This window comes from Caulobacter sp. P4_E5 (assembly GCF_056401555.1).
Window position 1 is genome coordinate 1 of sequence record NZ_JBFUJD010000018.1, and the last position, 54,527, is coordinate 54,527.

General features: G+C 68.2%; 55 protein-coding genes and 2 pseudogenes (1 of these 57 running past the window's edge). 26 read left to right on the forward strand and 31 right to left on the reverse strand.

The genetic code is table 11. The features are described 5' to 3' along the window. The first annotated feature begins 119 nt into the window (after positions 1-119). Together AC1DSO_RS08050 and AC1DSO_RS08055 are read left to right on the forward strand one after the other, a co-directional pair. Positions 120-701 (forward strand): DUF1579 domain-containing protein, encoded by a 582-nt coding sequence (locus AC1DSO_RS08050; protein WP_477068344.1) that lies wholly within the window; start codon positions 120-122, stop codon positions 699-701. Next, a complete protein-coding gene (locus tag AC1DSO_RS08055) occupies positions 698-1,207 on the forward strand; it encodes an N-acetyltransferase family protein (RefSeq protein WP_477068345.1) in 510 nt (169 codons plus the stop codon). The genes AC1DSO_RS08050 and AC1DSO_RS08055 overlap by 4 nt, the downstream gene beginning before the upstream one ends. Here the strand turns inward: AC1DSO_RS08055 and AC1DSO_RS08060 are convergent. The 10 genes from AC1DSO_RS08060 to AC1DSO_RS08105 form a co-directional block, all read right to left on the reverse strand. Continuing rightward, complete coding sequence (locus AC1DSO_RS08060) at positions 1,139-1,981, reverse strand: TolB family protein (RefSeq protein ID WP_477068346.1); 843 nt, start codon at positions 1,979-1,981, stop codon at positions 1,139-1,141. The genes AC1DSO_RS08055 and AC1DSO_RS08060 overlap by 69 nt on opposite strands. 129 nt (positions 1,982-2,110) lie before the next feature. After that, positions 2,111-3,502: a S41 family peptidase gene (locus AC1DSO_RS08065; RefSeq protein WP_477068347.1), complete on the reverse strand. Its 1,392-nt coding sequence runs from the start codon at positions 3,500-3,502 to the stop codon at positions 2,111-2,113. 191 nt (positions 3,503-3,693) lie between these two features. Then, positions 3,694-4,770 carry a murein hydrolase activator EnvC family protein gene (locus tag AC1DSO_RS08070; RefSeq protein ID WP_477068348.1) on the reverse strand — a complete coding sequence of 359 codons (1,077 nt, stop codon included), beginning with the start codon at positions 4,768-4,770 and terminating at the stop codon, positions 3,694-3,696. Between the two features lie 103 nt (positions 4,771-4,873). Then, positions 4,874-5,338 carry a 23S rRNA (pseudouridine(1915)-N(3))-methyltransferase RlmH gene (rlmH, locus tag AC1DSO_RS08075; RefSeq protein ID WP_477068349.1) on the reverse strand — a complete coding sequence of 155 codons (465 nt, stop codon included), beginning with the start codon at positions 5,336-5,338 and terminating at the stop codon, positions 4,874-4,876. 111 nt (positions 5,339-5,449) lie between these two features. Then, positions 5,450-5,881 carry a ribosome silencing factor gene (gene rsfS / locus AC1DSO_RS08080; protein WP_162247260.1) on the reverse strand — a complete coding sequence of 144 codons (432 nt, stop codon included), beginning with the start codon at positions 5,879-5,881 and terminating at the stop codon, positions 5,450-5,452. A gap of 144 nt (positions 5,882-6,025) precedes the next feature. Continuing rightward, positions 6,026-6,676 (reverse strand): nicotinate-nucleotide adenylyltransferase, encoded by a 651-nt coding sequence (locus AC1DSO_RS08085; RefSeq protein ID WP_477068350.1) that lies wholly within the window; start codon positions 6,674-6,676, stop codon positions 6,026-6,028. Then, a complete protein-coding gene (locus AC1DSO_RS08090) occupies positions 6,642-7,916 on the reverse strand; it encodes a glutamate-5-semialdehyde dehydrogenase (protein WP_477068351.1) in 1,275 nt (424 codons plus the stop codon). Before AC1DSO_RS08090 ends, AC1DSO_RS08085 begins: the two co-directional genes overlap by 35 nt. Before the next feature lie 1,604 nt (positions 7,917-9,520). Further along, complete coding sequence (locus AC1DSO_RS08095) at positions 9,521-10,360, reverse strand: aldo/keto reductase (protein ID WP_477068352.1); 840 nt, start codon at positions 10,358-10,360, stop codon at positions 9,521-9,523. Positions 10,361-10,380: 20 nt separating this feature from the next. Further along, the gene (locus tag AC1DSO_RS08100; protein ID WP_477068353.1) at positions 10,381-11,037 is read right to left on the reverse strand and encodes a Pr6Pr family membrane protein; all 657 of its coding nucleotides are present in this window, start codon (positions 11,035-11,037) and stop codon (positions 10,381-10,383) included. Then, positions 11,034-11,390: an MmcQ/YjbR family DNA-binding protein gene (locus AC1DSO_RS08105; protein WP_477068354.1), complete on the reverse strand. Its 357-nt coding sequence runs from the start codon at positions 11,388-11,390 to the stop codon at positions 11,034-11,036. Before AC1DSO_RS08105 ends, AC1DSO_RS08100 begins: the two co-directional genes overlap by 4 nt. Before the next feature lie 48 nt (positions 11,391-11,438). On the opposite strand from AC1DSO_RS08105, the gene AC1DSO_RS08110 reads away from it, so the two are divergent. Further along, positions 11,439-12,299 (forward strand): NAD-dependent epimerase/dehydratase family protein, encoded by an 861-nt coding sequence (locus AC1DSO_RS08110; RefSeq protein ID WP_477068402.1) that lies wholly within the window; start codon positions 11,439-11,441, stop codon positions 12,297-12,299. Between the two features lie 167 nt (positions 12,300-12,466). On the opposite strand, the gene AC1DSO_RS08115 is transcribed toward AC1DSO_RS08110, so the two are convergent. From AC1DSO_RS08115 to AC1DSO_RS08140, 6 genes are all read right to left on the reverse strand, one after another. Then, positions 12,467-13,006 (reverse strand): YkgJ family cysteine cluster protein, encoded by a 540-nt coding sequence (locus AC1DSO_RS08115; RefSeq protein WP_477068355.1) that lies wholly within the window; start codon positions 13,004-13,006, stop codon positions 12,467-12,469. Next, on the reverse strand, positions 13,006-13,440 hold the full coding sequence (locus AC1DSO_RS08120) for a YkgJ family cysteine cluster protein (RefSeq protein ID WP_477068356.1): 435 nt from the start codon (positions 13,438-13,440) through the stop codon (positions 13,006-13,008). Before AC1DSO_RS08120 ends, AC1DSO_RS08115 begins: the two co-directional genes overlap by 1 nt. Positions 13,441-13,675: 235 nt before the next feature. Beyond that, complete coding sequence (locus AC1DSO_RS08125) at positions 13,676-14,029, reverse strand: VOC family protein (RefSeq protein WP_056055047.1); 354 nt, start codon at positions 14,027-14,029, stop codon at positions 13,676-13,678. Between the two features lie 44 nt (positions 14,030-14,073). Then, positions 14,074-14,733, reverse strand: a complete 660-nt coding sequence (locus AC1DSO_RS08130) for a class I SAM-dependent methyltransferase (RefSeq protein WP_477068357.1) — start codon at positions 14,731-14,733, stop codon at positions 14,074-14,076. A gap of 40 nt (positions 14,734-14,773) precedes the next feature. Further along, complete coding sequence (locus AC1DSO_RS08135; RefSeq protein WP_477068358.1) at positions 14,774-15,268, reverse strand: hypothetical protein; 495 nt, start codon at positions 15,266-15,268, stop codon at positions 14,774-14,776. Continuing rightward, positions 15,265-16,224, reverse strand: coding sequence for a fatty acid desaturase family protein (locus tag AC1DSO_RS08140; RefSeq protein ID WP_477068359.1), 960 nt, complete (start codon positions 16,222-16,224; stop codon positions 15,265-15,267). Before AC1DSO_RS08140 ends, AC1DSO_RS08135 begins: the two co-directional genes overlap by 4 nt. A 69-nt stretch (positions 16,225-16,293) precedes the next feature. Here AC1DSO_RS08140 and AC1DSO_RS08145 point away from each other — a divergent pair, with 69 nt between their 5' ends. Then, a complete protein-coding gene (locus AC1DSO_RS08145) occupies positions 16,294-16,644 on the forward strand; it encodes a lysozyme inhibitor LprI family protein (RefSeq protein ID WP_477068360.1) in 351 nt (116 codons plus the stop codon). Between the two features lie 122 nt (positions 16,645-16,766). Here the strand turns inward: AC1DSO_RS08145 and ubiA are convergent, their stop codons facing one another. Further along, positions 16,767-17,702 carry a 4-hydroxybenzoate octaprenyltransferase gene (gene ubiA / locus AC1DSO_RS08150; protein WP_477068361.1) on the reverse strand — a complete coding sequence of 312 codons (936 nt, stop codon included), beginning with the start codon at positions 17,700-17,702 and terminating at the stop codon, positions 16,767-16,769. A gap of 162 nt (positions 17,703-17,864) precedes the next feature. Here ubiA and AC1DSO_RS08155 point away from each other — a divergent pair, with 162 nt between their 5' ends. The 3 genes from AC1DSO_RS08155 to AC1DSO_RS08165 all read left to right on the forward strand — a co-directional run bounded on the left by AC1DSO_RS08155 (position 17,865) and on the right by AC1DSO_RS08165 (position 20,359). Then, on the forward strand, positions 17,865-18,110 hold the full coding sequence (locus AC1DSO_RS08155) for a hypothetical protein (protein WP_477068362.1): 246 nt from the start codon (positions 17,865-17,867) through the stop codon (positions 18,108-18,110). 39 nt (positions 18,111-18,149) lie between these two features. Further along, the gene (locus AC1DSO_RS08160; protein WP_477068363.1) at positions 18,150-18,443 is read left to right on the forward strand and encodes a DUF454 family protein; all 294 of its coding nucleotides are present in this window, start codon (positions 18,150-18,152) and stop codon (positions 18,441-18,443) included. A gap of 122 nt (positions 18,444-18,565) precedes the next feature. Beyond that, positions 18,566-20,359: an ABC transporter ATP-binding protein gene (locus AC1DSO_RS08165; protein ID WP_477068364.1), complete on the forward strand. Its 1,794-nt coding sequence runs from the start codon at positions 18,566-18,568 to the stop codon at positions 20,357-20,359. Here AC1DSO_RS08165 and AC1DSO_RS08170 read toward each other — a convergent pair. After that, the gene (locus tag AC1DSO_RS08170) at positions 20,340-22,127 is read right to left on the reverse strand and encodes a DUF4153 domain-containing protein (RefSeq protein ID WP_477068365.1); all 1,788 of its coding nucleotides are present in this window, start codon (positions 22,125-22,127) and stop codon (positions 20,340-20,342) included. The genes AC1DSO_RS08165 and AC1DSO_RS08170 overlap by 20 nt on opposite strands. 255 nt (positions 22,128-22,382) lie before the next feature. Then, positions 22,383-23,144 (reverse strand): polyphosphate kinase 2, encoded by a 762-nt coding sequence (gene ppk2, locus AC1DSO_RS08175; protein ID WP_477068366.1) that lies wholly within the window; start codon positions 23,142-23,144, stop codon positions 22,383-22,385. A 46-nt stretch (positions 23,145-23,190) separates the two neighbouring features. On the opposite strand from ppk2, the gene AC1DSO_RS08180 reads away from it, so the two are divergent. Beyond that, positions 23,191-23,907, forward strand: coding sequence for a 16S rRNA (uracil(1498)-N(3))-methyltransferase (locus AC1DSO_RS08180; protein WP_477068367.1), 717 nt, complete (start codon positions 23,191-23,193; stop codon positions 23,905-23,907). A gap of 134 nt (positions 23,908-24,041) precedes the next feature. Further along, on the forward strand, positions 24,042-25,403 hold the full coding sequence (locus AC1DSO_RS08185; RefSeq protein WP_477068368.1) for a glutamate--cysteine ligase: 1,362 nt from the start codon (positions 24,042-24,044) through the stop codon (positions 25,401-25,403). Positions 25,404-25,419: 16 nt separating this feature from the next. On the opposite strand, the gene AC1DSO_RS08190 is transcribed toward AC1DSO_RS08185, so the two are convergent. Both AC1DSO_RS08190 and AC1DSO_RS08195 read right to left on the reverse strand, forming a co-directional pair. Further along, positions 25,420-25,572: a hypothetical protein gene (locus AC1DSO_RS08190; protein WP_477068369.1), complete on the reverse strand. Its 153-nt coding sequence runs from the start codon at positions 25,570-25,572 to the stop codon at positions 25,420-25,422. A gap of 84 nt (positions 25,573-25,656) precedes the next feature. Next, positions 25,657-26,184 (reverse strand): DUF427 domain-containing protein, encoded by a 528-nt coding sequence (locus AC1DSO_RS08195; protein ID WP_477068370.1) that lies wholly within the window; start codon positions 26,182-26,184, stop codon positions 25,657-25,659. Positions 26,185-26,397: 213 nt separating this feature from the next. Between AC1DSO_RS08195 and AC1DSO_RS08200 the strand changes: the two genes are divergently transcribed. Continuing rightward, positions 26,398-28,302, forward strand: a complete 1,905-nt coding sequence (locus AC1DSO_RS08200) for a peptide MFS transporter (protein ID WP_477068371.1) — start codon at positions 26,398-26,400, stop codon at positions 28,300-28,302. Between the two features lie 238 nt (positions 28,303-28,540). Here the strand turns inward: AC1DSO_RS08200 and AC1DSO_RS08205 are convergent, their stop codons facing one another. Continuing rightward, positions 28,541-30,607 carry a TonB-dependent receptor plug domain-containing protein gene (locus tag AC1DSO_RS08205; protein WP_477068372.1) on the reverse strand — a complete coding sequence of 689 codons (2,067 nt, stop codon included), beginning with the start codon at positions 30,605-30,607 and terminating at the stop codon, positions 28,541-28,543. A gap of 198 nt (positions 30,608-30,805) precedes the next feature. Between AC1DSO_RS08205 and AC1DSO_RS08210 the strand changes: the two genes are divergently transcribed. Beyond that, complete coding sequence (locus tag AC1DSO_RS08210) at positions 30,806-31,303, forward strand: GNAT family N-acetyltransferase (RefSeq protein WP_477068373.1); 498 nt, start codon at positions 30,806-30,808, stop codon at positions 31,301-31,303. 157 nt (positions 31,304-31,460) lie between these two features. On the opposite strand, the gene tldD is transcribed toward AC1DSO_RS08210, so the two are convergent. From tldD to AC1DSO_RS08230, 4 genes are all read right to left on the reverse strand, one after another. Continuing rightward, positions 31,461-32,906, reverse strand: a complete 1,446-nt coding sequence (tldD, locus tag AC1DSO_RS08215) for a metalloprotease TldD (protein ID WP_477068374.1) — start codon at positions 32,904-32,906, stop codon at positions 31,461-31,463. A gap of 227 nt (positions 32,907-33,133) precedes the next feature. Continuing rightward, positions 33,134-33,952, reverse strand: a complete 819-nt coding sequence (locus tag AC1DSO_RS08220; protein WP_477068375.1) for a GIN domain-containing protein — start codon at positions 33,950-33,952, stop codon at positions 33,134-33,136. A 22-nt stretch (positions 33,953-33,974) separates the two neighbouring features. After that, positions 33,975-34,538, reverse strand: coding sequence for a DUF1700 domain-containing protein (locus tag AC1DSO_RS08225; RefSeq protein WP_056055001.1), 564 nt, complete (start codon positions 34,536-34,538; stop codon positions 33,975-33,977). Beyond that, a complete protein-coding gene (locus AC1DSO_RS08230; RefSeq protein WP_047411906.1) occupies positions 34,535-34,861 on the reverse strand; it encodes a PadR family transcriptional regulator in 327 nt (108 codons plus the stop codon). The genes AC1DSO_RS08225 and AC1DSO_RS08230 overlap by 4 nt, the downstream gene beginning before the upstream one ends. A 372-nt stretch (positions 34,862-35,233) precedes the next feature. Between AC1DSO_RS08230 and coxB the strand changes: the two genes are divergently transcribed. From coxB to AC1DSO_RS08290, 12 genes are all read left to right on the forward strand, one after another. Beyond that, a complete protein-coding gene (coxB, locus tag AC1DSO_RS08235) occupies positions 35,234-36,172 on the forward strand; it encodes a cytochrome c oxidase subunit II (protein ID WP_477068376.1) in 939 nt (312 codons plus the stop codon). A 26-nt stretch (positions 36,173-36,198) separates the two neighbouring features. Beyond that, positions 36,199-37,863, forward strand: coding sequence for a cytochrome c oxidase subunit I (ctaD, locus tag AC1DSO_RS08240; protein ID WP_477068377.1), 1,665 nt, complete (start codon positions 36,199-36,201; stop codon positions 37,861-37,863). Between the two features lie 100 nt (positions 37,864-37,963). Continuing rightward, positions 37,964-38,971: a heme o synthase gene (cyoE, locus tag AC1DSO_RS08245; RefSeq protein WP_477068378.1), complete on the forward strand. Its 1,008-nt coding sequence runs from the start codon at positions 37,964-37,966 to the stop codon at positions 38,969-38,971. Further along, on the forward strand, positions 38,968-39,129 hold the full coding sequence (locus AC1DSO_RS08250; RefSeq protein WP_477068379.1) for a hypothetical protein: 162 nt from the start codon (positions 38,968-38,970) through the stop codon (positions 39,127-39,129). Before cyoE ends, AC1DSO_RS08250 begins: the two co-directional genes overlap by 4 nt. Next, positions 39,107-39,763, forward strand: a complete 657-nt coding sequence (locus tag AC1DSO_RS08255) for a cytochrome c oxidase assembly protein (protein WP_477068380.1) — start codon at positions 39,107-39,109, stop codon at positions 39,761-39,763. Before AC1DSO_RS08250 ends, AC1DSO_RS08255 begins: the two co-directional genes overlap by 23 nt. A 70-nt stretch (positions 39,764-39,833) precedes the next feature. Beyond that, complete coding sequence (locus AC1DSO_RS08260; RefSeq protein WP_477068381.1) at positions 39,834-40,706, forward strand: cytochrome c oxidase subunit 3; 873 nt, start codon at positions 39,834-39,836, stop codon at positions 40,704-40,706. 72 nt (positions 40,707-40,778) lie between these two features. Next, positions 40,779-41,156 (forward strand): DUF983 domain-containing protein, encoded by a 378-nt coding sequence (locus tag AC1DSO_RS08265; protein ID WP_477068382.1) that lies wholly within the window; start codon positions 40,779-40,781, stop codon positions 41,154-41,156. Continuing rightward, positions 41,149-41,835 carry an SURF1 family protein gene (locus AC1DSO_RS08270; RefSeq protein WP_477068383.1) on the forward strand — a complete coding sequence of 229 codons (687 nt, stop codon included), beginning with the start codon at positions 41,149-41,151 and terminating at the stop codon, positions 41,833-41,835. Before AC1DSO_RS08265 ends, AC1DSO_RS08270 begins: the two co-directional genes overlap by 8 nt. Then, entirely contained in the window at positions 41,835-43,232 is a 1,398-nt protein-coding gene (gene thrC, locus AC1DSO_RS08275) for a threonine synthase (RefSeq protein ID WP_477068384.1), read from the forward strand. The genes AC1DSO_RS08270 and thrC overlap by 1 nt, the downstream gene beginning before the upstream one ends. Positions 43,233-43,278: 46 nt before the next feature. Then, complete coding sequence (locus AC1DSO_RS08280) at positions 43,279-44,544, forward strand: M16 family metallopeptidase (protein WP_477068385.1); 1,266 nt, start codon at positions 43,279-43,281, stop codon at positions 44,542-44,544. A gap of 114 nt (positions 44,545-44,658) precedes the next feature. Further along, on the forward strand, positions 44,659-45,237 hold the full coding sequence (locus AC1DSO_RS08285; RefSeq protein ID WP_477068386.1) for a GNAT family N-acetyltransferase: 579 nt from the start codon (positions 44,659-44,661) through the stop codon (positions 45,235-45,237). 34 nt (positions 45,238-45,271) lie between these two features. After that, the gene (locus AC1DSO_RS08290) at positions 45,272-46,939 is read left to right on the forward strand and encodes a putative bifunctional diguanylate cyclase/phosphodiesterase (protein ID WP_477068387.1); all 1,668 of its coding nucleotides are present in this window, start codon (positions 45,272-45,274) and stop codon (positions 46,937-46,939) included. Positions 46,940-46,972: 33 nt separating this feature from the next. On the opposite strand, the gene AC1DSO_RS08295 is transcribed toward AC1DSO_RS08290, so the two are convergent. Both AC1DSO_RS08295 and AC1DSO_RS08300 read right to left on the reverse strand, forming a co-directional pair. Continuing rightward, the gene (locus AC1DSO_RS08295; protein ID WP_477068388.1) at positions 46,973-48,307 is read right to left on the reverse strand and encodes a dihydroorotase; all 1,335 of its coding nucleotides are present in this window, start codon (positions 48,305-48,307) and stop codon (positions 46,973-46,975) included. A gap of 621 nt (positions 48,308-48,928) precedes the next feature. Beyond that, positions 48,929-50,041 (reverse strand): annotated as a pseudogene (locus AC1DSO_RS08300) (glycosyltransferase family 9 protein); the annotation flags it as partial. Positions 50,042-50,150: 109 nt separating this feature from the next. Here AC1DSO_RS08300 and ygfZ point away from each other — a divergent pair. Both ygfZ and AC1DSO_RS08310 read left to right on the forward strand, forming a co-directional pair. Then, positions 50,151-50,963 carry a CAF17-like 4Fe-4S cluster assembly/insertion protein YgfZ gene (ygfZ, locus tag AC1DSO_RS08305; RefSeq protein WP_477068389.1) on the forward strand — a complete coding sequence of 271 codons (813 nt, stop codon included), beginning with the start codon at positions 50,151-50,153 and terminating at the stop codon, positions 50,961-50,963. A gap of 89 nt (positions 50,964-51,052) precedes the next feature. After that, on the forward strand, positions 51,053-51,934 hold the full coding sequence (locus tag AC1DSO_RS08310) for an alpha/beta fold hydrolase (protein ID WP_477068390.1): 882 nt from the start codon (positions 51,053-51,055) through the stop codon (positions 51,932-51,934). A 216-nt stretch (positions 51,935-52,150) separates the two neighbouring features. Here the strand turns inward: AC1DSO_RS08310 and AC1DSO_RS08315 are convergent, their stop codons facing one another. Continuing rightward, a complete protein-coding gene (locus AC1DSO_RS08315; RefSeq protein WP_477068391.1) occupies positions 52,151-52,576 on the reverse strand; it encodes a hypothetical protein in 426 nt (141 codons plus the stop codon). 127 nt (positions 52,577-52,703) lie between these two features. Between AC1DSO_RS08315 and AC1DSO_RS08320 the strand changes: the two genes are divergently transcribed. Then, positions 52,704-53,297 carry a DNA-3-methyladenine glycosylase I gene (locus tag AC1DSO_RS08320; RefSeq protein WP_477068392.1) on the forward strand — a complete coding sequence of 198 codons (594 nt, stop codon included), beginning with the start codon at positions 52,704-52,706 and terminating at the stop codon, positions 53,295-53,297. A 61-nt stretch (positions 53,298-53,358) separates the two neighbouring features. Here the strand turns inward: AC1DSO_RS08320 and AC1DSO_RS08325 are convergent. Continuing rightward, a pseudogene (locus AC1DSO_RS08325) lies at positions 53,359-53,476 on the reverse strand (hypothetical protein); the annotation flags it as partial. Between the two features lie 26 nt (positions 53,477-53,502). Next, positions 53,503-54,527: the 3' portion of a protein-L-isoaspartate(D-aspartate) O-methyltransferase gene (locus AC1DSO_RS08330; protein ID WP_477068393.1), read on the reverse strand. Its footprint extends 979 nt past the window's final position; 1,025 of the gene's 2,004 nt are visible here — the last part of the coding sequence; its start codon lies beyond the right edge, outside the window; its stop codon occupies positions 53,503-53,505.

The following is a 54,527-nucleotide window of genomic DNA, read 5'->3' on the forward strand; positions in this document are numbered from 1 at the left end:
CGGTTCACCTGGTCGGGCATCACCGCGACCACGGCCCATTGGGAGCAGGCCTTCTCGCCCGACGGCGGCAAGACCTGGGAGGTCAATTGGTACACCGACTTCCAGAAGGTCGATTGAGCATGACCCTGGATGTTTGTCGGCGGGACCTGCTGGGCCTCGCCTTGGCCCCGTCGGCTCTGATGGGCGCTCGCGAGGCTTTCGCCGCCCAGGCGCCGGTCACTGGCGCGCGCGGTTCGATCCACGACTTCGACTTCTTCCTCGGGTCATGGACCGTCCGTCACCGCCGGCTGCGCAAGCGATTGGCCGGGAACACCGACTGGGAGGAATTCGACGGCACGACCCGGTGCCAGGGCTTGCTGGGCGGCGTCGTGAACCTCAACGAAAGCCTGGCCCGCCGCGAGATCGGCCCGACCGCCGGCTTGGGCTTGCGCGCCTATGACGCCAAGACCGACACCTGGGCCGACTGGTATCTGAGCGCCGCCAATCCGCACGCGATCGACAAGCCCGGCATCGGCCGGTTCGCGGACGGCGTGGGGACCTTCCTGTCCGACGACGCCTTCGAGGGACGGCCGATCAAGGTGCGCGGCCAGTTCCGCGCGCTGTCGCCGACAGAGGCCCAGTGGGACCAGGCCTTCTCGCCGGACGGCGGGGCGACCTGGGAGACCAACTGGATCATGCGCTACAGCAAGGTGACCGGATGATCGTGTATCGCGCCCTGCCGGCCGACCTCGACCGGGTGGCCCCGCTGTTCGACCGCTATCGCCAGTTCTATGGCAAGCCGTCCGACCCCGAACGCGCCCGCCGATTCCTGGCCGAGCGCTTCCGGAACGGAGAGTCGGTGCTGTTCCTGGCGGTCGAAGGCGAGACGGCGATCGGCTTCGTGCAGCTCTATCCCGGCTTCTCGTCGATCGGGACCTCGCGGACCTTCGTCCTCAACGACCTCTATGTGGAAGCCGACCACCGGCGGACCGGCGCGGGCCGGGCCTTGGTCGAGGCGGCAACCGCCTACGCCCGCAGAGTCGGCGCGGCCGGGCTGTCGCTGGTCACCGGGGTCGACAATGTGACGGCCCAGGCGCTGTACGAAGGGCTTGGTTGGACCCGTGAGACGGCCTTCGTCGAGTACGGCCTGTCCCTCGCCTCAGCGGGCGGGAACGGCGACCTCGAAGATGTCCATCCGGCCGGGGCCCAGGGTCGGGCAATAGGCTGAATAGAAGAACACTTCGGGCCGGCGCGGATCGATCGCCGGCCCGTTGTTGATCTTGGCCGAGCAGTTGACCGGCGCGGCCAGGGCCTGTCGGCCCGTGAACGCCCCGTCCGCGCCACGCTTGGCGACGTGCAGCAGCAGGCCGGTCTCGGCCTTCAGGTCGCCCGAGGCGAAGACCAGGCTTTTGCCGTCCGCCAGCACGACGGCGTCGAAGTCGTCCTGGGGGCCGTTGACGCCCGGACCCAGGTCGCGGACCGGCGCGTCCCCGGCCAGCTCACCCTCGAACAGGTCCTGGCCGCCGGCCCCGCCGTGACCGTTCGAGGAGAAGATCAGCTTGCCGTCGTTGGTGGGGCTGGGCGCCCATTCGTCGCCGGCGGTGTTGAAGCGTGGACCCAGGTTGCGCGGTGTCCCGAAGGCCAGGGTCTTGGGATCGCGATCGACGGCCCACAGGTCGTCGCCGCCCAGGCCGCCGGGGCGGTTGGAGAAGAAATAGACGGTGCGGCCGTCCGGCGAAAAGGCTGGATCGAACTCGTTGGCGGGTGTGTCGAACGCCACCGGCGCGGGCTTGGACCAGGGCTCGCTCCCATGGGCGCCCTCGCGGCAGGTTTGCAGGATCTTCCAATCGTCCTTTGTGGTGATCGACCCCCACAGGATGCAGCGACCGTCGGGGCTGAAGGCGGGACGGACCTCGGTGGCGGGGGTGTCGACCATCCCGGGCAGAAAGGGTTTGGGAGCGGTCGCGGCCAGGGCGAGGGCGGCGAGAATGGACAGCGACATGCGACCTCCCGGAACGATGTTCGGGGACCATAGCGAGGCGACCGCTGCCCGCCAGGAGAGAATTGCGGCCATGAAAAACGCCGCCCCGGTTTCCCGGAGCGGCGCTGATTTTCAGTCGGGCGAGACGCCCTACTTGTTTTCCGTCACCGGCGTCTTGCTGGCCGCCGCGGCCGCCTTGGCGGTGACCTCGGCGATCTTCGCGGCCGGCTTGGGCATCTTCGGCGTGGCGGCGACCGAACCGGCGTTCAGCACGGCGATGGCGCGCTGCAGCTGGAAGTCGCCCTTCTTGTCGTCGAAGGCGGTCGGCGGAGCCTCGGCCGGGGTGTGGACGCCCTGGCGGGTCTTGCCCTCGTCGGCGTTCAGAGCGTTCTTGAAGCTGGCCTCGCTGAACCAGACGCGGTTGGCGATGTCCTGAGCCTGGTCGCGGGTCTGGGCGACCTCGAGGTCCGGGGCGATGCCGGTCTTCTGGATCGAGCGGCCCGATGGCGTGAAGTACTTCGCCGTCGTCAGCTTCAGGGCGCCGTCAGCCCCGCCGCGCAGCGGGATCACGGTCTGGACCGACCCCTTGCCGAAGCTGGTCAGACCGACCAGTTCGGCGCGGTGACGGTCCTGCAGGGCGCCGGCGACGATTTCCGCCGCCGAGGCCGAACCCTGATTGATCAGGACGACCACCTTCATGCCGTTCAGCAGGTCGCCGGGGCGGGCGTTGTAGCGCTGGATGTTGCGCGGGTCGCGGCCGCGCTGGCTGACCACCTCGCCGCCGTCCAGGAACACGTCGGCCACGCCGACCGCCTGGTCCAGCAGGCCGCCGGGATTGTTGCGCAGGTCGAGGATCAGGCCCTTCATCCGCGGGTTCTTGGTCTTCAGCTCGTTGATCGAGGAGACCAGGGCGTCGGTGGCCTTTTCGTTGAAGCCGGGCAGGCGGACATAGCCGAAGTCGCCTTCCATGCGGGCGATGGCGGCCTTGGGCTTGATCACCTCGCGGACCAGCTTGACGTCGAACGGATCGGTCTTGTCGCGGGCGATGGTCAGGGTGACCGCCTCGCCGGCCGCGCCGCGCATCTGCTTGACGGCTTCGGTGACGGTCAGGCCCAGGACGCTCTGGCCGTTGACGGCGGTGATGTAGTCGCCCGCCTGGATGCCGGCGCGCGAGGCCGGGGTGCCGTCCATCGGCGAGATCACCTTGACCACGCCGTCTTCGCTGGTGACCTCGATGCCGAGGCCGCCATATTCACCGCGGGTGGTGTCCTGCATGTCCTCGTAGCTGTCGGGCGACAGGTAGCCCGAGTGCGGGTCGAGACTGGTCAGCATGCCGTCCAGCGCCGCCTCGATCAGCTTCTTGTCGTCGACCTCGGTGACGTACTGGTCCTCGACCGTGCCCAGCACGTCGCCGAACAGCTCCAGCATCTTGTAGGTCTTGGTCTTGGGGGCGTTGTTCGCCTGGGCGATGGGACTGACATAGGCCATGGCCCCCGCGCCGAGGACAAAGGCCGAAACTCCGATGAGCAGATACTTGCGCATTAAGGCCCAGAAGGCTCCCTGGCGACGCGTGGCGCCGCATTCCGTGTTTAGCCCCGACCAACCCTAGAGCGCGTTAGACGCGCTCCAACTTTGAATCTGGAGCCTGTTGGTTCAGATGGAAACATCGGAACCCGACAGGCTCTAGCAGCGGCCGTTGGTATAATTACGGCCACCATTACCGAAAAAGTCGTCTACCGCGACTCCTGTTTGAGCCAGCGTTCCGGGTCCGCCGGCGCGCCATTCTCACGGACCTCGAGATAGAGTTCCGGATCAGAAGATACATGATCCGGCATCTTCCCGATGGGGGCGCCGGCCGCGACAGATTGTCCGGGTGCGGCCGTGATCTGATCCAGGCCGGCCAAGACCACGTGATAGGCGCCCTGTGAGCGCAAGATGAGCACCGCGCCCCAGCCGTTCAGGGCGCCGGCGTATTCGACGATCCCCGCCGTGGGAGCGTTGATCGTCAGGCCCTTGCTGGTGCGCAGGGTCAGGCCGGGCGACCGGCCGCCGGCCGGCATCTCCTGGCCGAAGCGGCGGACGATGGCCCCGACCGCCGGCGCGCGCAGAGCGAGCGGGCCGGTCGGCTCGACCCGGCCATCCCCGTGCGTGTTCAGGCCGTCGGTCAAGGCGCCCAGGGTGCGCAGCTCGTTGTCCTGGGCCAGGGCCTCGTGGGCGTAGGCGCGCTCCAGCTGGGTCTTCTCGATGATCAGCCGCTCGATCTCGCCCTTGCGGTCGGCCACCACGCTCTCGGCGGTGAACAGCTCGGCCGAGGCGGCGGCGGCCTCGCGGCGAAGGGTCCCGACGGCGGTGGCCCGGCGGGCGTAGGCGTCGGCGCGGTGCTGCAGCTCCGGCGTCATGGCGCGGATCAGGATCGCCGCCCGCACCGCGTCGCGAGCGTTGGCGGGCGAGACCAGCAGGGCCGGCGGCGGATCGCGGCGGAACAGCTGCAGGGCCGACAGCAGCAGCGACAGCCGTTGCCGGTTGCGGCCCAGCTCGGCCAGGATCGAGCGCTCGCGGGCGTTCAGGGCCTCCAGCCGGGCGCGCTTGGCGCCGACGTCCGTCCCGGCGGCGAGGCGGGCGTGGTCCAGGCGGTCCAGTTCGGCGCGCAGGTCCTGGATCTCGCGGCGGGTGTCGGCGGCCGTCTGACGGTCCTTGGCGCGCTGGGCCTCTATCGCCCGGTCGGCGCGCTGCCAGCCGACCACGGCCGTGGGAACGGCGAGGGCGGCCACGACGAGGCCGATGACCAGATGCGGGGGGCGGCGAAGCATCCCGGCCTTAGTGCCCCAGAGCCTGTTCGGATGAACAGGCTCTATTTTAAAAAGTTGAGCATGATGGCCGCCGAAAACCGGCATCCACTTTCGGCCATCATGCTCAATCGCGGTGGTAGGGCGAGCCCGAGAGGATGGTGGCGGCGCGATAGATTTGTTCGGCCAGCATCGCCCGGGCCAGGGCGTGCGGCCAGGTCTGGGGCCCGAAGGCCATGGTCTCGTGGGCAGTGGACAGGATCGAGGGATCCAGGCCGTCGGCCCCGCCGATCAGGAAGACGACCCGGCGCGTCCCGTCGTCGCGCAGCTTGGCGAGATGGTCGGCGAAGACGCGGCTCTTGTGGACCTTGCCGTGCTCGTCACAGGCGATGACGTGGGCGCCTTCCAGGTGCGGACGCAGCACCTCGGCCTCGGCGGCCTTGCCGGGCTTGCGGGCTTCGACTTCGAGGATCTCGACCGGCCCGAGCGCGAGGGCGCGGCCCGACGCCGTGGCGCGGGAGGCGTAGTCGAGCGCCAGCTGCGCCTCGACCATGCGGCCCAGCTTCCCGACGGTGAGGATGGTGATCTTCATGGGCAAGCGTGGCAGCCGAAAGTGTGAGCGGTTTCGGCGCCCGCCACGCGCCAAGTCTCAAGAGCGCTCAAGGCCGCCGACCTTTTCAGGACGGCGGCCGAGCACAAGAGATCAGTTCGCCGCGGTGCGGTGCGGGGCGTCGACCGCCCAGATCTTCTCGATGTTGTAGAAGCTGCGCACCTCGGGGCGGAACAGGTGGATGACGACGTCGCCGGCGTCGATCAGCACCCAGTCGCAGTGCGGCAGGCCTTCGACCCGCGCCTTGCCGTAGCCGTTTTCCTTCAGCGCCCGCAGCAGGTGATCGGCCAAAGCGCCGACGTGACGGTGCGAACGGCCGGACGCCACGATCAGGCTGTCGGCGACCGAGCTCTTGTCCGTCAGGTCGATGTGGACGATGTCCTGCGCCTTGTCGTCGTCCAGGCGGGTCAGGATAAGGCGCTCCAGCGCCTTGATGTCGAGGGCCGGACTCAGGCCCGGCGTTTCAATCGAGGACTCGGCGCCGGCCGGTCCCTCGTGCGCACTGTGCGCGATGTCGCTACGCAGCGTCATGCTCCTTATGGGGTCGCTGTGGATAACCTCCATAGCACGGAATTGCGGGAAAGGTGAGGGGGCGCGCCAGAAAGGGTGCGGCCGCGTCGATTCGACCAACGGCTTGAGGCGTTCGGGCAACGCTGAAAAGCTTGGCTTTTAGCCTTTTTGCCTCGACCGCATGGCGGTAGAGGACGCGAAATTCAGCGGTCCGGTCAGATAGACCCAGGCCGGCGCGGTGGCGTCCGGCAGCTTGGCGGCGGCGCTGGCGGGCCAGCGGGCGAAGGCGAAACGGCGGGCGGCGGGCGAGGTGCGGGCCTTCAGCGCCGCCCAGGGCCGCGAAATCACCGCCACCGGGACCTCGCGCATGATCTGGGTCCAGCCGCGCCAGCGGTGGAAGGTCGCCAGGCTGTCGGCGCCCATCACCCAGACGAACTTCACGCCCGGAAAGCGCGCCCGCAGCACCCGCAGGGTGTCGATGGTGTATTGCGAGCCCAGCCGGGTCTCGGCGTCGGAGACGATCATGCCCGAGCCGCGCGCCCAGCGGCGGGCCTCGGCCAGGCGCTCGGCCAGCGGGCGGGTCTCGTGAGCGGATTTCAGCGGGTTCTGCGGCGACACCAGCCAGATGACGCGGTCCAGCTCCAGCCGGCGCATGGCGGTCTCGGCCACGTGGGCGTGGCCCTCGTGCGCCGGGTTGAAGCTGCCGCCGAACAGGCCGACGCGCATCCCGGGCTCCAGGTGGAACCCGAGGCGCTGGGCGTTGGGCCGACCGGCCTCAGGGACGAGTCTGGCCGGTCCCGCGAACCACATATTTGAACGTCGTCAGTTGCTCGGCCCCGACCGGGCCGCGGGCATGTAGCTTGTCTGTGGCGATGCCGATCTCGGCCCCGAAGCCGAACTCGCCGCCGTCGGCGAACTGGGTCGAGGCGTTGACCAGGACGATGGCGCTGTCGACCTCGCTCACGAAGGCGTCGGCGGCGGCCGCGTCCTCGGTGATGATCGCGTCGGTATGGCCCGAGCCGTAGGCGGCGATGTGCGCCGCCGCGCCGGCCACGCCGTCGACCACGGCCACGGCCAGGATCGGGGCCAGATATTCGGTGGTCCAGTCCTGCGCCGTCGCCTTCTTCATGGTCGGCTCGATGGCCCGAGCGGCGGCGTCGCCGCGCAGCTCACAGCCGGCCTTGATCAGGGCGTCGGCGATCGGCGGAAGCAGGCGCTCGGCGGCGGCCTTGTCGACCAGCAGGGTCTCGGCCGCGCCGCAGACCGACACCCGGCGCAGCTTGGCGTTGACGACGATCTCGACGGCCTTCTTGGGATCGGCGGCCGCGTGGACGAACACGTGGTTCAGGCCCTCGAGATGGCCCAGCACCGGGGCGCGGGCCTCGGCCTGGACGCGGGCGACCAGGCTCTTGCCGCCGCGCGGGATGATCAGGTCGATGGCCTTGTCGAGACCCGAAAGGATCGCGCCGACGGCCGCCCGGTCAGACGTCTTCACCGCCTGGACGGCGGCGGCGGGCAGACCGGCGGCCTTTAGGCCACGTTCGATGGCCGCGTGGATGGCGAGGTTGGAGTGGATGCACTCCGAGCCGCCGCGCAGGATCACCGCATTGCCCGAGCGCACGCACAGCGCCGCCGCGTCGGCGGTCACGTTCGGGCGGCTCTCATAGATCATGGCGATCACGCCGATCGGGGTGCGGACGCGGCTGATGTCCAGGCCGTTGGGCCGGGTCCAGCGCGCGGTGGCGACGCCGATCGGGTCGGGAATGGCGGCCACGGCCTCGACCCCGGCGGCGACGCCCTCCAGGCGCGCCTCGTCCAGCAGCAGGCGCTCCTGCATCGGCGCGGTCAGGCCGTTAGCGCCGGCGCGGGCCAGGTCCTTGGCGTTGGCGGCCAGGATCTTGGCGGCGTCCTCGCGGATCGCGGCGGCCATGGCCCGGATGGCGGCGGTGCGCTGCTCTGGCGTGGCCAGGCGCAGAGCGCGCGCGCCCTCGCGGGCCGTCCGGCCCATCCCCGCCATCGTCGCCTGCAAGCTGGCGCCCGCGTCGTCCATTGTTCCTGTCCCTGGTAAGTTATGCTCAGGTTGAGGCTTACCTAGGCGCTTTCAGGGCCGGATGAAACGGCTTTCGTCTGAAAGCGGAGCGAGTTTGCCTGGGGGAGGTCACACGCGGCCATGGGGCCTTGGCTTCACGCGGAGGCCCGCTGAAGGTGTGGTGGGGAGGCGACGGAGCGGCCGGGCGAACCCGGAGACCGTGATGGTTTGTATGTTTCGGCTCGCTTGTCCGCTCCGCCAGGCTGTTCTCTGCCGTGAGGACGGCGGGCGTGAGCGTTGTCTGCTCGGGCCTCCGTTACCCCCGGACGGGCGTGGACCAACTGGATCGGCTACTCCGTCTCCAGCYCGRCGATCCACGATAGGCGGYTTGTACGATCACCGCCCTGTCGCTCCRCTGTCGGCTTGRTCCCGGACGATCCCGYCACYCGCACGCGCTCCTAAAGAGTAAGCCGTGCGACCTGMCGAGGTCGCCGGGAACCGCCAGCGGCCCCGCTCAACCTATCCCCATCGCCGCTTCGGGCCGGATCCAAGCGCCCTCCCCTTGCGACGGGGACAGCTATGATTGTGCGGGGGTTCTGGACGCGGATCATTCAGAGGCGCGTAAAAGTGAGAAGGCGTTGATTTCGTGAGACTCTGTTTCGCGAACGCCGAGCATACAKCCCGCTCAATCCCCGTACTCCCTTACAAAAACCCTCGTCATCCCGGGCGGCGTAGCCGACCCGGGACCCAGGGGCCAAGCGCAGTGCGGCTGCCCCTGGGTCCCGGCGCTCCGCTGCGCTGCGGCCGGGATGACGAGCTGTTTTTGATCTTCTTCTCCCCCGGAGAAGGAGCCCTCCTTACATCTCACGGCGAGAGGATCGCAGGGCTGATCAGGTCACTCAAGGACGACGCTCCGCGTCGCCGCGCGCGGCCGCCGGAGGCGGTGTCGGCGGACTGACCTGATCAGCCCTGCACGCTGCAGCCTCCAAGAGATTTAAGGATCGCACCCGACCGGGGAGGTCGGCTTGCGACCCGTTGCGGACTTGTTTCCCTCTCCCCTTGCGGGAGAGGGTGGCCGCCGCAGGCGGTCGGGTGAGGGGTCGAAGACCGGATCCGCCGCGACAGCGGATAGGCTGGGCGCCACGCCGAGAGGATTATCGACCCCTCATCCGTCAGCTTCGCTGACACCTTCTCCCGCAAGGGGAGAAGGAAACGGATGTCCGCTCGCCACCCTCAGCGGGCTTTCCGAACAAGCCGCTCCGCCGTTGTCGCGGCCTCCTTCGCACACTGCGGGAGTTCAGGTTCGCCCCGGGTGCATGTCGCCGAGTAAATTTCTTTGCCCTCACGGCTGAACAGCACTGTCGTCAGCCATTTGCCGCCCGGAGCAGGTCTGATCTGGGCGATAGTCGCCTTCAAGGGCCGTCCAGTTAGACTCCGCGTCGCGGTGCGAAACTCGTCCGCAAACCGCTGAGTCAAACCGTCATCGCCAGCCGTCCAGACTTCGACGACTGAGGTAGCAATGCTCGCTGCGGCGAGAAGCTCCAAGATCATCGTCGGAGGTTAGCCTGGGCGTGTCTGCTGTCCACCCTTTGCAGGCTTTGGCGTCTACCCGCCCCGCCCTGCTCCTACGCCACATCCCAGGCATAAGCCTTGTCCAGCCAATCGCCCAACCGCCCGTCCGGCCGCGCCAGGCCGTGGATGCGGGTCATCTCCTCGTCGGTCAGGCTGAAGTCGAGGATGTCGAAATTCTCCACGATCCGCGCCGGGTTGCTGGTGCGCGGGATGGCGATGACGCCTTGCTGGATCAGCCAGCGCAGGGTGACCTGGCCCGGAGTCTTGCCGTGGGCGCGGCCGATCTCGATCAGCACCGGGTCCTGGGCGACCTTGCCCTGGGCCAGGGGCGACCAGGCGGTGATCGAGGTTCCCAGGGCGTGGGCCTTGGCGATCAGGGTCTTCAGCGCCAGGTAGGGGTGGTACTCGACCTGGTCGGTGGCGATCGGGGCGTCCGACAGCTGGGCGGCTTCCTCCAGCAGGGCCGAGGGGAAGTTCGACAGGCCGATGGCGCGGGTCAGGCCGCGTGAACGGACCTCGTTCAGGGCCTTCAGGGTCTCGGCCAGCGGCACGTCCGGCTTGGGCCAGTGCAGCAGCAGCAGGTCGACATGGTCGACGCCCAGCTTTTCCAGGCTCTTCTCGGCCGAGCGTTGCAGGTCACCGTCGGCGAAGTGGTCGATCCAGACCTTGGTGGTCAGGAAGATCTCGTCGCGCTTGATCCCGCTGGTCTTGATCGCCGCCCCGACGTCGCGCTCGTTGCGATAGATCTGGGCGGTGTCGATATGGCGATAGCCGACCTCCAGGGCCTTCTCGACCAAGGGGATGGCGGTCCCGTTGTCCAGCTGCCAGGTGCCAAAGCCCAGGGCGGGCATCAGGACGTCGCCCGAGCGGACGGCGGGAACGAGGTTGGACATGGATATCTCCGAAGTCAGTGTCAGGCCGATATAGGCTCTGGTCTGGCCAGCGCCACCTTGGCCCGAACGCGCGAGAGGGCCACGAAGACCAAGGCCACGGCCGCGAAGGCCAGACTCATCTCGACCATGGTCAGCACCACGGCCGGATAGCCGCGCTTGGTCACGTTCATGAACGGGTACGGATAGAAGCCCGACAGCGCGCCGTGGACCAGGGTCCAGGCGCCGAACAGGGCCGGGAAGGCCATGGCCTTGGCCGCCGCGATCCACCGCGCCTCGCCTTGGCCGCCGCGCAGGGCGACGTCGGCCAGGAAGGCGATGGGCGTGACCGTGTGCAGGATCGCGTTGGACACCAACCGCAGGCCCTCCAGTTTCCACAGGCCGGCCAGCAGCAGGTGATAGACCACGGCGGTGATGGTTAGATAGGTGGCGATGGCGGCGCGCGGGCCGCTCTGCTCGGCCCAGGCGGCGAAGCGACTGGACGGCGCGACCAGCGGCGCGATGAGCGCGGCGGCGGCCAGCATGTTCGACAGCACGGTGAAATAGCTGAAGAACTCGACGGACTTCACGGCGGCCGAAATCAGCGTCTCGTCATAGACCATCAGGCCGTACTGCAGCACGGGGCCGAGGCAGGCGATGGCGGCGATCAGGAGGCGCCAGATCCGTAGCGAGCCGTTCATGCGACCTCCGTCGGGTGAGCTTCGTCCCACGCCTTCAGCAGCTTCTTGGGCGCGGTGGCCCGCCACTGGCGGATGATCAACCGCTCGACCGTGCCGGCATGGGCGCGGGGCAGGCGGACCAGGACGTAGGGATAGTTCTTGAAATGGTCAGTGAAATGGAAGGTCTCCGGCTCGGCCTCGACCAGCATCTCGCGCTCGTCGAACGGCACGCCGGGGCAGACCAGGCTCTCGCCGTCCTCGAACAGGCGGGTCAGGAACTTGCCGTGCGCCTTCAGGCAGGGGCGGCCATAGGCGGTCCCGTCCTCGACGCCGGGCAGGCGAAAGGCGAAGGCGCGGACGTCTTCGTAGGTCATGGCTGGTAGGTCATGGGAACCTCATCCGAGCGGGACTATATGGGCAGGATGGACTCCGACAACACCCTGAAGACGCCTGTCCTGGTGCTGGGCGCCACCAGCCTGATCGGCCGCCACCTGCTGGAGCGGCTGAAGGGCGAGGACCTCGACCCGTTCGCCATCAGCCGTCGCCCGCCGGCGGGCGAGGCCTGCTGGCTGGACGGCGACCTGAAGGACCCGCACCTGGCCGACCACCTGCCGGCGGTGGCCACGGTGTTCTCGCTGTCGCCGATCTGGCTGCTGCCCGCCGCCCTGCCGGCCCTGAAGGCCCGGGGGATGACCCGGCTGATCGCCTTTTCCTCGACCAGCCGCTTCACCAAAGCCGACTCCCCCGACGCCGGCGAGCGATCGGTGGCGCTGGAGCTGGCAGGGGCGGAAAAGGCGGTCGAGGCCTGGTGCGCCGAGCACGGCGTCGCCTGGACCCTCCTGCGGCCGACCCTGATCTATGACGAGGGCCACGACGGCAATGTCAGCCGCATCGCCCGCCTGGTGCAGCGCTTCCACCTCATGCCGCTGTCGGGAAGCGGCGAGGGCCTGCGCCAGCCGGTGCACGCCGCCGACCTCGCCGCCGGAGCCTTGGCCGCGGCCCACGCGCCGGCCACGAAGAACCGCGCCTACGACCTGGTCGGCGGCGAGACGGTGACCTATCGCGCGATGGTCGACCGGATCTTCGAGGGCCTGGGCAAGCGACCGCGCAGCCTACCGATGCCGACCTGGCTGTTTGCTTTGATCATGCGCCTGGCCAAGCCGTTTTATCCCGGCGCGACCACGGCCATGGGGATGCGGATGGGCCAGGACCTGACGTTTGATTCAGCGGAGGCGGTCAGGGATTTCGGGTGGGCGCCGCGGGGATTTCGGCCGAAATTTTGATCCCCCTCTCCCCTTGCGGGAGAGGGTGGCCCGCGAAGCGGGTCGGGTGAGGGGTTGATGGACGGAGACGCTGCTGGGGCGGTGACGCCGGGCGCCAAGCCGACGGGCCTATCGACCCCTCATCCGTCGCCTGCGGCGACACCTTCTCCCGCAAGGGGAGAAGGGAGCTACCCCACATCCGCCAGCACCATGGCGAACGGCGTCAACGCCCCGTCGCGCTCGACATAGCCGCTGACCAGCTTGCGGTCGGGCGCGAGGACGCCGAGGTCGATCTCCTCGCTGGGGAACACCACGATGCGGCGGTCGCCGATGCAGACGACCAGCTCGTAGCCGTCGAACGACCGGCGCGACATCGCCTTGATGTACGAATAATACGGCTCGCGCCGCCAAGCGGCCGGCTTGCCGGGATCGACGACCACGCTCAGCCGCTTGCCGTCGCGGTCCGAGTACATCACGAAGCCGGCCTTGTCGGGCCGCCAGTCGTCGCCGAGCTTTTCCGAGGTCAGCCACAGGCAGTGGAAGCCTCGGCAGGCGGCGGGACGGTGTTCGTAGTTGCCGCAGCCGCCGCCTTTTCGGAAGTGCGAGCACCAGACGCCGTCGGCCTTGTCCAGGGCCTCGATCGCCAGCACCTTGCAGCACAGGCCGCAGGAGCCGCAGGCCTTGCCGGGGGCTGGGGCGGGCGGAAGTTCGAGCGTGGCTTGGCTCATCAGGCGGCGCCCCGCACCAGGCCAAGATCGATGTCGCGATCGGCGCGGATCTCGAAGGCGCGCTGGCCGACCAGCACGTTCAGGGTCAGGCCGTCGGCGGCGCCGCGGGCGGCCCAGGCGCGCAGGGTGGCGTGATAGGGCGCCTTGCGCCAGGCCTCGGGGCTGGCCGGATCGACCTCGACCACCATGCGACGGCCCTGGTCCTCGCGATGCAGGACAAACCGCGCGCGGTCGGGCCGCCAATCCTCGCCCAGGCCTTCGCTCTTGAGCCAGTAGCAGGCGAAGTCGGCGCAGGCCCGGGGGCGCTCGGCATAGATGGCGCAGCCCGCGCCTTTACGGAAATGACCGCACCAGGCGTGCGGCGGCTTGGCCAGCGCCTCCACGCCCATCAGCTTGCAGCACATGCCGCAGTCGCCGCAGCTCTTCTCGCCCATGTCCCGCCCCGTCGGGTTCGATCGTCAGGAGGCGGACATTAGCGAGGGTATGTGACGGTTTGACGGGGGGCGCTCTCCCGTTGGGGGAGAGGGTAGCCGCCGAAGGCGGTCGGGTGAGGGGTCGAAGGACGAGGCCGCCGCGACGGTGGTTGATGCCGGAACGCCAAGCTGACAGGTCTATCAACCCCTCATCCGGCCCTTCGGGCCACCTTCTCCCGCAAGGGGAGAAGGAAAGTTACTCCACCCCCGTGGCGCTCCAAACGCCCAGCTCGTTGCCCGACGGATCGGTGAAGTGGAACCGACGGCCGCCCGGGAAGCTGAAGATCGGGGCGGTGATCACCCCGCCGGCCTTCGTCACCTTGTCCAGCATGGCTTCCAGGTCGTGGGCGTAGAGGATGACCAGCGGCCGGTCGGTGGCGCCCTCCTGCGGCTTGGTGAAGCCGCCGTCGGCGCCCTGGCCCTCGAAGGCGGCATAGTCGGGACCGTAGTCGACGAAGCTCCAGCCGAAGGCGGCCGAATAGAAGCTCTTGGTGGCCGGCAGGTCGCCGCCGGGCCATTCGATATAGTCGATCTTGCCGTCTTCACGCATGACGCTCTCCGATACGGATGTTCTCGATGTGTTCTAATTCGGCGCTAGGGCAGAGTCCAGACGCAGGTGCGCTTGACGGCGAAATCCTCCAGCTCGCGGGTGGTCGGCACCTGGTACTCGGCCAGCTTATCGAGGCCGTCCTTGGGGAAGTAGGTGCGGCCGGGATCGCCGATCAGCACGCGGGCGCCCGCCGCCCGGCCTTGGCCCAGCCAGGCCATCACCGCCTCGGCCATGGGTTTCTCGTAGCAGATGTCGCCGGCCAGCAGGACGTCGATCATTGGGGGCGGAGCATCGAGCAAGTTGACCTCGGTGAAGCCGACCACGACGCCGTTGGCCTCGGCGTTCAGGCCGACCGCGGCCTCGCAGAAGACGTCGATGTCGGCGGCCAGCACGCTCGCCGCGCCGGCCTTCATCGCGGCGATGGCGACCAGGCCCGAGCCGGTGGCGAAGTCGATCACTCGTTTGCCGGCGACGATCTGCGGATGGTCGAGGATGTAGCGGGCCAGGGCCTGGCCGCCCGCCCACGCGAAGGCCCAGAACGGCGGCGGCAAGCCGATCTCCTGCAGCGCCTCCTCGGTCAGCGTCCAGATCGGGGTGATCTCGTCGGCCAGGTGCAGCGACAGCTCCGGCGTGTGCGGCGGTGGTTGCAGGCGGGTGTTGTCGCGGATGAAGGCCCGGCGGCCTTCGAGGGTCTGGACGATCATGCGGGCGCTTAGAGCACGCAGATGAGTCTAGGGGCGAGCACTATTGCCTATGTTGTTTTTTGCCATCGGAAACTCGCAAATCGGAGCGAGCATAATCTCTAACTTCGCGGCTCGCCTGCTGCACAACGCCGTATCCCGCGTCTAGATGCTCGAACCAGCTTTCTTGACGCTCGTAAAATTTCTTATTCATAGCATCGATAATTTCATTCAACTTAGAGCTTAATAGCCATGTTTCCGCAGCCAGTCGACGTCTCATGACGCGCTCTGCTTCGTTGCTTGCTGCAGACAATTGTTTTGACCGTTCGTCGGAGAGTTCTTTCCCTCTAGACTCGGCTTCCATATTTTGGCTGTACCATTCAAGCATATCGTGAAGTGCTTCAAGGATGGCCGTATAGGCTGCCGCTTTGCGCTCCCATATCCGTTCTTTGTAGAAGCGGTTGAGCGTAAAACGGGCCGCTAAAATTGCCGCCAGCCAAGCGCCAAGTGCGGCAATCAAGAGTTGAGTTGCTAGTTGGGCCAGCTGAAAAGCTGTCATCTGACCTCGACACTTTCAACGATGGGCCGCGAGGACGCCGCCCGCAGCACCGCGACATAGCCCGGCGCGGTCAGCATGCCGCCGGTCAGGCCCTTTTGCGCCAGCAGCCGGTGGGCCAGCGGCAGGTTCCAGCACGGCGTGTGCATGAACAGGTGGTGCTCGGCGTGGAAGTTGACGTGGTAGGGCGCGATCAGGGCGCGCTCAAGCCAGTTGGCGCGGGTAGTGCGGGCGTGGCGGAACGGATCGGGCTCGTCCTTGGCGACCAAGGCGTGTTCGGCGATGTTGCGCAGGCGAGTGACCAGCGGGAACCAGGTCGCCATCGGCACGATCCACAGCGCCAGCCACGCCCACCAAAGGCCCATGGCCGACAGCACGACCAGGATGCCGAGGTTCCACAGCAGGAACGGCTTCTGCCGGGCGACCTCGCCGGCGAAGATGGCGCCTTTGGGTTGGTCTTCCCGCATCTTGCCCAGCAGCGGCCCGAAGCGCTGCTTGAAGAAGGTCTGGCCGGTCAGGTCGCGGATGATCTTGCGGCGTAGCGAGGCGCGGGTGGTCGGAAACGGCGCCGACAGGATCAGGTCCGGGTCCTCGGCCTGCTGGGCGAACTTGTGGTGGGTCAGGTGATAGGGCCGGTACTTGGCCAGCGAGGCGCCGGTCGGGGCGGCGCACAGCCACTCGCCCAGCCAGTCGTTGAGCTTGAGGTTCGGGTGCAGGCCGCCGTGCGCGGCCTCGTGCATCAGGATGGCCAGGCCCAGCTGCCGCGCGCCGATCAGCATCACGGCCAGGACATAGGTCAGCGGGTTGGGGAACAGCACGAACAGCGCCCCGGCGAAGAGGATCACCGCCCAGGCGTGGGCGACCAGGACGATCCCGCGCCAGGACGAGCGCGCGGAAATCCGCGTCCATTCGTCGGGCGTGAACAGGTCCTGGGGTTTGACGCGCGCTGCGACGGCCATGGAACGATCATCGCACATTCAGCTTAGGGCTGACAGGATGACCCGACGTCACGTTTCCCGGAGTTGCCGATGCGCCGCCTGATCCCCGTTCTCGTTCTGGCCGCCACGTGCATGGCCGCGGCCTTGCCGGCGACCGCCGCCAGCTTCGACTGCCGCAAGGCGCGCACGCCCGACGAGAAGGCGATCTGCGCCGAGCGGTCGTTGAACGACAAGGATGTGCGCATGGACGTGCTGTACGGGATCAACCGTCATACCTTGGCCATGGGCGGGCGCGGCGCGCTGATCGACCGGCAACAGGAGTGGTTGCGCAATCGACGCGCTTGCGGGGCCAGCAAGGCCTGCCTGAACCCCGCCTACGACCAGCGCCTGGGCGAGCTGGAGAACGGCATGCAGCGGATCTACCAGCAGGGTCCGTTCTAGGCCCAAAAAAGCTGTCATCCCGGACGAAGCGAAGCGGAGATCCGGGACCGCAACAGGCTCGGAGCTTCCGGCGGTCCCGGCTCGGCGCGCTACGCGCTTGGCCGGGATGACAGTTCTCATGGTTAGAACCGCACGCCCGGCTTCCAAAGCCCCGCCACCAGGCCCGCCACAACCAGCAGCCCCGCCACGGCGTTGGACTTGAACAGCTTCAGCGCCGCCGGACCGTCGTCGACGCGGACGGCGGCGGCTTGGCGCGACAGGTGCAGGGCGAACAGGGCCGCCAGCGGCAGGAACAGCGGTCCGACATTGCCGACCCAGCCGGCCAGCATCACGAACACGAACGAGGCCAGGTAGAAGCCGGCCACCCCGATTTGGACGTGGTCGCCCAGCCGCCGGGTCGACGACTTGATCCCGGCCAGGGCGTCGTCCTCGATATCCTGGATCGCGTAGATCGTGTCGTAGCCCAGGGTCCAGAAGATCCCCGACGCGTAGAGCAGGGCGGCGGACCACGACAGATGGCCGACGGCGGCGGCGTAGCCCAGCAGGGCGCCCCAGTTGAAGGTCAGGCCAAGCCAGGCCTGCGGCCACCAGGTGATGCGCTTCATGAACGGATAGGCCGCGACCAGGCCCAGCGACAGCACGCCCAGCCCGATCGCCACCCAGCCTAGGCACAGCAGGATCAGGAAGCTGACCAGGCTGCAGCCGACCAGGAACAGCCAGGCCTGCTTGACCGTGATCTGTCCGGCTGGGATCGGGCGCATGGCGGTGCGGGCGACCTGGGCGTCGAAGTCGCGGTCGACGATGTCGTTGAAGGCGCAGCCGGCCGCCCGCATCAGGGCCGCGCCGACGAACACGGCCAGCAGCAGCAGCGGATTGGGCCAGCGGCCCTGCTCGGCGGCGGCCAGGGCGATCCCCTGCCAGCCCGGCAGCATCAGCAGCCAGATCCCTGCCGGCCGGTCGAACCGTCCCAGCTTCAGCCAGGGCCGCAGGCGCTCGGGCGCGTGGCGGTCGACCCAGTTGGTGGCGACGGCGTCGGGCAGGATGGTGGTGAACGTCATGGGCGAGGCTTAACCCGCAATCGCGGGCGTGGAAAAGGCCGTGTTCGCGCCCCGCTCTCCTGTCCATAGGAAAATCCAATCGCGCCGAGAGGGACGATCAATTGGATTTATCGGGGCGCGCCGGCGAAGGTCGCCTCAACAGATCAGCCGCAGGAGCCCGCCATGACCACCGCCGCCATTCGCCTGTCCGGCTGGAGCCTGCTGCTGGCCGGGGTCGGGGCCGGGATCGTTCTGCCGCATCCGGTGACCACCGCCTTCTGGACCGCTTCGGCCAGGCTGTTCGCCCGCGTCGGCGACCACGGCATGGTGGCGCGCCTGACCGCGGCGACCAAGTTTGGCCCCAAGGTCCGGCGCGGTCTGGACCGCCGGCCCGCCCGGCGGGTCGGCGGGGTGGCCGAGGCGTTCTGAGGCTTCCGGCCGCCGCGACGGCGCGGTAGCGTTCGCCCCATGAGCCTAGAGCCCCGTCGCAAGCCGCGTCGCCCCCTGACCCGCGCCGAGCGCTGGGCGCTGGACGGAATTGGCGGGGCGCTGCTGGCCACGGGCGCCGTGGGGGCCTTCGTGCCGGGCATGCCGACGACGGTGTTCTGGATCGGCGCGGTGCTGTGCTTCCTGAAGACCCGCCCGCACGCCGTCCGCCCGATGCTGCGCGTGCCGGTGGTCGGGCCGGCGATCCGCTGGTTCCTGCGCTGGCGGCCGTTCGGCGGCGGGCGGCGCAAGCGCAAGAAGAACCCTCTCCCCTAGGGAGAGGATGGACCCGCCGCGAAGCGGTGGGAGGTGAGGGGTTTTGCCGCCGGCCATATAACCCCCCACCCCTACCCCTCTCCCTCTGGGAGAGGGATCAAAAACATCCTATCTCCCCGGCCATGACCGACGCTTTCGAGGACGAGGACGAGATCGGCGCCCGCAAGCGCGCGCTGTCCAACCGCCAGGTGCTGGGCTTCGTGGCCCGGTTCTGGAAGCGGCGGCCGGTGCTGTTCGGTTTCGGCGTCGGCCTGACCCTGGTGGCGATCGCCTTCGACCTGGCCTTGCCCTACGCCTCGGGCCACCTGGTCGACATCGTCACCAGCAAGCCGCGCGGCGACGCCGGCGCCTGGTCGGCCCTGGCGATGTTCATCGGCGTCTATTTCGCCTTCGCGGTGGTGCGCAACATCGCCCATCGGTTCTGGATCCCGCTGGCGGCCCGGAACATGGAGGAGATGACCAACGAGGGCTTCGCCAAGGTCCAGGCCTTCTCGTCCGACTGGCACGCCGACAGCTTCGCCGGCGCCACGGTGCGCAAGCTGACCCGGGCCATGTGGGGCTATGACAGCGTCACCGACGCGGTGACCATCTGGCTGGGGCCGGGGATCATCGTGCTCTTGGGCCTGTCGATCGCCATGCTGCTGCGCCAGCCCCTGGCCGGCGGCGTCTCGCTGGCCGTGGTGATCGCCTATCTGTCGGTGAACCTGTGGGTCACCGAGCGTTACGTCCGGCCCAGCAACCTGCGCTCCAACGCCCTGGACTCCCAGATCGGCGGGGCCCTGGCCGACGCCGTGACCTCCAACCCGACGGTCAAGAGCTTCGGGGCCGAACAACGCGAGGCCGCGCGGCTGGCCGAGGTCACGGCCGCCTGGCGCGACGCGGTCATGGTCACCTGGACCCGCTTCACCGACGTCTGGCTGGGCCAGAACCTGCTGCTGGTGGTGCTGCAAGCGGGCCTGACCGGCTCGATGGTCTGGGGCTGGGCCCAGGGCACGGCCACGCCCGGCGACGTCGCCTTCGCCATCACCGCCTTCATGCTGATGAGCGGCTACCTGCGGAACCTGGGCGAGAACATTCGCATGCTGCAGAAGGGCATCGACGACACCGAGGATGTCGCCGCCTGGACACGGCTGCAGCCGCAGATCGCCGACGCCCCCGGCGCGCCCGACTTCCAGCCCGGCGCCGGCGCCATCGAGTTCCGCGACGTGACCTTCCGCTACAAGGCGGCCGGCGCGCCGCTGTACGACCGCTTCAGCCTGAAGATCGCCCCCGGCGAGCGGGTGGCGCTGGTCGGGCCGACGGGCTCGGGCAAGTCGACCTTCGTCAAGCTGGTCCAGCGCCTGCACGACCTGCAGGACGGGGAGATCATCATCGACGGCCAGGACGTCTCGAAGGTGACCCAAACCAGCTTGCGCCGCGCCATCGCGGTGGTGCCGCAGGATCCGGCCCTGTTCCACCGCTCGCTGCTGGAGAACATCGCCTACGCCAAGCCGGACGCCACCCGCGAGGAGGTCGAGGCGGCCGCGACCAAGGCCCGGGCCCACGACTTCATCCTGCGCCTGCCCAAGGGCTACGACACCCTGGTCGGCGAGCGGGGCGTCAAGCTGTCAGGCGGCGAGCGCCAGCGGGTGGCCATCGCCCGCGCCTTCCTGGCCGACGCGCCGATCCTGGTCCTGGACGAGGCGACCTCGTCACTGGACGTCGAGACCGAGGGCCTGGTCCAAGCCGCTGCCGAGGCGCTGATGGAGGGGCGGACCACGATCGTCATCGCCCACCGCCTGTCGACGGTGCGCGGCGCCGACCGGATTCTGGTCTTCCAGAAGGGCCGGGTGGTCGAGGAAGGCCGCCACGCCGAGCTGACGGCCAGAGGCGGGGTCTATGCCCGCCTCAACGCGATCAGCGCCGGGGTGGCGTAGGCCGGATGTCGGTGGGCAGCCACACGCCGGGGCTCTTGGGAATCGCGCCCGTGCAGCCGTCGCCGGTGGGCGACAGCACCAGGCGCTGATCGCCGACCAGCACGTCGCGGCGCGGTGTCGGCGCGTCCATCTTCACCGTTCCGGCCTTCAGCGCCGCGTCGATGTCGACGCTCGGACACGACGAGCTGGCCTGGGCGATCCGCCGCCAGCCGTGGTCGGTGGACTTGAAGATGTCGAAGCTGCCGCCGCTAGCCAGCAGCACCTCGTCGATTCCGTCGCCGTCGACGTCCAGCACCAGGGCCGAGCACTGCATGCCGGCGAAGGTGCAGGCCGAATCCGAGCCGTTGGCGGTCCAGTCCTGGGCGCGGAAGCTGGCCGGCAGGGTCTTGCCGGCGGGATAGACCGTCATGTCGCCGAAGTTCGGGCCGCGCTGGGCGGGGGCGTAGGTCTTCTCCTTCATCGCCGCCGCCTCGCGGGCGCGTTTGGCGACCTCGGCGTTGCGACCGGCCTTCAGCCTGTTCAGCGCGTCGCGGCCGTAGCGCCCGCTGTCGAAGCGCAGGAACTGGAAGTCGAACTTGGCGGCCGAGACCTTGCCGGTCTCCAGGCGTTTGACCTGGCTGTTCACCGACAGCCGCGCCGGGTCGGCGATCGGGGTGAACAGGCCGATCAGCAGCAGCACGGCGACCATGGCCATCGCCAGGTTGGTCGGTTCCAGCCCCTTCAGCCAGGCGCCGGGCCGCACGGCGGCGATCGCATAGCCCAGCGCATAGCCCGCCGCGACCAGCACGAAGGCGGCGGCGAACACCCGCTCGGGCGTCAGGCCGTACTGATCGATCCGCAGGTGAAGCGCGTAGCCGGCCAGCACCGCGATCGGGATCAGCAGCGCGCCGGCGATGCGGGCGGCCCAGCGCAGCACGACCGGGCCGGGCTCGGTCCCGTCCTGGTAGGCGGCGTTGATCAGCACGATCAGGTGGGCGGCGGCCGACAGCAGCAGGGCGGTGGCGGCCTTGGTCTTCCAGAGCGGGGCCAGGCCCGTGAACGGCAGGCTGGCCAGGAAGCCGGCCGCGATCAGGGTCATCAGCGGCAGCAGCCAGGCCAGCAGGGTCAGGGCCACGGTCCGCACGCCGCGGACCAGGCCAGCGCGGACGTCGGTCAGCTGCACGGCGGCGGCGAACATCACGCAGGTGGCGGGCATGGCGAAGGCGGCCTCGCCGATCAGCTTCTGGATCGCGTCGATGCCGATCAGCTTGAACAGCGCCCCGCCCAGGAACAGCAAGAGCCAGAACACGGCGGTGAAGGCCAGGGACAGGGCCAGCTGCACGCCGTGCATCCAGGCCAGGTCGAAATAGTCCGCATAGGGCGCGACCGGCTTGCGCGCCGCCTCGGCGGGCTGGATCAGGTGATGGGCGATGAACAGCAGGGCCGCCACGGCCGGAAACACTGGCGGCGACAGGGCTCCGGCCCCGATCCGGTCGGGCGCCGCGCCGGTCCAGGCCGCGTGGATCGCCAGGATCGCCGCCGCCACCGTAGCGATCAGGCTCCAGCCGATCAGCGGCGCGCGGCGCATGGCCGACAGCCCCGCCAGCGGAATCAGCGGGACCATCAGGGCGCAGACCAGCAGCGGCCCGAACAGCAGCGGCTGGGTGGCCGGCCAGGCCTTGGTGTCGTCGGCTCTGTGGAGGAGAAAGAGCAGAATCCCTTGGGCTAGGCCGATGGCCAGCCGCGTCACGGCGGTGGTTCGCACCGTCTTGGCGTCCATGGCGTCCATGTCCGGCGTCTCCCCTTTGCTTGGGGGCACAGCACCACGCCGGGGCGCGATTGGGAAGCTGGACGGTGGAAGAGTGTCGGCGCGAAAGAAGCGGTGAGGGGCTCGATTTCAACAATTCCGATGTCATCCCGGCCGCAGCGCGTAGCGCGGAGAGCCGGGACCGCCACAAGCGCCGCGCTTCCGGCGGTCCCGGATAGCCTCTTCGAGGCTTCCGGGATGACAGATTTTAGGCGTGTTACGCTCCGCGCTAGCGCGCTAGCGCGCCAGCCGCCCGTCCTCCAGCGCCGCCGGCTCGAACGAGAAGATGACGCTGGGGTCCGGCTTGGCCACGCCCTTGATCAGCTTCTTGTCGCCGGCCGCGTGCAGCAGCCAGCGGATGACGTTGAGCCGCGCGGCCTTCTTGTGGTCGGCGCGGACGCAGATCCACGGGGCGACGTCGCTGTGGGTGCGCATGAGCATCTCGTCGCGCGCCTTGGTGTAGTCGTCCCACCTGTCCTGGGCGACCTTGTCGAGGTCGCTGGTCTTGAACGCCTTCAGCGGGTCCTCGCGGCGGGCCTTCAGGCGCTCGGCCTGTTCCTCGCGGCCGATGTCCAGCCAGAACTTGACGTAGCGCAGGCCGTTCTCGACCAGCATCCGCTCGAAGGCCGGCACGTCGCGCAGGAACTGCTCCTGCTGCTCTGGCGTCGAGAAGTCCATCACCCGCTCGACCCCGGCCCGATTGTACCAGGAGCGGTTGAAGATCACCGCCTCGCCACAGGCCGGCAAGTAGTCGACATAGCGCTGGAAGTACCATTCGCCGCGCTCGCGCTCGGTCGGCTTGGGCAGGGCCACGACGGTGGTGGCGCGCTTGGACAAATGCTCGGTGACCCGGGCGATCGTGCCGTCCTTGCCGGCCGAATCGCGGCCTTCGAAGACCACCAGAATCTTCCAGCCGTCCTTGATCGCCTTCTTCTGCATCTCGATCAAAGCCAGCTGCAGCTGCCGGAGTTCGTTGTCGTAATCGTCGGACTTGCTCATGACGCGAGCCTACCCCCGGAAAGTCGAGTTGCGCTAGAAGGACGCCATGATCCGCCTTTTCGTTCCCAATGACCTCTCCGCCGGCGCCGGCGTCGCGCCCACCGTCGACCAGTCGCGCTACCTGACCTCGGTCATGCGCCTGACGGTCGGTGACGAGGTCCTGCTGTTCAACGGCCGCGACGGCGAGTGGCGCGCCAGCCTGGTCGAGGCCGGCAAGCGCGGCTGCCTGCTGAAGGCCGAGGAACTGACCCGACCCCTGGACCTTGGCCCGGACCTCGACCTGATCGTGGCCATGGTCAAGCGCGGCCGGATCGAAACCATCGTCGAAAAGGCCGCCGAGCTGGGCGCGCGCCGGGTGCGGCTAACGGTGACCCGACGAACGAATGTCGATTTCGTCAAGCTGGGCCGCCTGGACGCCATCGCCATGGAGGCCGCCGAGCAGACCGGCCGGCTGGACGTGCCGGAGGTCGCCGACCCCGAGAAGTTGGACAAGATCCTGGACGGCTGGGACCCGGCCCGGCGCCTGGTGTTCTGCGACGAAGGCGGCGACGCCAAGCCGGCCATCGAGGCGCTGGCGGGGACCGGCGCGCCGGCGGCGATCCTGATCGGCCCGGAGGGCGGTTTCGCGCCCGAGGAACGCGAGCGCCTTCGCGGTCTTTCCTTCGTCACGCCGGTGTCGCTGGGGCCCCGCATCCTGCGCGCCGACACCGCCGCGATCTGCGCCATGACGCTGTGGCAGGCGGCGGCGGGGGACTGGCGTTGAAAATATATGCTCAAGGTGGCCCCTTGAGGTTCGGAAAGAAAACGCCCAACTGGGCGTGACTGAGTTTCGCCGTCGGCGGAGAGAATGGGCCCTCTCCACCCTCAGCATCGCAACCCTGGGGAGGGACGGCTTGCATGGCCGATACCACTAGCGTCCAAGAGCGTCCGCTGACGCTCGCCGATCTGACCGACTATTTCGCCCAAGGGTCCAAGCCCAAGGAACGCTTCCGCGTGGGCGCCGAGCACGAGAAGTTCGGCTTCTATCTCGGCGCGCACACGCCCGTTCCGTATGAGGGCGACAAGGGCGTCCACGCCCTGCTGACCGGCCTGCAGCGCTTCGGCTGGAAGCCGGTCATGGAAGGCCCGACCATCATCGGCCTGGAACGGAACGGGGCCAATGTCAGCCTCGAGCCCGGCGGCCAGTTCGAGCTCAGCGGCGCGCCGCTGGCGACCATGCACGACATCTGCGACGAGACCGGCCAGCACCTGGACGAGGTCAAGACCGTCGCCGACGAGCTGGGCCTGGGCTTTTTGGGCCTTGGCTTCTCGCCGCTGTGGAAGCGCGAGGACGTCCCGGTCATGCCCAAGGGCCGCTACGTGATCATGCGGAACTATATGCCCAAGGTCGGCGGGCTGGGTCTCGACATGATGCTGCGCACCTGCACGGTGCAGGCCAATCTCGACTTCTCCAGCGAAGCCGACATGGTCGCCAAGTTCCGCATGAGCCTGGCCCTGCAGCCGATCGCCACGGCCCTGTTCGCCAATTCGCCGTTCACGGAAGGCAAGCCCAACGGCTTCCTGTCGGCCCGCGCCAATGTCTGGACCGACACCGACCCCAATCGCACGGGCCTGCTGTCGTTCGTGTTCGAGGATGGGTTCGACTTCGAGCGCTACGCCCGCTGGGCGCTGGACGTGCCGATGTACTTCGTCAAGCGCGGCGACAAATATATCGACGTGGCGGGGCGCAGCTTCCGCGACTTCATCGAGGGCAAGCTGCCCGAGCTGCCGGGCGAGATCGCCACGATGAAGGACTGGGCCGACCACACCACGACCGCCTTCCCCGAAGTGCGGCTGAAGACCTATCTGGAGATGCGCGGCGCCGACGCCGGCCCCTGGAGCCGTCTCTGCGCGCTGCCGGCGTTGTGGACGGGCGTGTTCTATGACGACGCGGCCCTGGCTGCGGCCTGGGACCTCTGCAAGGACTGGACGATCGAGGATCGCGAGGGCCTGCGCCGCGACGTGCCGAGGCTGGGCCTGAAGGCCAAGGTCGCCGGCCGCACAGCCCAGGACGTGGCCAAGGACTTCGTGGCCATCGCCCGCTCGGGCCTGAAGAATCGCGCTCAGCTGAACGGCGGCTTCCTGGACGAGACCATCTATCTGGGCGAGCTGGAGCAGATCGCCGACAGCGGGATCACCCCGGCCGAACGCCTGCTCTCGCTGTACGAGGGCGAATGGAAAGGCGACATCAGCCGGGTCTTCACCGACTGCGCCTACTGACGGGCCGGGGCGGTCCTTAAAGGATCGCCCGCACGCCCGCGATGATCCCGACCCACAGCATCGCGGTCGCGGCCAGGGCGAAGAGTCGGCCCCAAGCCACGCGGCGCTGGGGCAGGGTGGTGGTCGTCGCGTGAACAGCGGACGTCCGATGGTACGAGACGTAGGCCATGGTTTCCTCCGCGCCCCTCTGATGGGAGCTAGACCGTATGGTCACGCTCCCAGCGGTTAACGCGGGCTTAAGCCCGGCGAGACCCTACAGCGACCCAATGCCGCGGTAGGGCTGGTCGACATCGCGCTCGACTCGGTCCGGATCGGGCATGTCGACATTGGCCGGCCAGCGCTCGGCCTGGCTGGCGCCGGAACCACTGTCGGTGTGACGCACCACCTCGTCGACGCTCAGCGCTTCGGTCTGGGCCGCCGTCAGGTCGCCGAGCTGGAATTCGACATGTTCCGGATAGAAGGCCACCCGGTTGCCGATCTGGCCCACGGCCGGGAACGGGTCCTCGTAGGACCAGACGGCGTTCTCGATGACCTGAGCGTCGCGATAGATCGTGAAGTAGGAGGCGTCGCCCTTGTAGGGGCAGTGGGTGACCTTGTCGGTCCGCCGCAGGAACACCATCCGCACGTCGTCGCGCGGAAAGTAGAACACGGGCGGATAGTTCGCCTCCTGCAGCACCAGCACGTCGTCGCTGTCGGCGATCTCGTGGCCCTCGAACAGGACCCGCACGGCGTTGGGCGCGCGGGTGATGGTGATGGGGTGGCTCTCGTCGGGGATCTTCATGGGCGGGCTCCGGCGTGAAAAGGTTCGCTACTCAGAACGCGCGAGGCGACCGCCAAGCTTCAACCCAAAGATCGGAAGGCCCGAGCGGCCCGGCAAGGCGTTGCTTGTGAAACGCCGGCTCGCGTGATCTTCTCCCCGCCAATTGGGGCCGGCGAGGGAGATTTGACCGGGGGTGGTCAAGGCCCAGCCACTCGTCACGTTCAAGGCTAGTGTATGAATATCGTTATCGCCGCGGGCATTCTGGTCACGCTGGTGACCGGAATTCCCGTCGTCATTCAGCTTCTGAAGGGCCATCCGCGCGGCCTGATCATCTGTTTCCTGGCCGAGATGTGGGAGCGCTTCTCCTACTACGGCATGCGGGGCTTGCTGATCTTCTATCTGACCCAGCACTTCCTGTTCGACCCGAAGGCCGCCAGCGGCCACTACGGCTCCTATACCTCGCTGGTCTATATCGTGCCCCTGCTGGGCGGCTTCCTGGCCGACCGCTACCTGGGCACCCGCAAGGCCGTCGCGCTCGGCGCCATCTTGCTGGTGGCGGGTCACCTGACCATGGCGATCGAGGGCAAGCCGGCGGTCCAGACCCTGACCTATGCCGGCCAGACCTATGAGTTCCAGGCCCAGGGCCGGGGCGACGAGCGCCTGGCCCGGATGATCGTGGCCGGCAAGCCCTACGCGGTCGCCGCCAGCGAGGCGGGTAATTTCGAGATCAAGGGCCTGCCCGCCGACGCGGCCGTTCCCGCCGTGCTGTCCAAGGGCCAGTACACGCTGGCGGTGAAGGACCGCGACCCGCTGTACCTGAACATCTTCTGGCTGGCCCTGTCGCTGATCATCGTCGGCGTCGGCTTCATGAAGGCCAATGTCGCCACCCTGGTCGGTCAGCTCTATCCGCAAGGCGACCCGCGCCGGGATCCGGGCTTCACCCTCTACTATTACGGCATCAATCTCGGCTCGTTCTGGGCCGCCATTCTGTGCGGCGTCCTGGGCGTCAATGTCGGCTGGTGGGCCGGCTTCGGCGCGGCGGGCATCGGCATGCTGGCCGGCTTCGTGATCTTCGTGCTGGGCAAGCCCTGGCTGCTGGGCCACGGCGAGCCGCCGGAAGGCGCCAAGCTGAAGGAAAAGGTCGCCGGGCCGATCAGCCGCGAGCTGGTGATCTACGGGATCTCCGGGCTGGCGGTGGGAGCGGTGTTCCTGCTGGTGCAACACACGCCGGTCGTGAGCGCCACCCTGCTGGCCGGCATGTTCGGCTCGCTGGGCTATATCCTGTGGTTCGCCTTCGCCAAGTGCGAGAAGGTCGAGCGTGAGCGCCTGCTGCTGGCCACGGTGCTGGTGCTGGGCGCGGTGGTGTTCTGGACCCTGTTCGAGCAGGCCGGCTCGTCGCTGAACCTGTTCGCGGCCACCAATGTGAACCTCAAGCTGCTGTCCAAGCCGGTCGAATGGTTCGGCGGGGCGGTGGTGCTGGGCTCGCCCGAACAGCTGGCCGCCGCCGGAATCTCCACCACGGGCAGGTTGTGGGTCAACACGGCCTTCAACGCCGCCCAGACCCAGGCCATCAACGCCGGCTGGATCCTGATCTTCGCCCCCGTCTTCGCCGCCCTGTGGACGGTGCTGACGGCGCGCGGGGTCAATCCCAACCCGATGGTCAAGTTCGGCCTGTCGATGATCCAGATCGGCGCCGGCTTCCTGATCCTGCTGATCGGGGCTCAGTTCGCCGACGGCGCGTTCAAGATGCCGCTGGTCTTCCTGGTGCTGATGTACATGCTGCACACCAGCGGCGAGATGTGCATGTCGCCGGTCGGCCTGTCGCAGATGACCAAGCTGTCGCCCGTCCAGATCGTCTCGTTCGTGATGGCCGTCTGGTACATGGCCCTGGCCATGGCCAACCTGTTCGGCGGCTGGATCGCCGCCATCGCCTCGACCGAGACGATCGGTGGCCAGGTCCTGAACCCCGCCGCCGCCATGACCCAGTCGCTGTTGGTGTTCAAGGTCATCGGCCTGGTGGCGATCGGGATCGGGGTGCTGTTCCTGGTCCTGGCGCCATTCCTCAAGAAGTGGTCGCACGGCTCGGACGACACCAACGCCGCGCCGATCGCGGATTCTACCGTCTCCGGTCAGGCCTAGGCCTGGCCGAGCGTGGCAGCCGAAAGTTTAGGCGGTTTCGGCGTCCGCCACGCTCTAAGTATCTGAGTTAGAGCCTGTTTATCCGTCTAGGATGTCCATCCTAGACGGACAGGCTCTACGGAATGAAGGGCCCCAGCGACGAACTGGGGCCCTTCTCCAAGGCGTGGAGGGGCCACGCCTTACCTCAGGTGGGAACGGCCTTCGCGGTGGCTCAAACCACGAAGGCCGCTTTCCGCTCCTACCCGAAGCTCTTTCGCACCTTGATGAACAGGTAGGGCTCGAACGGGAGTTCACGCGTCTCGGTCTGCGTGACGATTCCCGAAGCCCGGTTGCCCGCGTACATCACCCGGGTGCGAATTTTGTGACGGCTGCTCCAGTTGGCCAGCTCGGTGCGGATGGTCAGGTCCTTGCGCGGCCGCCATTCGACGAAGCCCTCCAGGTATTGCTCGAACTTGAAGGTGCGCACCTCGCCGACGCGGTAGTAGCGCTCCTCGTTCTGGCAGTTCGTGGTGACGCCCCAGCTCCATCGGCCGCCTGGCATGTCGCGCGTGAAGCGGACGTCGCAGGTGAACGGCTTCTGGCCCGAGATGCGGCGCCTGGCATGGGTGACGGGGTCGGTGACCTGGCTTTCCGCCCACGACAGGCGCGCCTTCAGCTGGCCGCCGCTGACGCCAAGCTTGTCGGTCGGTAGCGTCAGATTGACCTGGTAGAAGTCGCTCTTGCCGTCGCCGATATTGCCCGGCGCCTCGAAGCTGGTGTTGATCGGGATGACGTCGACGACGTCCTTGATCTCGCCGTGGCGGTACAGCAGCACCAGGGCGCCGCCGCCCCAGAAGCGCTTCTCCCAGGCGGTCTCGATCGTCCAGCGGCGGTCCGGCTCGAGGTCGGGATTGCCGGCGTCGACGGTGCCGGTCTCGGTGCCTGCCGACGAGACGAAGTCGTCGAAGTCCAGCTGGCCGACCTCGCGCTCGATCCGCACCCGCAGCTGGTCGGTCTTGGTCGGAGACCAGGTCGCGAGCAGCCGGGGCTTGGGATAGAAGAACGACTTCGAAAGATCGGTGTCACCGCTCTGGCTGATGCGCGAGACCTCCATGCGGGCCCCGGCCTCGAGGTTCAGCTTCGGGCTGGCCCGCCAGATCGCCTTGCCCGACAGCTCGCCGCGCAGCTCCTCGACCTTGACCTGGGCGGCCGGCAACGGGATCGAGACCCGGTTCTCGTAATAGCGATTGTCACCATCGAGGAAGTTATAGGCGCCCTCGATCCCGGCTTCGAACGACAGGCTGTCCGAGCGCCGGTGCTTCAGCTCCGAGCGCAGGATCGTCTCGCCGGTGTCGGTCTTCGACCGGTAGTCGACGAACAGGCTGGGGGTCTCGAAGGTGGAGCCATAGATGTCCCGCTCCAGGTTCTGCAGCAAAACCAGCTGCAGGTCCGTGCGGGCCGACAGGCCGCGGTCGTAGCGGGCCCCGAACTCGCCAGTGTAGTCCGCCAGGGTCTCGCCGTTCAGCTCGCGGGCCGGGCCCGGGAAGACGCGGGTGGCGGTCACGTCGCGGTCGTAGCCGAAGAACTCGAGCTTGGCGTTGACGCGGGCCTTGCCGCCCAGCATCGGCCGCTGGACGGCGCCGCGCAGGATGTAGTTCTCGATGATGTCGTAGCCCTTCAGGGCGTCCTTCGAGATGGGAACGCCGGCCCCGTTGGCGCGCAGGCGCACGCCGCCGTCGTAAGTGTTGTCGGTGCGGTCGCGGGTGGCCTTCAGCGACCCTTCCAGGGCGTTGTCGCCCTCGCGGCGCGAGCCTTCCAGCTCCAGGATCGGGCCGAAGAAGCCGTCCGGATAGAGGTAGGTCTGGAGGTTGACGACCTTCTGGACCTGGACCGTGCGCTTGAGGACGATGTTGGCCATGACCGTGCGGCCCTGCATGTCGATCCCCGGCGCGCCGCCGCGGATCAGGTCGATCCGCTCGACGGTCGACGCGGAGATTCGCCGCAGCATGTCCTCGAGGGACTCGTTCTTGCTGGTGGGGCGTTCTCCGTTGATCAGAAAGTTGCCGGACGTGCCGGCGAAGCCGCGCGCGTTGTCGCCCTGCTCCAGCGAGAAGCCGGGCAGGCGGGTGATCATGTCCAGGGCGGTGCTGGGCTGGGCGGCGGCGAAGAACTCGGGCGGGTAGGGGATGACGCCGCGCTGGGCCGGGTCCACCTCTTGCGGCGCGGCGGCGGCCGGGGGCGAGGACGATTCAGCCGTGCTGACGGCCTGGTCCTCGTCGAGGGGCGCGACGCCCGCCAAGGCGATCAGCAGAGCGGTCGCTAGCATCGGCGTTTGTCCCCCAAAAGCGACCCTCCCCTGGGCCGGGCGAAATGTGGGGGCACGGTGGCGGCGGCCGTGGCGCGAAGAAAGTTACATCCGTGAAATGTGGATTAAACCTTTGAAAGGTTGCCGCTGATCACCCAGCGGGGCGGCTTGCGGCGCGTGGCTCGAGGCCATAGGTGCGGGCGGAATGGGGAGCATGAGATGACCGACGCCGTGACGCCATTGACGGCGAGCGACCTGGCTGGCGCCGACGGCGCGGCGCTGCTGGCGCTGAACAACGCCCACGCCGTCGAGCTGTCGTGGCTGGAGCCGGAACGGTTGGCGCATCTGGTCGCCGAGGCGTTCGTAGCGCGGCGGGTCGGCGCGGCCGACGCCCTGCTGCTGGCCTTCGACCAGGCCGCCGACTACGACAGCGAGAACTTCCTGTGGTTCCGCGAGCGCTATGGCGCCTTCGTCTATGTCGACCGGGTGGTGGTGGCCGACGGGGCGCGGGGCAGGGGTCTGGCGCGGCGGCTCTACGACAACCTGTTCGCGGCCGCCAAGGCGGCGGGCCACGAACGGATCGTCTGCGAGGTCAATTCCGATCCGCCCAACCCGGCCTCGGACAGGTTCCACACGGCGCTGGGCTTCGTCCCGGTGGGGACCGCCGCGATCCACGGCGGGAAGAAGACGGTGACGTATCTGGAGCGGGTGATTTAGGCGGGAGACGCCCCCTCCGTCTCGCCGCGTATCCGCGGCGATCCACCTCCCCCGTTTCACGGGTGAGGAGGGAACGGCTTCCTCCTCCCTTGCGAAGCGGGGGAGGTGGCGCGGCGCCGATAGGCGACGTGACGGAGGGGGCGCTTTTGCGCGCGCCCTAAACCGCCGTGCCGCCCACGGTCAGCCCAGTGATCTTCAGCGACGGCTGACCCACGCCGACCGGCACGCCTTGGCCCGACTTGCCGCAGACGCCGATGCCGGGGTCGAAGTCGAAGTCGTTGCCGATCATGGTCACCCGGGTCAGGGCGCTGGGGCCATCGCCGATCAGGGTCGCGCCCTTGACCGGGGCGGTGATCTTGCCGTCTTCGACCAGATAGGCCTCGGTGCACTGGAAGACGAACTTGCCGTTGGTGATGTCCACCTGGCCGCCGCCGAAATTGGCGCAGTACAGGCCGCGCTTCAGCGAGGCGATCATCTCTTGCGGATCGTCCTGGCCGGCCAGCATGCCGGTGTTGGTCATGCGCGGCATCGGCATGTGGGCGTAGGACTGGCGGCGGCCGTTGCCGGTGGCCTTCATGCCCATCAGCCGCGCGCTCATCCGGTCGTGCATGTAGCCCACCAGGATGCCGTCCTCGATCAGGATGGTGCGCTCGGTGGGCGTGCCTTCGTCGTCGACGGTCAGCGAGCCGCGGCGGCCCGGGATCGAGCCGTCGTCGAACACCGTGACGCCCTTGGCGGCGACGCGCTCACCCAAGCGGCCCGAAAAGGCGCTGATGCCCTTGCGATTGAAGTCGCCTTCCAGCCCGTGGCCGACGGCCTCGTGCAGCAGCACGCCGTTCCAGCCCGGACCCAGCACCACGTCCATCTCGCCGGCCGGGCAGGCGACGGCGTCGAGATTGACCAGCGCCATGCGCAGGGCCTCGTCGACCTGGTCCTGCCACTTGTCGGGCGAGATCCAGGCAGCGAAGCCGGCCCGGCCGCCGGCCCCGGACGAGCCGTTCTCGCGACGGCCGTCCTTCTCGACGGTGACCTGGACATTGACCCGCACCAGCGGGCGGACGTCGCGGATCAGCTTGCCGTCGGCGCGCAGGATCTCGACCACTCGCCGCTCGCCGGCCATCGAGGCCATCACCTGCACGACACGCGGGTCGCGGGCGCGGGCGAAGGCGTCGATCTCCTGGAGCAGGGAGACCTTGTCGGAGAAGTCAGGGGCGGAAACCGGATTGTCCTCGCCATAGAGCTTTTCGTTGGTCGAGCGCGGGCTTTCGGCGCTGACGCCGGCGTGGCCGCGCTTGGCCAGGCTGGCCGAATCGGCGGCGCGACGGATGGCGGCTTCGCTGATCTCGGCGGCGTGGGCGTAGCCCGCCGTCTCGCCGGCCACGACGCGCAGGCCGAAGCCCTCGCCGGAATCGTAGGAAGCGCTCTTGAGGCGTCCGTCGTCGAAGACGAAGGCCTCGCTCTCGGAGCGTTCGAGGAACAGTTCGCCGTCGTCGGCGCCGGCCAGGGCCTCGCCCAGGATCGAGCGAGCGCGTTCGGGATCGACGCCGGCGGCGTCCAGGAGGGAGGGGCCCAGAAGGGAAGAGGCGGAGAGCGGTGCGTTCATGAGCCTACAGGTAGGCGTTCCGAACGCGTCCGTCACCCCGCCCCTATTGTCGCGGTCCAGATGATAAAGAGCACGACGCTTCCTTCATCCGACCTTCCCGGCGAAGGCCGGGATCCAGATCGAGCCCAGAGCGACCGCCGGGTCTGGCGGTGGAGAGAGGCGCATCACCTCAATCGCTCGGGATGAATCTGGGCCCCGGCCTTCGCCGGGGAGGTCGGAGGAAAGTGTCAGTACTCGCGACGGATCTCGCCCGAGCCGCTGATCTCGCTGCTGACGAGCTTGGGCTCGGTGCGCAGCTCGACGTCGCCGCTGCCGGAGATGTCGATCTTGGCCTTGTTGGTCGCGAACAGCGCGCCGCCGCCGCTGCCCGAGGTGTCGAAGACCGCGTCCTTGGCCTTCAGGTCGGTCAGGTTCACCCAGCCCGAGCCCGAATTGTCCACGGCGACGGCTTCGGTGCGGCCGGCGGCCTGGACGTCGCCGCTGCCGCTGACCGTCACGGCCAGGGCCGGGTGGTCATAGCGGCGGATCTCCAGATCGCCTGAGCCGCGCACGTCGAACTTGGTGACGTCCGGGGCGATGACCGTGATCTTCACGCGGTCGGAGTCGCTTTGAACTCGGATGCCGTGATGGTCGATGGTCAGGGTGTCGTGATCGACGTCATCGTCCTCGTTCAGGCCGACGTGGCCGCCGTCGACGCGCAGGCGGTCGATGTAGCTCTTCGGTCCCGAGGCGACGATCTTGGCCTCGGCGCCCTGGACGAACACCACGTCGACCGGCAGGTCGATGATCAGCTGGTCCTTGCCGGTCCAGGCGAAGGTGCGGTCGACGGTCGGCGAGGGCCGCTCGCCGGCGACGCGGACGTGCCGGACGGTGCGGATCACCTTGCCGTTCTCGCGGACGACAATGGTGTCGCCGTCGTTGTCGAACGGCAGGGTCCAGCCGTTCTTCATGATCTCGGGGCCGGCGATGGCCGCGACCCCGGCGAAACAGGCGATGGCGAGCGCGAAGCTGGCGACGCCGACAATGAGTGTGTTGCGGATCAGCATAGTGTCCCCTCCTCTTCGCCGCTCAGGCTTGGTCCATGGCCGGCTTCAGGAGCCGGAAGTGCAGGCGGCCGTACCAGACGACCGCGTTGACGACGCCGACCGTGACGACGGTCAGCAGGGCCCCCAGGAAGGTGGCGGTGGCCATCAGGCCCACGCCCGCCAGGAAGGCCGTGATCGGCCCGCCCGGAGGCGCGGCCAGCGGCCCCATGGCGAAGACGAAGCCGCCGACCACGAACAGGGTGACGACCGCGACCAGCACGCCGAACAGCGCGCCCAGCACGCCCATCAGCAGGGGCAGCAGGAACATCAGGTCCAGCGCCCCCAGGCCCAGCAGGGCGATGACGGCGGCCATGGCGTTGGAGGGGTTCTTCTTCTCCTCCCACTGCTTGAGGCCGGCCTCGGCGCGCAGTTCGCGGGCCAGGCGGTCGGGATCGCCAAGCGCGGCGGCCACCTCGGCTTCGCTGCGGCCGGCGGCCTGGGCGTCGGCGAAGTGGGCCTCATGGTCGGCGACGATGTCGGCGATGGTGGTCACCGGCAGGCCGGCCAGGCCGCGGCGCAGGCGGGTCATGAACTCGGCCTGGGTCATGCGGAGGCTCCCACGATGTCGTTCACCGCGTTGGCGAACGTGGTCCATTCGGCCTTCTGCTGGGCCAGGCTCTGACGGCCGGCGGCGGTCAGGCGGTAGTACTTGCGCGGCGGACCGCTCTGGCTTTCCACCAGATAGGTCTCGACCAGCCCATCCGACTGCATGCGGCGCATCAGCGGATAGATCGTCCCTTCCCCCATATCGATGTCCCTCGTGAGCCTGCTGGCGATCTCGTAGGCGTAGCTGTCGGCGTGCGAGAGCAAGGCCAGCACGCACAGCGCCAGCACGCCTTTCTTCAATTGGATTTCAATGGCTTCCGGCACGTCGTCCTCGCCTGGTTGGATGCAGCCTTGTACTGCACGGTACTGAGTGGTGCAAGGTACCTACTGATGAACGATACGTAATGATGCGGAAGGCGTTTCAGCGCCCGATGAAACGGATTCCCGGCCGTGGCGCCTCAGGTCGGGGGCAACCGGGCAATCCCATGCCGCGCGCGTGGTCTCTGGCGCTTGGCAACCGCTGGCGATGCGCGTATGCAGCCTCGGACCGACCATCGGGCGGACTAGACGTCGACGCGCGACTCACTATGAGCGACGTCGACGGCGGGCGCTGGATCGAGGGTCTCGTAAATACAAGTCGGCGCGGCGCGGCCTTAGATTAGGGTCAACTCGCCGCCGAAACGGGCCGTGAGGGATATGAAGGCGCAATTTTCGGGGATTCGGCGGATCATGACGGGCGTGTCCGCCCTCGCCGCCAGCATCGTGTTCTCTGGGGCATTCGCGGGGAACGCCCTCGCCGAGGATCTGATGGGCCAGCCCACGCCGGGGGCCATCGATCTCCAGCCGGCCGCGTCGGAGCTGAAGCACCACGCGATCTGGTTCCACAACATCGTCCTGATGCCGATCATCACGGCCATCACCCTGCTGGTGCTGGGCCTGCTGATCTGGATCGTGGTGCGCTATAATAAGAAAGCGAACCCGGTCCCGGCCAAGTTCAGCCACAACACCACGGTCGAGATCGTCTGGACCCTGGTGCCGGTCCTGATCCTGATGGTCATCGCCATCTTCTCGTTCCGGCTGCTGTTCCACTACAACGACATGCCCAAACCCTACATGACCGTGAAGGCTACGGGCTATCAGTGGTACTGGGGCTACGAATATCCCGACCAGAAGATCAGCGAGATCGTGTCACTGCCGCTCACCAAGGAACAGGCCGACGCCAAGAAGGTCCCGTACCTGCTGGCCGCCGACAAGGCGATGGTCGTTCCCGTGAACCAGGTCGTCCGCGTCCAGGTCACCGGCGCCGACGTGATCCACGCCTTCGCCCTGCCGGCCTTCGGTCTGAAGATCGACGCCATCCCGGGCCGCCTGAACGAAACCTGGTTCAAGGCCGAGCGGACCGGCGTGTTCTACGGCCAGTGCTCGGAGCTCTGCGGCGTCGACCACTCGAACATGCCGATCGAGATCCACGTGGTCTCGCAAGGCGAGTTCGACGCCTGGGTCAAGGAGAAGGTCGCGCCGCCGGCCGCCGCTCCGGCTCCGGCCGCCGCTGGCGCCGCCGCGACCCCCGCCTCGGCTCCGGCCGCCGCCCCCGCTTCCGCTCCGGCCGCGGCTCCCGCCGCGCCGGCGGCCTAAGAATACGATCGTAGGATAGAAGTCCGATGGCTCACGCCGCAGACACTCACGGCCACGACGGTCACGACGACGCCGACCACAAGCCGCCCTTCTTCGCTCGCTGGTTCTTCTCCACGAACCACAAGGACATCGGCACCCTGTACATCCTGTTCGCCATCATGGCGGGCATCGTCGGCGGCGCCCTGTCGGGCCTGATCCGCTGGGAGCTGATGGAGCCGGGCATCCAGGTGTTCTCGGACACCGGCCTGCTGGCCCAGCTGGGCGTCTTCAAGGGCAAGCACGGCTATAACGCCGTCGTCACCGCCCACGCCCTGATCATGATCTTCTTCATGGTCATGCCCGCCATGATCGGCGGCTTCGGCAACTGGTTCGTCCCGATCATGATCGGCGCGCCGGACATGGCCTTCCCGCGGATGAACAACATCTCGTTCTGGCTGCTGATCGCCGCCTGGGTCCTGCTTTGCACGTCGATGTTCGTCGACGGCGGCCCGGGCCACGGCTTCGGCGGCGGCTGGACGATCTATCCGCCGCTGTCGACCATCGGCCACAAGGGTCCGGCCATGGACCTGGCGATCCTGTCGCTCCACCTGGCTRGCGCTTCGTCGATCCTGGGCGCGATCAACTTCATCACCACGATCTTCAACATGCGCGCGCCGGGTATGACCCTGCACCGCATGCCGCTGTTCGCCTGGTCGGTGCTGATCACCGCCTTCCTGCTGCTGCTGTCGCTGCCCGTCTTGGCCGGCGCCATCACCATGCTGCTGACCGACCGTAACTTCGGCACGCACTTCTTCGACCCGTCGGCCGGCGGCGACCCCGTCATGTTCCAGCACCTGTTCTGGTTCTTCGGCCACCCGGAAGTGTACATCCTGATCCTGCCGGGCTTCGGCATCGTCAGCCACATCGTCTCGACCTTCTCCAAGAAGCCGGTGTTCGGCTACCTGGCGATGGCCTACGCGATGGTCGCCATCGGCTTCGTGGGCTTCGTCGTGTGGGCGCACCACATGTACACGGTCGGCATGAGCATCAACCTGCGCGCCTATTTCGTGGCCGCGACGATGATCATCGCCGTCCCGACGGGCGTGAAGATCTTCAGCTGGATCGCCACGATGTGGGGTGGTTCGCTGGACTTCAAGACGCCGCTGCTGTGGGCGATCGGCTTCATCTTCCTGTTCACGGTCGGCGGCGTCACGGGCGTTGTCCTGTCGAACGCCGGCATCGACTACAGCCTGCACGACACCTACTACGTGGTCGCGCACTTCCACTACGTGCTGTCGCTAGGCGCGGTGTTCGCCATCTTCGCCGGCTTCTTCTACTGGTTCGAGAAGATGTGGGGCGTGAAGTACAACGAGTTCCTGGGCTGCGCGCAGTTCTGGATCATGTTCGTCGGCGTGAACCTGGTGTTCTTCCCGCAGCACTTCCTGGGCCTGCAAGGCATGCCGCGTCGCTACGTCGACTACCCGGAAGCCTTCGCCAAGTGGAACTACGTCTCGTCGGTGGGCTACATGATCACCGCCGTCGGCGTGGTCGTGTTCCTGGTCCTGCTGCTGGAAGCCGCGATCCGTCGCCGTCCGGCCGTCGCCAACCCGTGGGGCGAAGGCGCCACGACGCTGGAATGGACCCTGTCCTCGCCGCCGCCGTTCCACCAGTTCAGCGAACCGCCGGTGATCAAGGAAGACAGCCACCACTAAGGCTGGCTCTTCCGGACCCAAGAGAAGCAGGGGCGCGGTCGGGATCCTTAAGGGTCCAGGCCGCGCCCTTCGCCCATTGAAGACCGATATATTCCTCTCGATGTCGAAGACCCTCGCCATGACCCCGGAGACGGCCCAGCCGGACACGACAGAGACCGCGCGCTGGCAGGACTATTTCCAGCTGATGAAGCCGCGCGTCATGTCGCTGGTCGTGTTCACGGGCCTGACCGGCCTGCTGGCGGCCCGCGCGCCGATCCATCCGGTGCTGGGCGCGATCGCGGTGCTGTGCATCGCCGTCGGGGCCGGCGCCTCGGGCGCGCTGAACATGTGGTACGACGCCGACATCGACCAGCAGATGCGCCGCACGCGCGGCCGTCCGGTGCCGTCGGGCAAGGTCAAGGCCGAGGAGGCCGCCTCGTTGGGCGTGGTGCTGTCCCTGCTGTCGGTGATGTTCCTCGGCTTCGCGATCAACTGGTTCGCCGCCGGCCTGCTGGCCTTCACCATCGTCTTCTACGCCGTCGTCTACACGATGTGGCTCAAGCGCTGGACGGCGCAGAACATCGTCATCGGCGGCCTGGCCGGCGCCCTGCCGCCCGCCATCGGCTGGGCCGCGGCCACGGGCTCGGCCCCGCTGAACGCCTGGCTGATGGTGGCGATCATCTTCTTCTGGACCCCGCCGCATTTCTGGGCCCTGTCGCTGTACGTCACCACCGACTACGCCAAGGCCGGGGTGCCGATGCTGCCGGTGGTCAAGGGCGCCAAGGAGACGCGCAAGCAGATCCTGATCTACAGCCTGCTGCTGGTTCCGATCTGCCTGACGCCGGTGCTGACCGGCCTGGGCGGCCCGATCTACCTGGCCGTGGCGGCCCTGGGCGGGGCGGTGTTCCTGATCCTTTCTTGGCGTGTCTTCGCCAGCAAGGCCGGCGACGCGGCTGACCCGCGCGTGGCCGACCGGGCCCTCTACGACGTCACCGAGGACGAGAAGGCCGCCGGCGCGAAGGCCGCGCGCAACCTGTTCGCCTTCTCGATCCTGTACCTTTTCGCCCTGTTCGCCGCCCTGCTGGGCGAGGCCGTGGCGGGCGTGCACGCCCTGGAGCTGCTCAAGTGAACCAACCGGCAGACACTCAAGCGACGCGGGACGCGGCCAAGAAGGCCCGTAACGGGCGCAACATCGCGCTGGGCCTTGGCCTGGTGGCTTTCGTGATCATGGTCTTCGTCGTCACCCTCGTGAGGCTCGGCGCCAATGTCGCCCATCCCCATCCGTAAGGGGCGCTCCCCTAAGTCTGCCCCGACGCCGCAGGAGCGCCGCAACGGCAAGGTGGCCCTGATCTGCGCGGCGGCCTTCTTCGGCATGGTCGGCGCGGCCTATGCCGCCGTGCCGCTGTACAAGCTGTTCTGCCAGGCCACCGGCTTCGACGGCACGGTTCGCAAGGCCGTGGCCAAGCCGACCCGGATCCTGGACCGCAAGGTCAAGGTCCGCTTCGACGCCAACATCCGCGAGCTGCCGTGGCAGTTCCAGACGCTGCAGGCCAGCCAGGACATCCGCATCGGCGACACGGGCCTGGCCTTCTTCAAGGTCACCAACCCCACCGACAAGCCGCAAACGGGCCGGGCGCTCTACAACGTGGTGCCCGAATCGGCGGGGCCGTATTTCCAGAAGCTGGAGTGCTTCTGCTTCACCAGCCAGACGATCCAGCCTCACCAGACGGTGGAGTTCCCGGTCGTCTATTTCGTGGATCCCCAGTTCGCGGATGATCCCGAAACCAAGGGCAAGAACGAGATCACGCTCTCGTACACGTTCTTCCCCGCCGTCGATGACGGTAAAGCTGGCAAAGTCGCCGCATCGGCGACGCCTCGTATCGTCGAACCCCTTGGCGGCGCACCGTCGAGAGGGCTATAGCGTTTCAGAACGACCACGGCGCGGGGGGACCAGCGACCGTGCTCAGAGGGATATAAGGGTTAGCAGCAACATGGCCGGCGCCGTCAAACACGACTACCACATCCTTCCGCCCAGCCCGTGGCCCTTCGTGGGTTCCGTCGCCGCGACCGTCATGGCCATTGGCCTGATCGGTTGGATCAAGGGCGGCGTGTTCGGCATCGAGAAGGGCAACTGGGCCATCTTCGCCGCCGGCTTCGCGGGCGTGCTCTACACCATGTTTGGCTGGTGGTCGGACGTGGCCAAGGAAGCCAAGGTCGGCGACCACACCCCGGTCGTCTCGATCGGCCTGCGCTACGGCATGATCCTGTTCATCGCCTCGGAAGTGATGTTCTTCGTGGCGTGGTTCTGGATGTTCTTCGAGATGGCRCTGTTCCATCATCACCGCACCCTGTCGGCGATCGAGGAAGTCCGCACCGCCTGGGCCACCTGGCCGCCCGCCGGCGTCGAGACCGTCTCGCCGTGGCACCTGCCGCTGGTCAACACCCTGACCCTGCTGCTCTCGGGCACCACGGTCACCTGGGCGCACCACGCGCTGCAGGTCGGCGACCGCAAGGGCGCCAAGTGGGGCCTGATCCTGACCATCGCGCTGGGCGCGCTGTTCACCCTGATCCAGGTCTACGAGTACAGCCACATCAACCACGAGCAGCTGTTCTATTCGGAAGCCGCCGTGAATTCGGGCCTCTATGGCTCGACGTTCTTCCTGGCCACCGGCTTCCACGGCTTCCACGTGTTCGTCGGCACCCTGTTCCTGATCGTCTGCCTGATCCGCCTGCTGAACGGGGCCTTCACGCCCAAGCAGCACTTCGGCTTCGAGGCGGCCGCCTGGTATTGGCACTTCGTGGACGTGGTCTGGCTGTTCCTGTTCGCGTTCATCTACGTGATCTTCGGGGCCTCGGCCCACTAGATCCAAAAGATCCTGAGGGGCCCGGAACGCAGACCAGCGTTCCGGGCCTTTTTCGTTTCAAGGCCCAGTTTCATGACCCCTCCTTCCGCCCACAAGACCAATCCCTACGCCGCCGGCGCGCGCGGCCTGTGCCCCCATTGTGGCGAGGGCTATCTGTTCGAGGGTTTCCTGAAGGTGGCCCCGCGCTGCGAGGCCTGCGGCTTCGAGCTGGGCAAGTACGAGACCGGCGACGGCGCGGCGACGTTCGTGATCCTGATCGCCGGATCCGTCTGCGCGTTCGGGGCGCTGTTTTCGATGTTCGCTTGGAACTGGCCGGTCTGGCTGCTGCTGCTGGTCTGGCTGCCGGCGGTGCTGGTCATCAGCCTGGGCCTGATGCGGCCGGCCAAGGGCCTGATGGTCGCCGCCCAGGTGGCGCAGAAGGCCTCCGAGGCGGGGCGAAGCGATGTCTGAGGCCCGGCTGGCCAAACCCGGCTTTCCGATCGGCCTGACGATCGCCACGGGGATTTCCTTCGCGATCCTCTGCGGCCTGGGAGGCTGGCAGGTCCAGCGGCTGCGCTGGAAGCAGGACCTGCTGGCCAGGATCGAGACCCTGAAGACCGCGCCAGCCGCGCCGCTGGCCAGCGTGCTGACCGCCGGCGCCAAGCCCGAGGCCCTGGCCTGGACCCGCGTCAGCGTCGACTGCGCCGCAGTGCCCGGCGCGCCGCTGCCCCTGGTCTACGGCGTCCGCGACGGCGACATAGTCTGGCGGGCTCAAGCGCCGTGCGGGATCTCCGCCGGCCCCTACGACATGGTCTTGGTCGATCGTGGCGTCGTCTCGGGCCTGACCGGCCAGGTCAGCGCGCCGGACAAGGCTTTCGACGCGCCGCGCCAGGTCACGGGCGTGCTGATGCCCATCGCTCAGCTGGGCGGCGATCGCGCCGAGATCCTGAGCCGTTTCCCGGGCCGCAAGCCTGCGCCGCTGGTGCTGATGGCCGAACGCGAGACGCCCGCGCCGGCCGGAATCACCCCCGCGCCGCTGCCGGCAGAAATTTCCAATCGGCACCTGGAATACGCTCTGACGTGGTTCGGTCTTGCCGTAACCCTGCTGTTTATCTATGCCGCCATGCTCTGGCGGAGATTGAGACCCTGATGCGCTACGTGTCGACCCGCGGCCAGTCCGCGTCCATCGGCTTCCTGGATGYGGTGCTGGCCGGCCTGGCCCCCGACGGCGGCCTGTACGTGCCCTTCGAGTGGCCCAGCTTCTCGGCCAAGGAGATCGCGAGCTTCAGGGGCAAGCCCTACGCCCAAGTGGCCGCCGCCGTGGTCGGCAAGTTCGTCGGCGACGACATCCCGGCCGACGACCTGGCCCATATGTGCGAGGAGGCCTATGCCAGCTTCGCCCACACGGCCGTCGTCCCGCTGAAGCAGCTGGGCCCTAACCGCTATCTGCTGGAGCTGTTCCACGGCCCGACCCTGGCGTTCAAGGACGTGGCCATGCAGCTGCTGGGCCGCCTCTACGACTATGTGCTCGAGCGCCAGTCGCGGAAGATGACCATCATCTGCGCCACCTCCGGCGACACCGGCGGCGCGGCCGTCGAGGCGTTCCGGGGCCGCAAGAACRCCCGCATCGTCGCCCTCTTCCCGGAAGGCCGCATCAGCGAGGTGCAGCGCCGGTTCATGACCACCGCAGCCGACAGCAACGTGGCCTGCATCTCGATCCAGGGCTCGTTCGACGACTGCCAGCACATCGTCAAGTCGGCGTTCCAGGACGACCAGTTCCGCCACGCCGTCGACCTGTCGGGCGTCAACTCGATCAACTGGGCCCGGATCGCGGCCCAGAGCGTCTATTACTTCACCGCGGCTGTGGCGCTCGGCGCCCCGGAACGCGAAGTGGCCTTCGTGGTGCCGACCGGCAACTTCGGCGACGCCTACGCCGCCTTCGTGGCCAAGAAGCTGGGCCTGCCGATCCATTCGGTGACCGCCGCCACCAACTCCAACGACATCCTGGCCCGCGCTTTCGAAGACGGCCGCTATGCGCGCGGCGCCGTGGCCGCGACCCAGAGCCCAGCCATGGACATCCAGGTGGCCAGCAATTTCGAGCGCCTGTATTTCGAGGCCGTCCGCCGCGACGGGGTCGAGACCGGCCGCGCCTTCCGCGCCTTCGCCGACACGGGCCTGCTGGACATCCCGCCCGGCGCCCACGGCTGGATGCGCGAGCTGTTCCGAGGCGTCAGCGTCAGCGAGGCCGACACCGCCAAGACCATGCTGGCCACGCTGAACGAGACTGGCGAGGTCGTCGATCCGCACACCGCCGTCGGCCTGGCCGCCGCCGCGGGTGTCCGCGTCGATCCGTCGATCCCGGTGGTGGTGCTGTCGACCGCCCATCCGGCCAAGTTCCCCGAAGCCGTTCAGGCGGCCACCGGCCTCTTGCCCTCGACCCCGCGCGCCACGCCGGACCTCTCGAAGAAGCCGGAGAAGTTCGAGCGCCTGCCCGCCGACGGCTCGTCGGTGAAGGCGTTCGTGCGGACGTTCGTGGCCAATACTTGAGCGAAAGCTGGCGTCTAGGCGCGCGAGCGCCTAGATACCGCGGCTCATGACAGCTTCTTTCCGCACCCTCCCCAATGGCGTCCGCGTCGTCTGCGACCCGATGCCGGGCCTTGAAACCCTGGCCCTGACCGTGGTGGCGGGACGCGGAGCGGCCTACGAGGACCCGGCCCGGTCGGGCTGGTCGCACCTGCTGGAGCACATGGTGTTCAAGGGCGCGGGTTCGCGCTCGGCCCGCGACATCGTCGAGGTGATCGAGAGCGAGGGCGGCTCGATCAACGCCGCCACCGGCTATGAGCGCACCAGCTTCCAGGTCCGGGCGCTGAAGGGCGGCCTGGATCTGGGCATGGACGTCATCGCCGACCTGGTGCGCCGTCCCACCCTGGATCCCGCCGACCTGGCCCGCGAGAAGCAGGTCGTCGCCCAGGAGATCGCCGAGGCCGCCGACGCGCCCGACGACTACGTCTTCGACCTGATCCAGCGCGCGACCTGGGGCGACCATCCGGTGGGCCGACCGATCCTGGGCAGCGACGCGACCGTCGAGGCCGCCACGGTCGAGGCCCTGTCCGACTGGCGCGCCGCCCTCTACGCCGCCGACCGCCTGGTGGTCAGCGCCACCGGCGCGGTCGACGAGGCCGAGCTGATGGCCGCCGCCGAGCGCGCGTTCGGCGACCTGCCCGCCACACGAGGCGCCAGCGTTCCCGCGCCGGCGAGCTTTGTCGGCGGTCCGGAGGCCGAGGTCCGCAAGCTGGAGCAGGCGCACCTGGTGTTCATGCTGCCGGCCTGCGGCTCGCGCGAGGACGACTATTTCGCCCTGCGGATCTTCGCCGAGTGCCTGGGCGGCGGCATGTCCTCGCGCCTGTTCCAGGAAGCCCGCGAGAAGCGCGGCCTCGCCTACAATATCGACGCCTATGCCGACACCTATGCCGACCACGGGACGCTGGGCATCTATGCCGGCTGCGCGGCCGGCGACGCGGTCGAGACCGCCAAGGTCTGCGCGGCCGAGGTCGCCAAGCTGATCGAGCGGATCGACGACGCCGAGCTGGCCCGCGCCAAGGCCCAGTTGAAGGCCCACACCTTCATGGCCCGCGAGCAGCCGCTGTCGCGCGCCGAGCAGGGCGCGGGTCAGGTGCTGCTGTTCGATCGCCTGTATCCGGCGGCCGAGCTGGCCGCCGAGGTCGACGCGGTGACCCCGGCCGACGTTGCCCGCCTCGGACAGCGCCTGCTGGCCAAAGGCCGCGCCGCCACGGCCGTGCTCGGAGCCAAGTCGGCGCTGAAGGCCGGCGAAGCGTTCGACAAGGCGTTGTTCTCCTAGAGCGCGCTTGGCGCGCTCGGCGTATTTGAGTTTGACCGGGTCCAGATATTCATCTGGACCCGACGCGTCCTGACGTCGGAAGGTGGTTCAAGTGATCGATTCAGAGCCGTCGACTTGTCCGCCCTACTGCCGTTCCTAAAAACCCGACCCCGCCTGAAGCTGGAGGGGCGCGCGGTCTATCTGCGGCCGCCGCGTCCGCACGACCATCGCGCCTGGGCCGCGCTGCGCGCCAAGTCGCGAGGCTTTCTGGAGCCCTGGGAGCCGACTTGGCCCGAGCACGACCTGACCCGGGCGGCCTTCCGCGCCCGCCTATCGGCCTATGCCCGCGAACTGGAGCTAGGCGAGGCCTATCCGTTCTTCATCTTCCGCCGCGCCGACGACGCCCTGATCGGTGCGGTGCGGCTTTTTCACGTGCGGCGTGGTGTCGCCCAGACCGGATCGATCGGCTACTGGATCGGCCAGCCCTATGTTCGGCAAGGTCACATGGCCGACGCCGTCGAAACGCTGATCCGCTTTGCTTTCAAGGGCCTGGGCCTTCACAGACTTGAAGCCGCCTGCATGCCGGAAAACCACGCCTCGGCCGCGCTTTTACAGAAATGCGGGTTTTTGGAGGAAGGATACGCCCCCGCTTATTTGAAAATTAACGGCGGTTGGAGAGATCATCGTCTGTTCGGCATGGTCGCGCCCGATTGAGCGCAGGAGATCATGTCGGCAAGTCGGGATGGGCATGTCTTTTCGGACCAGTGAGCGACGGATCTGGGATACCACCGCCACGCTTGAAGCGTTGGGCGGGGCCGACGTCGCCCTGTGGATCTGGGAACCGGAAGCCGACCGCCTGCGCCTGAACGGCGCGGCGCGGGCTCTCGGCTTGGGTCCGCTGGCGCCCGAATGTTCGTCCGCCGCCTTCCGGGCGCTGGCCCTGCCGCAGGACCGCGCCCAGGCCGAGGAAGTGCTCAAGACCCGCGCGCCCGGTTCCGAGGTCGTCGCCCGCTTCCGCGTTCGCGGCGGCGAGATCTGCCTTTGGCGGGGCGTCTGGCTGGAGGAGGGCGTCCGCGCCGCCGGCGTCGTCGCCCCCGAAACGAAATTCACCGCCTCCGAGCGCTGCGAGCTTACGGGCCTCTTGGACCGCCGCAGCTTCGTGGCCCGCGCCCGCGAGCGCCTGGGCCAGGAGGGCGTGCACGAACTGGTCGTCGCYGACCTGGACCGCCTGCGCCGCCTGAACGAGGCCCTGGGCCACGAGCGCGCCGACCTGGTTTTGGCCGCCCTGGGCTCGCGCCTGGCCGCCGCCTTCCCGGCTGACGCCCTGCTGGGCCGCATCGGCGAGGACGAGTTCGCCGTGCTGTGCGAGCCCAAGGGCTATGAGCCGGCCGAGATGCTGCGCACCGCGCTGGAACAGCCGCTGCGCATCGCCGGTTTCGACATCCACCCGACTCTGTCGGTCGGCGCGGTCTCGGCCGAGGGCGGCCTGGACGCGCCCGACGCCTGCGAACTGCTGCGCCGCGCCGAACTGGCCGTCGAGGCGGCTTCGGCCGCGGGTCGAGGCGGGGCCGCCGCCTATGGCCGCTCGATGGAGACTGACGGCCTCTCGCGCCTGGCCTTGGAGGCCGACCTGCGCGGCGCCATCGGCCGCGGCGAGATCACCCCCTATTTCCAGCCGGTCGTGCGCCTGTCGACCGGCGCGCTGTCGGGCTTCGAGGCCCTGGCCCGCTGGATCCACCCGCGCCGGGGCATGCTGCCGCCCGACGAGTTCCTGCCGCTGATCGAAGAGATGGGGCTGATGAGCGAGCTGGGCGCGCACATGATGCACACCGCCGCCAGGCAGCTGGCCGCCTGGCGCGACGCGCACCCGGCGATGGGCGCCCTGACCGTCAGCGTCAACCTGTCGACCGGCGAGATCGATCGCCCGGGCCTGGTGACCGACGTCGCCGAGACTCTGCGCGTCAACCGCCTGCCGCGCGGCGCCCTGAAGCTGGAAGTCACCGAGAGCGACATCATGCGCGACCCCGAGCGGGCCGCCATGATCCTCAAGACCCTGCGCGAGGCCGGGGCCGGCCTGGCGCTGGACGATTTCGGCACCGGCTTCTCGTCGCTGTCGTACCTGACGCGCCTGCCGTTCGACACGCTGAAGATCGACCGCTACTTCGTGCGCACCATGGGTGGCAACGCCGGCTCGGCCAAGATCGTCCGCTCGGTCGTCAAGCTGGGCCAGGACCTCGACCTCGAGGTGGTGGCCGAAGGCGTCGAGAACGCCGAGATGGCTCGCGCCCTGCAGTCGCTGGGCTGCGACTACGGCCAGGGCTTCGGCTACGCGCCGGCCCTGTCGCCGCAGGAAGCCGAAGTCTATCTGAATGAAGCCTATGTCGACGGCGCCGCGCCAGTGAAGGCGCGGGGGTAGGTTTTCGCCTCCCCCTCTGGGGGCGCTGCGGCGCTACCCCGCCAGCGTTTCCAGGAACCGCACCGGCTCGCCACGCCCTTCGGCGACGATCTCGTCGTCGCGCATCACCACGACCCCCCGCACGATCGTCGCCTTGGGCCAGGCCTTGGCCTCGAAGCCGTCGAACGGGGTCCAGCCCGAGCGGGTGGCCATCCAGTCGTGGGTGATGGTCCGCCGGGCCTTCATGTCGACGATGGTGAAGTCGGCGTCGAAGCCCTCGGCGATGCGGCCCTTGTCGGCCAGTCCGAACACGCGGTTGACGCCATGGCTGGTCAGGTCGACGAAGCGCTCCAGGCTTAGCCGGCCATCCACCACATGGGTCAGCATGATCGGCACCAGGGTCTGGACACCAGGCATGCCCGAGGGCGAGGCGGGATAGGGGCGGGCCTTTTCCTCGCGAGTGTGCGGGGCGTGGTCGGAGCCGAGGACATCGGCGATGCCAGCCTCGATGCCGCGCCAGACCCCAGCCACGTGGTCGGCCGAGCGGATCGGCGGGTTCATCTGGGCGAAGCCCTTCAGGCGCTCATAGGCCTCGGGCGCGACCAGGGTCAGGTGCTGGGGCGTGACCTCGACGCTGGCGACGTCCTTGTTCTGGGCCAGGAAGTCGATCTCTTCCTTGGTGGTCACGTGCAGCACATGGATGCGCTTGCCCAGGCGCTTGGCGATGCCGACCAGGCGGTGGGTCGACTGCAGGGCGGCCTGGGCGTCGCGCACCTCGGGGTGACTGGTCCAGTCGCCGGGACGGGCGAGGCTGCGGCGCTCGGCCAGGCGGTACTCGTCCTCGGAGTGGAACGCCGCGCGGCGGTTGACGTGGCGCAGCACGTTCTCGACGCCCTCGTCGTCCTGGACCAGCAGCGAGCCGGTCGAGGCGCCCATGAACACCTTGATGCCGCAGCAGCCCGGCAGGCGCTCCAGCTCGCCCAGGAAATTGGCGTTCTCGTGGGTGCCGCCGACATAGAAGGCGTGGTCGGTGTGCATCCGGTTCTTGGCGCGGGCGAGCTTGTCGGCCAGGGCCTCGGGATCGGTGGTGGTCGGCTCGGTGTTGGGCATCTCGAATACGGCGACCACGCCGCCCAGGGCCGCGCCGCGCGAGCCGCTCTCGAGGTCTTCCTTCCACTCCAGGCCCGGCTCGCGGAAGTGGACCTGGCTGTCGATCACGCCCGGCAGCACGGTCAGGCCGGTGGCGTCGAACACCTCGCCGGCGCTGGCCTGGGACAGGTCGCCGATCGCGACGATCTTACCACCGCGCACGCCGATGTCGGTGAAACCGCGGCCCGCGTGATTGACTACCTCGCCGCCGCGGACGATCAGGTCGAAGGTCTGGGTCATGGGACGGCTCCTGGGTGGGGTGAGGGCGGTCGTAGATCGGAATAGGGACACCGCCTAGCCCATGGCTGCGGCGAGCTCAAATATCTGTGCAAGCCGGAGGTGACAGTCACCTGCGGTCTTGACCCATAAGGGGCGGCATGGATGATGAAGGTGCTGGTCACCTGGACGATAGCGTCAACTACCGCCCAGGCTACCTCAGCGCTTGAATCTAGCCGCAGCGACTGCCAAGGCGACAGCGGCTAGAACCAAAAGGCCGGGGATCGTGATGGTGACATCCATCATCGGGGTCTCCGGTTCGGCGGAACAATTCCGCAACGCGACGCTACCCCAATCACACGCCTGGAAAAGCGGACATACGTCCCTCACATTACGATGAACGGGGATATTCTGTGTATGTTCTCATTCTGTTCCGGGGTAAAGTCGAACGAAGTTAGCAACTTCGCCAAATCCGAGCCCTGTTGTGGGCAATGTTAGCGGTTCGAACAGGCCCAGATCTGGCAAGAGCGACTGATTCTTTGGTCGCTATCTGACTGTTGCCTCACTGACGTCCTCAGACGTGGCGTCCTCTGCCTGCCCACTAGGGCCGACAGCTTCTCTCTCTTCGGCAATAGCCTTTTCGACGATTGCTTCCTGCGGCGAGGTCTCTTCTGCGATCTCAATGAACGCCTCGACAGCGTCCTCCGACGGCGGAGCCTCCTCGGCGCCGACGGCTTCGTCGGCGATCGCCTCGGCGACCACCGCTTCCTCCGGCGAGATCTCGGCGCTGGGCTCGGTGCGGCTCAGCAGAGCCTTGGCCGCCTTGACCACCGTGGCCACCGGCAGGTCGCTCATGTGGCGGATGGCCTGGGTCAGGTCGGGATCGATGGCCAGGAACTGGTCGAAGGTGCGGGGGCCGCGCACCGCCACGGTGTTGTCGCCCCAGGGGCCATAGCGGCGCTCGTCCGAGGGCCCGAACAGGCCGATGGTCGGGGCGCCGGCGGCGGCGGCGATGTGCATCAGGCCCGAGTCGTTGCCGATGAACAGCCGCGCCCGCCGCAGGCAGGCATAGGCGGTCAAGAGATCCACCTTGCCGGTCAGGTCGATGGTCCGGCCGCGCGCCGAAGCCATGCGCAGCTCCTCGACCATGCGAGTGTCCTCGGGACCGCCCAGGATCAGCAGGCGTCCACCCGCCATCGGGCCGTCCTTGCCCAAGAGCTGGGACGCGGTCTGGGTGAAGCGCTCGATCGGCCAGACCTTGCCGATCCAGTTCGAGGCCGGGCCCATGGCCAGGATGGGCCCGCCGTCACCCAGCAACTCGTCGGCCAAGGCCTGGACCTCGGGCGTGATGTAGAGGTGCGGCGCGGGCGGATCGCCCTCCAGCTTCAAGGTGCGGGCGGCGTCGACCACCTTGTGCACGACCTCGCCGGGCAGCTTCTTCCAGATCGCCCGCTTCTCGCGACGCAGGAACAGGGCCGTGGCCGAGCCGCGCAGGTCGACGATCAGGCTCCACTTCTTGTGGCGCACCTGGCGCCAGAGCTTGAACCAGTGGCCTTTGCCCTTGCCCTTCTCCATCACGATGACCCGGTCCAGCCCGGGCACGTGGGCGAACAGCGGCGCGGCCAGGGGGCCGGAGACGATCGTGAAGCGAGCGTTGGGGATTTGATCAGAGAGAAGTTTGATCAGGCCGGACGACAGCACCGCGTCACCGATGCGCGTCGCCGTGATGAAGAGAATCGGGAAGGCCCGCTGTGTCATCGGTCCATCTATAGGCCGGTCGGTGAGTCGGCGCATCCCACGTTAACAGTTGAGCTTTCGCCTTTCGGGGGACTGGTGCGGACGCCTCGTCGGCGCCACATCTGCGGGCATGAGTTCACCCCCCGCCCCCTTGGCCGTCGCCCACCTCGCGTCTCGCGCCGTCATCACCGTCTCTGGCCCCGACTGGCGAAGCTTTCTGCAAGGCCTGCTGACCCAGGACGTCGAGACCCTCGCGCCCGGCGAGCTGCGGTTCGCGGGCCTGCTGACGCCGCAGGGCAAGCTGCTCTACGACCTGTTCGTGGCCGGAACAGCGGACGGCGCCCTGCTGGACGTGGCGGCCGAGCACCGGGCGGCGATCCTGACGCGCCTGACCATGTACCGCCTGCGGGCCAAGGCGGAGCTGATGGCCAGCGACACGCCGGTCTTCGCCGTGTTCAGCGGCGAGAATCCCTCGGGCGAGGGCCTCTACGCCGATCCGCGCCTGCCGGCCCTGGGTGCGCGGGCCTATGGCGAGCGCGCGGCCACGGTTGGCGAGGACGCCTACGAGGCTCACCGCCTGGCGCTGGGCGTGCCCGGTCCCGCCGACTGGGGCAGCGAGGCGACCTACCCGATCGAGGCCGATTTCGACCTGCTGGCCGGGATCGACTTCAAGAAGGGCTGCTTCGTCGGCCAGGAGACGACCAGCCGCATGAAGCGGCGGGGGACGATCAAGACCCGCATGCTGCCGATCGCCTTCGAGGGTCCGCCGCCGGCGTTCGGGGCCGAGGTGCTGGCCGGAACCCTGCGGGCCGGCGAGGTGCTGAGCGGCCGCGATGGCCGGGCGATGGCCCTGCTGCGCCTCGACCGCATCGAGGGCGCGGCCCTGACCGTCGACGGCCGCGCGGTTCGGGTGGAGCATCCGGACTGGCTGCCGAAAACCTGAGATTGCGGTCCGCTTCGAAGCGGAGCACATGCTTTGGCAAAACAGCGGGCGCCAATAGGGCGGCCGACCAAGAGTTAGGGGCAATCCAAATGAACCGTCGTGAAATCCTGGGCGCGGGCGCCTTGCTGGCCGCCGCGACCATCGCCGGACCGGTGCTGGCGGGCGACGCCGAGCGCTTCACCGTCGAGGTCCGGGGCAAGGGCCCGGACGTGATCCTGATCCCCGGCCTGTCGTCGTCGCGCGAGATCTGGGAACCGACCGCCAAGGCGCTGGAGGGCCGCTATCGGGTTCACCTGGTCCAGGTCGCGGGCTTCGCGGGCGCGCCGACCGCCGGCAACGCCGAGGGCAAGGTCGCCGCGGGCGTGGCCGAGGGTCTGGCCGGCTACATCCAGGCCAAGGGCCTCAAGAAGCCAGCGGTGATCGGCCACTCGATGGGCGGTACGATGGGCATGATGCTGGCCGCGCGCCACCCCGACCTGGTCGGCAAGCTGATGGTCGTCGACATGTTCCCGAACCTGGCCGTGGCCTTCTTCGGCCCGACCGCGACGCCTGAGGCCATCGCCAAGAACGCGGCCATGTTCCGCCAGCGGATCGAAGGCGCGCCGCAGGAGCAGTTCGTCGCTCAGCAGACCCAGACCATCACGACCATGGTGCTGACCGAGAGCGCCCGTCCGGCCATCGTCGGCCATGCCCTGGCCAGCGACCGCAAGGTGGCGGGCCGGTCGATGGAGGAGCTGCTGACCACCGACCTCTCGCCGGAACTGCCGAAGATCACGGCCCCGACCACGGTGCTGTGGGCCTGGAACAAGGCCAGCCCGGCCCCGGCCGCCGTGTTCGGTGGCTGGTACCAGGCGGCCTACGCGCCGCTGAAGGGCGCCAAGGTCGTCCGCATCGATGACAGCGCCCACTTCATCATGGTGGATCAGCCGGCCAAGTTCCTGACCGAGGTCGAGACCTTCCTGGCCGGCTGAAACTAGCTAGCCGCTAGGATCCGCACACAATTGCGGTTTCTTGGCTTTCCATAGATTCAAACTCGTAAACCCGTGTCATCCCGGAAGCGCCGCAGGCGCTGTCCGGGACCCAGGGGGTGCGTGAATGCCGTGCGCGCCGCCCCTGGTTCCCGGCTCTACGCTGCGCTTCGGCCGGGATGACACGGAATAGCTTACTGCTTGTCCAAATCGGATCAGCTAGCGGCAGCTGCCGTAGCGGTCCGGGGAAGCGCCCGGGCCGCCGCGCCAGCCGGGTGGGTTCTCCCAATTCGTGCCGGGGCCGCCGCGCGGGCCGGGCGGGTTGTCGTCGCGGTCGAACCAGCACTTGGCCCGCTGGTCCCACCAGCCGTAGCGCGGGTGGTAATAGCCGTAGGCGCGGTTGTAGTAGTAGCCGTCGCGATAGCGGAACTCGACCCGCTTGCCTTGCCCGCGATAGTAGCGGCGATCGGGCGAGGCGCCGGGACCGCCGCGCCAGCCCGGCGGGTTTTCCCAGTTCGTGCCGGGCCCGCCGCGCGGGCCGGGCGGGTTGTTGTCGCGGTCATGATGGCGTTGGGCCAGGACCGGTGTCGCGGTCACGGCGGCCGTGGCCAGGGCCAATACCGCCAGGGTTTTGAGGCGCTTCATCCGCGTCTCCTTCCGTTGTTCTTGTCCCTCGGGCCTATCAACGCCCGAGACGGGGATTCCCGTCGCGTGGCGATCCATGTTCCTGAAAAGTTCTAGCCTTGCGAAGCGACTCTGCTAGCTTCGCGGCATGACCGAGATCACCCGCTGCACCTGGAAAGGCATGAACGGCGATCCGTTCTACGAGGCCTATCACGACCACGAGTGGGGCGTGCCCGAATGGGACTCCCGCGCCCTCTGGGAAAAGCTGGTCCTGGACGGGTTCCAGGCCGGGCTGTCGTGGATCACCATCCTGCGCAAGCGCGAAGCCTTCCGCGCCGCCTTCGCCGACTTCGACCCGGAAAAGGTCGCGCGCTTCGACGAGACCGACCGCGCCCGGCTGATGGCCGACGCCGGCATCATCCGCTCGAACGGCAAGATCGACGCGGCGATCTCGGGCGCGCGGATCTATTTGGACATGCGCGAGCGCGGCGAGGATTTCGGGACGTTCCTGTGGGAGATGGTCGGCGACGCGCCGATCCAGAACCAGTGGCGGGCGGGCGAGGTCCCGGCCGAAACGCCGCTGGCGGTCCAGATGTCCAAGGCCCTGAAGGCCAAGGGTTTCAAGTTCTGCGGCCCGGTGATCGTCTACGCCTTCATGCAGGCCACCGGCCTGGTCAACGACCACCTGGTGACCTGCTTCCGCCACGAGCAATGCAAGGCGATGGCGAAGCGGCCGGGTTGACCGCCCGCATGACCCTGGCGCGCCTCTAGACCCAATGAGCGACTGAAGAGGCTAAGAGAAATCAAAACTCCAAACCCTTGTCATCCCGGACGGCCTGAAAGGCCGATCCGGGACCCAGGGGCCAAGCGCACTGCGATGGCCCCTGGATCCCGGCTCTCCGCTTCGCTGCGGCCGGGATGACGAGGGCGTTGTTCAGTGGAGTATCCTAAAGCCCCGAGGGGAACATGTCGTCTTCGCCGCTTCCCGATCTGGCGGCCGTCGACGTGACGGCGCGGGTTTCGTCGAACCAGACATAGGCGTCGAACTGCCGAGGCAGGGAGCAGGCCGAATAGTGGCTCCAGCGTTCGGTCTCCGGGCGATAGATCACGCCGATGAACCGCTCGAGCCGGGGCTCCAGGAGCCGGTAGCGCAGGTCAGGGCGGCGGCCCTCGCGCAGGTCGAGCAGGAACCGGCCCACGCCGCTGTCGTGCGCCAGGCGCTCGTAGCTTTCGGGCAGGGCTGGGCGGATGCGTTTTTCCTCCAGTGGCCCGTCCCAGTCGCTGGCGCAGGCCACCGTGCCGGTGTTCGTGCCGAAGCCGATCAGGGCGGCCGCGTCGCCGAACCGCTCGCGGCACAGCTGGCCGATGTTGAGCTCGCCGCGCGACAGACCCATGTCGGTCTTGGAAGCGTCGCCGACGTGGGAATTGTGGGCCCAGACCACGGCCTTGGCGTTCGGTCCCTTGGCTTGCAGAACCGCTTCCAGCGTCTCGAACATGTGCGTGTCGCGCAGGTTCCAGCTGTCGGCCGCGCCATAGTACAGAGCCCGATAATAGGCCTCGGCGTTCTTGACCAGGCGAGCGTTGGCGGTGGCGTCGAGGAAGTCGTCGCCATCGTGGGCGGCGTAGTCGAGCCGTCGGCGCAGCAGGTCGACCAGGGTCTTGACCACGGCGGCCTCGCACCGCGCATAGCCCGCGCTGCGCGCCATGCGGCCATAGGCCTGGGGCTCGTGCGCCCACGGCGTCAGACAGCCGTAGCGCTCGCGGGCGATCGCCGCGGCGGCCGGGTCGACACGATCGAGATAGTCCAGAACCGCGCGGAGCGAGGCCGACAGATTGTAGAGGTCCAGGCCATGGATCCGGACCCGGTCGGTCTCCGGGAGGCCGGCGTTCCAGAGGGTCAGCCAGGCGGTGAAATCCTCGAACTCTTGATTGCGCCACATCCAGGTCGGAAAGCGCTGAAAGGGCGGTTCGG

Bases quoted from the DNA above. Each gene is read 5' to 3' on its own strand.
- AC1DSO_RS08055 (WP_477068345.1), top strand. From the start codon at position 698: ATGATCGTGTATCGCGCCCTGCCGGCCGACCTCGACCGGGTGGCCCCG.
- AC1DSO_RS08220 (WP_477068375.1), bottom strand. From the start codon at position 33,952: ATGCTGATCCGCAACACACTCATTGTCGGCGTCGCCAGCTTCGCGCTC.
- AC1DSO_RS08255 (WP_477068380.1), top strand. From the start codon at position 39,107: ATGTCGCCCATCCCCATCCGTAAGGGGCGCTCCCCTAAGTCTGCCCCG.
- AC1DSO_RS08065 (WP_477068347.1), bottom strand. From the start codon at position 3,502: ATGCGCAAGTATCTGCTCATCGGAGTTTCGGCCTTTGTCCTCGGCGCG.
- AC1DSO_RS08050 (WP_477068344.1), top strand. From the start codon at position 120: ATGACCCTGGATGTTTGTCGGCGGGACCTGCTGGGCCTCGCCTTGGCC.
- AC1DSO_RS08265 (WP_477068382.1), top strand. From the start codon at position 40,779: ATGACCCCTCCTTCCGCCCACAAGACCAATCCCTACGCCGCCGGCGCG.
- AC1DSO_RS08200 (WP_477068371.1), top strand. From the start codon at position 26,398: ATGAATATCGTTATCGCCGCGGGCATTCTGGTCACGCTGGTGACCGGA.
- ppk2 (WP_477068366.1), bottom strand. From the start codon at position 23,144: ATGAGCAAGTCCGACGATTACGACAACGAACTCCGGCAGCTGCAGCTG.
- AC1DSO_RS08155 (WP_477068362.1), top strand. From the start codon at position 17,865: ATGACCACCGCCGCCATTCGCCTGTCCGGCTGGAGCCTGCTGCTGGCC.
- AC1DSO_RS08095 (WP_477068352.1), bottom strand. From the start codon at position 10,360: ATGTCCAACCTCGTTCCCGCCGTCCGCTCGGGCGACGTCCTGATGCCC.
- AC1DSO_RS08225 (WP_056055001.1), bottom strand. From the start codon at position 34,538: ATGACCCAGGCCGAGTTCATGACCCGCCTGCGCCGCGGCCTGGCCGGC.
- AC1DSO_RS08205 (WP_477068372.1), bottom strand. From the start codon at position 30,607: ATGCTAGCGACCGCTCTGCTGATCGCCTTGGCGGGCGTCGCGCCCCTC.
- AC1DSO_RS08115 (WP_477068355.1), bottom strand. From the start codon at position 13,006: ATGAGCCAAGCCACGCTCGAACTTCCGCCCGCCCCAGCCCCCGGCAAG.
- AC1DSO_RS08180 (WP_477068367.1), top strand. From the start codon at position 23,191: ATGATCCGCCTTTTCGTTCCCAATGACCTCTCCGCCGGCGCCGGCGTC.
- AC1DSO_RS08295 (WP_477068388.1), bottom strand. From the start codon at position 48,307: ATGACCCAGACCTTCGACCTGATCGTCCGCGGCGGCGAGGTAGTCAAT.
- AC1DSO_RS08060 (WP_477068346.1), bottom strand. From the start codon at position 1,981: ATGTCGCTGTCCATTCTCGCCGCCCTCGCCCTGGCCGCGACCGCTCCC.
- ubiA (WP_477068361.1), bottom strand. From the start codon at position 17,702: ATGACGTTCACCACCATCCTGCCCGACGCCGTCGCCACCAACTGGGTC.
- AC1DSO_RS08105 (WP_477068354.1), bottom strand. From the start codon at position 11,390: ATGACCTACGAAGACGTCCGCGCCTTCGCCTTTCGCCTGCCCGGCGTC.
- AC1DSO_RS08120 (WP_477068356.1), bottom strand. From the start codon at position 13,440: ATGGGCGAGAAGAGCTGCGGCGACTGCGGCATGTGCTGCAAGCTGATG.
- AC1DSO_RS08170 (WP_477068365.1), bottom strand. From the start codon at position 22,127: ATGGACGCCATGGACGCCAAGACGGTGCGAACCACCGCCGTGACGCGG.
- rlmH (WP_477068349.1), bottom strand. From the start codon at position 5,338: ATGAAGATCACCATCCTCACCGTCGGGAAGCTGGGCCGCATGGTCGAG.
- AC1DSO_RS08140 (WP_477068359.1), bottom strand. From the start codon at position 16,224: ATGGCCGTCGCAGCGCGCGTCAAACCCCAGGACCTGTTCACGCCCGAC.
- AC1DSO_RS08280 (WP_477068385.1), top strand. From the start codon at position 43,279: ATGACAGCTTCTTTCCGCACCCTCCCCAATGGCGTCCGCGTCGTCTGC.
- AC1DSO_RS08100 (WP_477068353.1), bottom strand. From the start codon at position 11,037: ATGAACGGCTCGCTACGGATCTGGCGCCTCCTGATCGCCGCCATCGCC.
- AC1DSO_RS08210 (WP_477068373.1), top strand. From the start codon at position 30,806: ATGACCGACGCCGTGACGCCATTGACGGCGAGCGACCTGGCTGGCGCC.
- AC1DSO_RS08070 (WP_477068348.1), bottom strand. From the start codon at position 4,770: ATGCTTCGCCGCCCCCCGCATCTGGTCATCGGCCTCGTCGTGGCCGCC.
- AC1DSO_RS08135 (WP_477068358.1), bottom strand. From the start codon at position 15,268: ATGACAGCTTTTCAGCTGGCCCAACTAGCAACTCAACTCTTGATTGCC.
- AC1DSO_RS08270 (WP_477068383.1), top strand. From the start codon at position 41,149: ATGTCTGAGGCCCGGCTGGCCAAACCCGGCTTTCCGATCGGCCTGACG.
- AC1DSO_RS08315 (WP_477068391.1), bottom strand. From the start codon at position 52,576: ATGAAGCGCCTCAAAACCCTGGCGGTATTGGCCCTGGCCACGGCCGCC.
- ygfZ (WP_477068389.1), top strand. From the start codon at position 50,151: ATGAGTTCACCCCCCGCCCCCTTGGCCGTCGCCCACCTCGCGTCTCGC.
- AC1DSO_RS08320 (WP_477068392.1), top strand. From the start codon at position 52,704: ATGACCGAGATCACCCGCTGCACCTGGAAAGGCATGAACGGCGATCCG.
- AC1DSO_RS08165 (WP_477068364.1), top strand. From the start codon at position 18,566: ATGACCGACGCTTTCGAGGACGAGGACGAGATCGGCGCCCGCAAGCGC.
- AC1DSO_RS08185 (WP_477068368.1), top strand. From the start codon at position 24,042: ATGGCCGATACCACTAGCGTCCAAGAGCGTCCGCTGACGCTCGCCGAT.
- AC1DSO_RS08190 (WP_477068369.1), bottom strand. From the start codon at position 25,572: ATGGCCTACGTCTCGTACCATCGGACGTCCGCTGTTCACGCGACGACC.
- tldD (WP_477068374.1), bottom strand. From the start codon at position 32,906: ATGAACGCACCGCTCTCCGCCTCTTCCCTTCTGGGCCCCTCCCTCCTG.
- AC1DSO_RS08090 (WP_477068351.1), bottom strand. From the start codon at position 7,916: ATGGACGACGCGGGCGCCAGCTTGCAGGCGACGATGGCGGGGATGGGC.
- AC1DSO_RS08160 (WP_477068363.1), top strand. From the start codon at position 18,150: ATGAGCCTAGAGCCCCGTCGCAAGCCGCGTCGCCCCCTGACCCGCGCC.
- AC1DSO_RS08130 (WP_477068357.1), bottom strand. From the start codon at position 14,733: ATGATCGTCCAGACCCTCGAAGGCCGCCGGGCCTTCATCCGCGACAAC.
- cyoE (WP_477068378.1), top strand. From the start codon at position 37,964: ATGTCGAAGACCCTCGCCATGACCCCGGAGACGGCCCAGCCGGACACG.
- coxB (WP_477068376.1), top strand. From the start codon at position 35,234: ATGAAGGCGCAATTTTCGGGGATTCGGCGGATCATGACGGGCGTGTCC.
- AC1DSO_RS08125 (WP_056055047.1), bottom strand. From the start codon at position 14,029: ATGCGTGAAGACGGCAAGATCGACTATATCGAATGGCCCGGCGGCGAC.
- AC1DSO_RS08085 (WP_477068350.1), bottom strand. From the start codon at position 6,676: ATGTGGTTCGCGGGACCGGCCAGACTCGTCCCTGAGGCCGGTCGGCCC.
- AC1DSO_RS08195 (WP_477068370.1), bottom strand. From the start codon at position 26,184: ATGAAGATCCCCGACGAGAGCCACCCCATCACCATCACCCGCGCGCCC.
- AC1DSO_RS08310 (WP_477068390.1), top strand. From the start codon at position 51,053: ATGAACCGTCGTGAAATCCTGGGCGCGGGCGCCTTGCTGGCCGCCGCG.
- AC1DSO_RS08110 (WP_477068402.1), top strand. From the start codon at position 11,439: ATGGACTCCGACAACACCCTGAAGACGCCTGTCCTGGTGCTGGGCGCC.
- AC1DSO_RS08145 (WP_477068360.1), top strand. From the start codon at position 16,294: ATGCGCCGCCTGATCCCCGTTCTCGTTCTGGCCGCCACGTGCATGGCC.